Source organism: Flavobacterium sp. CYK-55 (assembly GCF_018413465.1).
Taxonomy (GTDB): Bacteria; Bacteroidota; Bacteroidia; order Flavobacteriales; family Flavobacteriaceae; genus Flavobacterium.
In genome coordinates, this window is record NZ_JAHCDK010000002.1 from 57,672 (window position 1) to 115,342 (window position 57,671).

Annotated in this window: 38 protein-coding genes and 1 tRNA gene (2 of these 39 cut by a window edge); 25 read left to right on the forward strand and 14 right to left on the reverse strand. The window is 40.7% G+C overall.

The window, feature by feature from the left end; translation table 11 throughout:
- From recG to KIH23_RS02880, 6 genes are all read left to right on the forward strand, one after another.
- Positions 1-2,003 carry the 3' portion of an ATP-dependent DNA helicase RecG gene (recG, locus tag KIH23_RS02855; protein ID WP_213211161.1) on the forward strand. 100 nt of this gene lie to the left of the window's left edge, so the window shows 2,003 of its 2,103 coding nt (coding positions 101-2,103); its start codon lies beyond the left edge, outside the window; its stop codon occupies positions 2,001-2,003.
- A gap of 99 nt (positions 2,004-2,102) precedes the next feature.
- Positions 2,103-3,161 (forward strand): efflux RND transporter periplasmic adaptor subunit, encoded by a 1,059-nt coding sequence (locus KIH23_RS02860; RefSeq protein WP_213211162.1) that lies wholly within the window; start codon positions 2,103-2,105, stop codon positions 3,159-3,161.
- Between the two features lie 3 nt (positions 3,162-3,164).
- Positions 3,165-6,251, forward strand: a complete 3,087-nt coding sequence (locus tag KIH23_RS02865) for an efflux RND transporter permease subunit (RefSeq protein WP_213211163.1) — start codon at positions 3,165-3,167, stop codon at positions 6,249-6,251.
- Positions 6,241-7,557, forward strand: coding sequence for a TolC family protein (locus KIH23_RS02870; RefSeq protein ID WP_213211164.1), 1,317 nt, complete (start codon positions 6,241-6,243; stop codon positions 7,555-7,557). The genes KIH23_RS02865 and KIH23_RS02870 overlap by 11 nt, the downstream gene beginning before the upstream one ends.
- Before the next feature lie 29 nt (positions 7,558-7,586).
- A complete protein-coding gene (locus KIH23_RS02875; RefSeq protein WP_213211165.1) occupies positions 7,587-8,450 on the forward strand; it encodes a bestrophin family protein in 864 nt (287 codons plus the stop codon).
- 47 nt (positions 8,451-8,497) lie between these two features.
- Positions 8,498-9,421 (forward strand): AraC family transcriptional regulator, encoded by a 924-nt coding sequence (locus tag KIH23_RS02880; RefSeq protein ID WP_213211166.1) that lies wholly within the window; start codon positions 8,498-8,500, stop codon positions 9,419-9,421.
- On the opposite strand, the gene KIH23_RS02885 is transcribed toward KIH23_RS02880, so the two are convergent.
- Complete coding sequence (locus KIH23_RS02885; RefSeq protein WP_213211167.1) at positions 9,411-9,785, reverse strand: DUF779 domain-containing protein; 375 nt, start codon at positions 9,783-9,785, stop codon at positions 9,411-9,413. The genes KIH23_RS02880 and KIH23_RS02885 overlap by 11 nt on opposite strands.
- Before the next feature lie 200 nt (positions 9,786-9,985).
- Positions 9,986-11,491, reverse strand: coding sequence for an aldehyde dehydrogenase family protein (locus KIH23_RS02890; protein ID WP_213211168.1), 1,506 nt, complete (start codon positions 11,489-11,491; stop codon positions 9,986-9,988).
- A 251-nt stretch (positions 11,492-11,742) separates the two neighbouring features.
- Here KIH23_RS02890 and pheT point away from each other — a divergent pair, with 251 nt between their 5' ends.
- The 9 genes from pheT to KIH23_RS02935 all read left to right on the forward strand — a co-directional run bounded on the left by pheT (position 11,743) and on the right by KIH23_RS02935 (position 26,680).
- Positions 11,743-14,163, forward strand: coding sequence for a phenylalanine--tRNA ligase subunit beta (gene pheT / locus KIH23_RS02895; RefSeq protein ID WP_213211169.1), 2,421 nt, complete (start codon positions 11,743-11,745; stop codon positions 14,161-14,163).
- Between the two features lie 38 nt (positions 14,164-14,201).
- Complete coding sequence (locus KIH23_RS02900; protein WP_213211170.1) at positions 14,202-14,591, forward strand: hypothetical protein; 390 nt, start codon at positions 14,202-14,204, stop codon at positions 14,589-14,591.
- A gap of 105 nt (positions 14,592-14,696) precedes the next feature.
- Positions 14,697-15,242 (forward strand): IS1096 element passenger TnpR family protein, encoded by a 546-nt coding sequence (locus KIH23_RS02905; protein WP_213211171.1) that lies wholly within the window; start codon positions 14,697-14,699, stop codon positions 15,240-15,242.
- Between the two features lie 91 nt (positions 15,243-15,333).
- Positions 15,334-16,392, forward strand: a complete 1,059-nt coding sequence (locus KIH23_RS02910) for a nucleoid-associated protein (protein WP_213211172.1) — start codon at positions 15,334-15,336, stop codon at positions 16,390-16,392.
- A gap of 110 nt (positions 16,393-16,502) precedes the next feature.
- Positions 16,503-17,411: an ABC transporter ATP-binding protein gene (locus tag KIH23_RS02915; protein WP_213211173.1), complete on the forward strand. Its 909-nt coding sequence runs from the start codon at positions 16,503-16,505 to the stop codon at positions 17,409-17,411.
- A complete protein-coding gene (locus KIH23_RS02920; protein ID WP_213211174.1) occupies positions 17,408-18,244 on the forward strand; it encodes an ABC transporter permease in 837 nt (278 codons plus the stop codon). Before KIH23_RS02915 ends, KIH23_RS02920 begins: the two co-directional genes overlap by 4 nt.
- A gap of 42 nt (positions 18,245-18,286) precedes the next feature.
- Positions 18,287-20,611, forward strand: a complete 2,325-nt coding sequence (locus KIH23_RS02925; protein WP_213211175.1) for a T9SS type B sorting domain-containing protein — start codon at positions 18,287-18,289, stop codon at positions 20,609-20,611.
- A 30-nt stretch (positions 20,612-20,641) separates the two neighbouring features.
- Positions 20,642-25,759, forward strand: a complete 5,118-nt coding sequence (locus KIH23_RS02930; RefSeq protein WP_213211176.1) for a T9SS type B sorting domain-containing protein — start codon at positions 20,642-20,644, stop codon at positions 25,757-25,759.
- The gene (locus KIH23_RS02935; protein ID WP_213211177.1) at positions 25,760-26,680 is read left to right on the forward strand and encodes an alpha/beta hydrolase; all 921 of its coding nucleotides are present in this window, start codon (positions 25,760-25,762) and stop codon (positions 26,678-26,680) included. It abuts the gene before it with no gap.
- Positions 26,681-26,809: 129 nt separating this feature from the next.
- Here KIH23_RS02935 and KIH23_RS02940 read toward each other — a convergent pair whose 3' ends face one another.
- A complete protein-coding gene (locus KIH23_RS02940) occupies positions 26,810-30,898 on the reverse strand; it encodes a fibronectin type III domain-containing protein (protein WP_213211178.1) in 4,089 nt (1,362 codons plus the stop codon).
- Positions 30,899-31,165: 267 nt separating this feature from the next.
- Complete coding sequence (gene typA, locus KIH23_RS02945; RefSeq protein WP_213211179.1) at positions 31,166-32,965, reverse strand: translational GTPase TypA; 1,800 nt, start codon at positions 32,963-32,965, stop codon at positions 31,166-31,168.
- Positions 32,966-33,131: 166 nt separating this feature from the next.
- Here typA and KIH23_RS02950 point away from each other — a divergent pair, with 166 nt between their 5' ends.
- Both KIH23_RS02950 and KIH23_RS02955 read left to right on the forward strand, forming a co-directional pair.
- On the forward strand, positions 33,132-34,847 hold the full coding sequence (locus KIH23_RS02950) for a PAS domain-containing protein (protein ID WP_213211180.1): 1,716 nt from the start codon (positions 33,132-33,134) through the stop codon (positions 34,845-34,847).
- A 4-nt stretch (positions 34,848-34,851) separates the two neighbouring features.
- Entirely contained in the window at positions 34,852-35,262 is a 411-nt protein-coding gene (locus tag KIH23_RS02955; RefSeq protein WP_213211181.1) for a response regulator, read from the forward strand.
- A 67-nt stretch (positions 35,263-35,329) separates the two neighbouring features.
- Here KIH23_RS02955 and rpsT read toward each other — a convergent pair whose 3' ends face one another.
- The 3 genes from rpsT to proS all read right to left on the reverse strand — a co-directional run bounded on the left by rpsT (position 35,330) and on the right by proS (position 37,238).
- On the reverse strand, positions 35,330-35,581 hold the full coding sequence (gene rpsT, locus KIH23_RS02960) for a 30S ribosomal protein S20 (protein WP_213211182.1): 252 nt from the start codon (positions 35,579-35,581) through the stop codon (positions 35,330-35,332).
- A gap of 29 nt (positions 35,582-35,610) precedes the next feature.
- Positions 35,611-35,682 (reverse strand) — tRNA-Glu (locus KIH23_RS02965).
- A gap of 77 nt (positions 35,683-35,759) precedes the next feature.
- Positions 35,760-37,238: a proline--tRNA ligase gene (gene proS, locus KIH23_RS02970; protein WP_213211183.1), complete on the reverse strand. Its 1,479-nt coding sequence runs from the start codon at positions 37,236-37,238 to the stop codon at positions 35,760-35,762.
- A 95-nt stretch (positions 37,239-37,333) separates the two neighbouring features.
- On the opposite strand from proS, the gene KIH23_RS02975 reads away from it, so the two are divergent.
- From KIH23_RS02975 to rimO, 3 genes are all read left to right on the forward strand, one after another.
- Positions 37,334-38,284 carry a hypothetical protein gene (locus tag KIH23_RS02975; protein ID WP_213211184.1) on the forward strand — a complete coding sequence of 317 codons (951 nt, stop codon included), beginning with the start codon at positions 37,334-37,336 and terminating at the stop codon, positions 38,282-38,284.
- A 60-nt stretch (positions 38,285-38,344) separates the two neighbouring features.
- A complete protein-coding gene (locus tag KIH23_RS02980) occupies positions 38,345-39,862 on the forward strand; it encodes an OmpP1/FadL family transporter (protein WP_249684766.1) in 1,518 nt (505 codons plus the stop codon).
- A gap of 133 nt (positions 39,863-39,995) precedes the next feature.
- On the forward strand, positions 39,996-41,309 hold the full coding sequence (gene rimO, locus KIH23_RS02985; protein WP_213211185.1) for a 30S ribosomal protein S12 methylthiotransferase RimO: 1,314 nt from the start codon (positions 39,996-39,998) through the stop codon (positions 41,307-41,309).
- A gap of 2 nt (positions 41,310-41,311) precedes the next feature.
- Here rimO and KIH23_RS02990 read toward each other — a convergent pair whose 3' ends face one another.
- From KIH23_RS02990 to KIH23_RS03000, 3 genes are all read right to left on the reverse strand, one after another.
- Complete coding sequence (locus KIH23_RS02990) at positions 41,312-42,151, reverse strand: hypothetical protein (protein WP_213211186.1); 840 nt, start codon at positions 42,149-42,151, stop codon at positions 41,312-41,314.
- The gene (locus tag KIH23_RS02995; RefSeq protein ID WP_213211187.1) at positions 42,141-44,249 is read right to left on the reverse strand and encodes an ATP-binding protein; all 2,109 of its coding nucleotides are present in this window, start codon (positions 44,247-44,249) and stop codon (positions 42,141-42,143) included. The genes KIH23_RS02990 and KIH23_RS02995 overlap by 11 nt, the downstream gene beginning before the upstream one ends.
- A 154-nt stretch (positions 44,250-44,403) precedes the next feature.
- Complete coding sequence (locus KIH23_RS03000) at positions 44,404-44,808, reverse strand: DUF1573 domain-containing protein (RefSeq protein WP_213211188.1); 405 nt, start codon at positions 44,806-44,808, stop codon at positions 44,404-44,406.
- A 167-nt stretch (positions 44,809-44,975) separates the two neighbouring features.
- Between KIH23_RS03000 and KIH23_RS03005 the strand changes: the two genes are divergently transcribed.
- The 5 genes from KIH23_RS03005 to KIH23_RS03025 all read left to right on the forward strand — a co-directional run bounded on the left by KIH23_RS03005 (position 44,976) and on the right by KIH23_RS03025 (position 52,169).
- On the forward strand, positions 44,976-46,238 hold the full coding sequence (locus KIH23_RS03005) for a sensor histidine kinase (RefSeq protein WP_213211189.1): 1,263 nt from the start codon (positions 44,976-44,978) through the stop codon (positions 46,236-46,238).
- The gene (locus KIH23_RS03010) at positions 46,231-46,923 is read left to right on the forward strand and encodes a response regulator transcription factor (RefSeq protein ID WP_213211190.1); all 693 of its coding nucleotides are present in this window, start codon (positions 46,231-46,233) and stop codon (positions 46,921-46,923) included. The genes KIH23_RS03005 and KIH23_RS03010 overlap by 8 nt, the downstream gene beginning before the upstream one ends.
- 97 nt (positions 46,924-47,020) lie before the next feature.
- Positions 47,021-48,943, forward strand: a complete 1,923-nt coding sequence (locus tag KIH23_RS03015) for a tetratricopeptide repeat protein (protein WP_213211191.1) — start codon at positions 47,021-47,023, stop codon at positions 48,941-48,943.
- Positions 48,944-48,945: 2 nt separating this feature from the next.
- Positions 48,946-49,707, forward strand: coding sequence for a LytR/AlgR family response regulator transcription factor (locus KIH23_RS03020; protein ID WP_213211192.1), 762 nt, complete (start codon positions 48,946-48,948; stop codon positions 49,705-49,707).
- 20 nt (positions 49,708-49,727) lie between these two features.
- Positions 49,728-52,169, forward strand: coding sequence for a T9SS type A sorting domain-containing protein (locus tag KIH23_RS03025; protein WP_213211193.1), 2,442 nt, complete (start codon positions 49,728-49,730; stop codon positions 52,167-52,169).
- A 63-nt stretch (positions 52,170-52,232) separates the two neighbouring features.
- Here KIH23_RS03025 and KIH23_RS03030 read toward each other — a convergent pair whose 3' ends face one another.
- The 4 genes from KIH23_RS03030 to KIH23_RS03045 all read right to left on the reverse strand — a co-directional run.
- A complete protein-coding gene (locus tag KIH23_RS03030; protein ID WP_213211194.1) occupies positions 52,233-53,774 on the reverse strand; it encodes an acyl-CoA carboxylase subunit beta in 1,542 nt (513 codons plus the stop codon).
- Positions 53,775-53,778: 4 nt separating this feature from the next.
- Positions 53,779-55,221: an acetyl/propionyl/methylcrotonyl-CoA carboxylase subunit alpha gene (locus KIH23_RS03035; protein ID WP_213211195.1), complete on the reverse strand. Its 1,443-nt coding sequence runs from the start codon at positions 55,219-55,221 to the stop codon at positions 53,779-53,781.
- 2 nt (positions 55,222-55,223) lie between these two features.
- On the reverse strand, positions 55,224-55,709 hold the full coding sequence (locus KIH23_RS03040; RefSeq protein WP_213211196.1) for an acetyl-CoA carboxylase biotin carboxyl carrier protein subunit: 486 nt from the start codon (positions 55,707-55,709) through the stop codon (positions 55,224-55,226).
- 132 nt (positions 55,710-55,841) lie between these two features.
- Positions 55,842-57,671, reverse strand: partial view of a B12-binding domain-containing radical SAM protein gene (locus tag KIH23_RS03045; protein WP_213211197.1) — the 3' portion only. Its footprint extends 360 nt past the window's final position; the window shows 1,830 of its 2,190 coding nt (coding positions 361-2,190); the start codon falls outside the window, past its right edge; the stop codon is at positions 55,842-55,844.

Consider the following 57,671-nt stretch of genomic DNA (forward strand, 5'->3'; position numbering starts at 1 on the left):
ATTTGCTTCAGTTTTTTCCGCATCGATACATTGACCGCACGCGTTATTACAAAATAAACGAGCTGCGCGAACAACCCACCGAAGTACAATTGGTAGGCAAAATTATCCACATCAAAACCGTTGAACAAAAGCGCGGTAAAAGACTCGTAGCCAACTTTGTAGACGAAACCGGACAAATGGAGCTCGTGTGGTTTCAAGGTCATAAATGGATCCGCGAAAATCTGCCGCTCAATGTGCCGATTGTGATTTTTGGACGATGCCAATTATTCAACCATCAGTTTTCGATGCCACACCCCGAGATTGAGCTTTTATCAGAACACCAGCAAAATCTGCGCGGCGCCTTACAAGCGATGTATCGATCCACCGAAGCGCTGTCTAACAAAGGTTTTACACACCGAACTTTTGGCAAACTTGTACAACAAGCCTTGCTCGAAACCCGCGATTTAATAGCCGAAACTTTGCCCGAACACCTACTGAGCGCCTGGCAACTCATGCCCAAAAAAGAGGCCATGCTTCAGGTGCATTTTCCGCGTGACAACGACGGATTATCCAAGGCGCAATTCAGACTTAAGTTTGAAGAATTGTTCTATATTCAGCTGCAACTCATCAGCAAAAATCTGATTAGAAAACACAAAATAAAAGGTCATGCTTTTAACCAAGTGGGCACTTATTTCAACGAATTTTACCAAAATCACTTGCCATTTGATTTAACCGGAGCGCAAAAACGCGTGCTCAAAGAAATCAGAAATGACATGGGCCAACCCGCGCAAATGAACCGTCTTTTGCAAGGCGATGTGGGCTCGGGCAAAACCATCGTGGCCTTTATGAGCATGCTTTTGGCACTAGACAACGGTTTTCAAGCTTGCCTGATGGCGCCTACCGAAATTCTGGCCAATCAGCATTATATCGGGCTCAGCGAATTGGCCGATAAAATGGGCATCAGCATTAAAATTTTAACGGGTTCAACCAAAACTGCTGAGCGAAAAGTTATTCATGAAATGCTTGAAAGCGGTCAACTCAAAATCTTGATCGGAACGCATGCTTTGCTTGAAGACAAAGTACAATTTCACAATTTAGGATTGGCCGTTATTGATGAACAACACCGATTTGGCGTAGAACAGCGCTCAAAACTTTGGAAGAAAAACAGCATTCCGCCGCATGTGTTGGTCATGACTGCCACGCCGATTCCGAGAACTTTGGCGATGAGTTTATACGGTGATTTAGATTTATCAGTCATTGACGAATTGCCGCCGGGGCGAAAACCCATACAAACCGTCCATCGATTTGACAGCAATCGGCTCAAGGTTTGGAAATTCATGCGTGATGAAATAGCGCTCGGGCGACAGATTTACATTGTTTATCCGCTCATTCAGGAATCTGAAAAAATGGACCTCAAAGACTTAATGGACGGCTACGAAAGCATCTCGCGCGATTTTCCGCTGCCTGAGTACGCCATATCCATCGTGCACGGCAAAATGAAACCTGCCGACAAAGACGCCGAAATGAAGCGTTTTGCACAAGGAAAAACCAACATCATGGTGGCTACCACGGTGATTGAAGTAGGCGTAAATGTGCCCAATGCAAGTGTGATGATTATTGAAAATGCCGAGCGATTTGGCTTGTCGCAATTGCATCAGTTGCGCGGACGTGTGGGGCGCGGTGCCGATCAGAGTTACTGTATTTTGATGACTTCGCACAAACTCAGCGCCGACAGCAAAACCCGACTTGAAACCATGTGTCGCACCAACGATGGTTTTGAAATTGCCGAAGTAGATTTGAAATTGCGCGGTCCCGGCGATTTGATGGGCACCCAACAAAGTGGCATTCTGAATTTGCAAATTGCCGATTTGGTCAAAGATCGCGACATTTTGCAACTGGCGCGTCACAGAGCCATAGAGATTTTAAAACGCGATGCTCCGATGGAATTGCCCGAACATAGTGTCTTGCGCAAAACGTATATTGAACTCACCAAAAAGAAAAATCTTTGGAATCACATCAGCTAAAAACGGTTGTTAAATAAAGTTTAACAGGCCGGCTTTTACCGATTCTAAAAACTACATTTGACCGTCATAAAACAATCCTTTTGTGAGGAATTTCAGCCTATGAAAGTAAAATACATCGCATATGCCCTACTGTTGGTTGGTTTAGGAAGTTTAATTGCCTATCGAATTCAAACCAACAAAAGCCAAGACGAATCAGGTAAAGACAAAGGCCCAAAAAAACCCATCAAAGTAACCGGACTGGTTATTGAACCACAGATTTTTGACAACGAACTCTCGCTCACCGGTGCGCTTGAAGCCAACGAACAAGTTGAAGTGCGCAGTGAAGTTTCGGGCGTGGTACAGAGCATTCATTTTCAAGAAGGAAGCCAAGTTCAAAAAGGACAAGTTCTGGTTAAAGTCAACGATAGTGAATTGCGCGCGCAACTGCGTCAAGCCAAAACCAAAGAATCTTTGGCCGCTGAAAATGAAAGACGCGCCAAATTACTGCTCGCCAAAGAAGCCATCAGCCAAGAAGAATATGACATCACTTTGGCCGACTACAAATCAGCCCAAGCCCAAAGCCAACTCATTGCAGCGCAACTTGACAAAACCAGTATACGTGCGCCTTTTTCGGGTAAAATTGGTTTGCGTTCAATTTCGCCAGGCGCTTATCTCACGCCTTCTTTGCTCATTGCTAAACTCGTCAACACCGGGCAACTCAAAATTACATTTTCAATTCCCGAAAAATACGCTGGTCAGATTCAAAACAACACCGTTTTAAACTTTACAGTGGCCAATTCAGACCAAGTATTCAAAGCCAAAATTTATGCGCTTGAACCCGGCATTGAAGCTACTACACGAACTTTACAAGTGCGCGCCTCAACCGAAAACGCCAACAACAAGCTCATTCCGGGCACTTTTGCCAACATTATTTTACCGCTCGATAAAATCAAAGATGCCGTCATGGTGCCGAGTGAAGCGATTGTTCCGGTGCAAAAAGGCAAAAAAGTATACATCGTTGAAGGAGGAAAAGCCATCGAAACTATGGTAACTACGGCCACCAGAACCGATGCATCTATCTTGGTTTTAACCGGACTCAAACCCGGCGACACACTCATTACCAGCGGTGTGATGGCACTTAAAAACGAGGCGCCCGTTCAAGTGAAACTCAAATCATAACCCATGAGTTTATCCACGCTAAGCATCAAACGACCCGTACTAACCATTGTCTTGAATCTAACGTTGATTCTCTTTGGTGTTATTGGGTATAAATTTCTGGGCATTCGCGAGTTTCCGTCGATTGATCCGGCGCAGATTTCTATCCGAACCGATTATGCCGGAGCCAATGCGGACATCATCGAATCGCAAATTACCGAACCCATTGAAAAAGCCATCAACTCGATTGACGGCATCAAAAACATCACCTCGTCAAGCGTTCAAGGAACCAGCAACATTACCGTTGAGTTTAACCTGAATAAAGACCTCGAAACCGCTGCCAACGATGTGCGCGATAAAGTAGCCATTGCCGCCAAAAGCTTGCCTAAAGATATTGATGGTCCGCCGGTGGTTTCAAAAGCCGATGCGAATGCCGATGCGATCATCTCGATGACCATTCAAAGCGATACCCGAAGCCCGTTGGAGCTCAGCGATTATGCTGAAAACGTTATTGGGCCGAGGCTCGAAACCATTCCGGGCGTGAGCGGTATTCAGATTTGGGGACAGAAAAAATACGCCATGCGCTTGTGGATTGACCCGATTAAATTGGCATCTTATGGTTGTACGGTCTCAGACGTCAAAAATGCTCTTGGACAACAAAATGTAGAACTTCCGTCGGGAAAACTCACTGGAAACAGCACTGAACTTACTGTAAAAACCGTTGGAAACCTCAGCAAACCTGAAGAATTCAACAACCTCATCATCAAAACCGATGGAGAAAAAATCGTTCGTTTGAGCGATGTCGGTTCGGCTGCACTCGGCCCTGAAAATCTCGAAACGCAAATGTCGCAATCAGGTTTACCGCTGGTAGCCGTGGCGATTGTGCCGCTTCCGGGGGCGAATTATCTAGACATTTCAAAAGAATTCTACAAAAAATTTGAAGTGCTTAAAAAAGATTTACCCAAAGATATTCAACTCAACATTGCCATTGACAACACCGTTTTTGTCAAAAAATCAGTGCTTGAAGTGGCCGAAACCTTAGGCATATCGATCTTGTTGGTGATTTTGATTATTTACTTGTTTTTCCGCGATTGGGCCATTGCGTTCCGACCGCTGATTGACATTCCGGTATCGCTCATAGCCACTTTTTTTATCATGTGGTTGTTCGGATTTTCGATCAATGTACTGACGCTTTTGGCCATTGTGCTCGCGACCGGTTTGGTGGTGGATGACGGAATTGTAGTGACCGAAAACATCTTCAAAAAAGTTGAAGAAGGCATGAGCCCGATTGAGGCGGCCATCAAAGGCTCGAATGAAATTTTCTTTGCGGTTATCTCTATTTCAATCACGCTGGCGGCGGTGTTTTTACCGGTGATTTTCTTAGACGGATTTGTGGGCCGTTTGTTCCGCGAATTTGGTGTGGTGATTGGCGCCGCGGTGCTTATATCGGCCTTTGTTTCACTGACTTTGACCCCAATGCTCAACGCTTATTTGATGAAAGGCGGACATCAGAAAAAATCAAAATTCTACGAACTGACCGAACCCATTTTTGAAAACATCAACCAATCCTACGCTGTATCGCTTAAAAAATTCATCGGCCACAAATGGATCAGCTTTGCTATTTTGGGCTTTTGTTTTGCGCTGATTTATCTGTTTTTTAATATTTTACCTAAAGAAACCGCGCCTTATGATGACCGCAGTTCACTCGTGATGGTCACCACTACAGCCGAAGGTTCTTCGTATGATTACACCAATCGTTTTATGCAAGAATTGTCACGCTTGATTGACGATTCAATTCCGGAAAAGAAAGTGAGTTTGGTGATTACCGCACCCGGATTTAACGCTTCGGCTACCAACAGCGGTCGCGTGCGCATTGCTTTGGTGGATCCTGAAAAACGAGAACGCTCGCAGAAAGAATTGGCCGAAAAACTCACCAAATGGACTAAAGGTTATCCCGATGCCAAAACTTCGGTGACCGAGCAGCCGACCATTGCCGTGAATAAGCGCGGTGGGCTTCCGATTCAGTACATTATTCAAGCGCCGAATTTTGAAAAATTGCAAGAGAAGATTCCACAGTTTATGGAAGAAGCCGCCAAAGATCCGACTTTTGCCATGACCGATGTGAACCTCAAATTCAACAAACCCGAAATCAACGTAACCATTGATCGCGAAAAGGCTGAAAGTCTGGGTGTTTCTGTTTTAGACATTGCGCAAACGCTGCAACTTTCGCTCAGCGGACAGCGTTTTGGGTATTTTTTGATGAACGGAAAACAGTATCAAGTGATTGGGCAATTTGACCAAAAAGATCGCTCAAAACCACTTGATTTGACTTCGATGTTTGTGCGCAATACGCAAGGCCAACTCATTCAAATGGACAATGTGGTGCATATTGACGAGAAAAGTAATCCGCCGCAATTGTATCACAACAACCGAAATATGTCGGCTACCGTGATGGCCGGATTGGCGCCGGGCAAAAGCATCAGCGATGGCATTGAAGCCATGAACCGCATTCGCGAAAAAGTACTCGACGATAGTTTTACCACCGATTTAGGCGGAGAATCGCGCGATTTTGTGGAGAGCAACTCGAATACTTCGTTTGCTTTTGGTTTGGCTTTGTTGCTTATTTTCTTGATTTTGTCGGCTCAATTCGAGAGTTTTATTGATCCGCTGATTATTATTCTGACCGTTCCGATGGCCGTGGCCGGAGCATTGTTCTCGCTTTGGTTGTTTGGTCAGACTTGGAATATTTTTAGTCAAATTGGTACCATTATGCTCATTGGTTTGGTCACCAAAAACGGAATTCTGATTGTAGAATTTGCCAACCAATTGCGCGAGCAAGGCATGGAGAAAACCCAGGCCATTTTGCACGCCGCAGAATCGCGTTTGCGCCCTATTTTAATGACGAGTTTGGCGATTGCCTTGGGCGCTTTGCCGATTGCTTTATCACTCGGAGCAGCCGCCACGAGCCGCATTGGCATGGGCGTGGTGATTGTAGGCGGAACCATTTTTTCGCTCATCCTGACTTTGTTTGTGATTCCGACTCTGTATTTAATGTGGTCGCGCGTGCGAAAACACCGCGCTGAATTTGACCAAATGGACGCTTATGAAAAATAGTCTGACCCATCTCAAAATCTATAGTTTTCTGATCCTGCTGCTCGCTGGTTCGCTGCAGGCACAATCTGTATTGACTTTAGAAGACGCCGTTAAAATAGCTTTAGAAAACAATTACGCCATTCGCATCGCGCGCAATCATGCCCAAGTAAGTCAGACCAATGTAGCAGTTGGAAATGCCGGAATGTTGCCCAAAGTTACGGCTTCATTTACAGATACCAACGGCATTCAGCATTTGTCACAAACCCGCGCCGACGGAACAGTAAATACGGTGGATAATGCACACAGCAGCAACATTAGCTACGGCGCCAACCTTGATTGGACGGTTTTTGACGGCTTTAAAATGTTTGCGCGTTATGACCAACTCAAAGCACTGCAACAACTGGGCGAAAGCCAAATGAAACTCAAAATTCTCGATCGAATTGCAGCCGTAAACAGTTTGTATTTTGATTTGGCACAACAGCAATTACAACTGGCTGCACTTGATACCGCTTTGGTGATTTCAAAACAAAGATTGACTTTGGCGCAAAACCGCTACAGCATTGGCAAAGCTTCAAAACTTGAAGTGCTCAATGCTCAAGTTGATTTGAATGCCGACACTTCTGCCCTGCTCAAACAAAAAGATTTGTACGGGCAAACCAAAACGCAATTCAATGAATTGTTGGCGCGCGATTTAAAAACTGATTTTGCAGTGGCTCAAGACATTCAAGTTGATCAAAAACTCGAGTTGATGCAGTTGACTGAATTAGCGCAAAAACAAAATCCGGAGCTGGAATCCATCATCATCAGTAAAAAAGTAGCCGAATTGCAACTCAAACAAGTCAAAGCCAATCGTTATCCGACGGTAAAAGTCAATACCGGATACAACTTTAGTGAAGCCAAATCAGAATTGGGTTTTACAACGCAAAGCAGCGCCCGCGGGCTCAATTACGGTTTGAGTGCAACCTTGAATTTGTTTGACGGAAACAATCAAAACCGCAATGAGAAAATCGCCAAATTAGCAGTTGAAAATGCCCAACTCGCAGCCGATCAACAACAGCAAACCATAGAAACACAACTCAATTTGGCTTTTCAGAACTATCAAACGCAATTGCAATTGAGCGCGCTTGAAGAAAAAAACGTACAAATCGCGCAACAAAACCTCAACATTACCCTGGATAAATTCAGAATCGGAACCATTACCACATTTGAATTCAGAACCGCGCAACTCAATTTTGTCGAGGCCAAAACCAGATATTCAAACACGCTTTATCAAGCCAAATTGGCCGAGATAAGCTTGCGCGAGTTGGCCGGAAATCTGACTTTTTGATTAGATTTGCATCAAACAATCCAAAACAAATGATATCCTACAACACCAAAGACTGGTTTACTTTTATTTTTAAATTCCACAAGGCAGATACGTTTAGAACTTTGCTGCCGATTATGCTCGCCATTGGTATTTATGCGGGTTTGGTCGGATGGCTCGAGGTTGAATACTGGCAACTTTCTGAGACCAGTTACATCAAAAACATCACGCTCATGCACGGAATGCTGGGTTTTGTGATTTCATTGTTGCTGGTTTTTAGAACCAACACTGCTTATGACCGTTGGTGGGAAGGCCGAAAAATGTGGGGCGCTTTAGTAAACAACAGCCGAAATTTCGCTTTGAAACTCTCGGCCATGCTGGGCGATGAACACGACCGCACCTATTTTAGAAAAATGATTCCGGGCTATGCGCACGTTTTACACAAACACTTGGGCAACGAACAAACCGGAAAAGTGCTTTTTGACGATGTTGACCTAGAACTTGATCAACACAAACACCGCCCGAATCAAGTAGCGCAAATGATGTTTGCCAAAATCAACGATTTGTATCAATCAAAAAAAATTACGGGCGATCAACTGATTATTCTCAATGCCGAAGTACAATCGTTTACGGATATTTGTGGCGCTTGTGAGCGGATTAAAAACACACCGATTCCGTATTCGTACAGCGCGTTTATCAAGAAGTTTATCTTTTTTTATGTGATGACTTTGCCTTGGGGTTATGCCTTTAGTTTGGGCTATTACGTGGCGCCGGTTGTGGTTTTTATCTTTTATGTTTTGGCTAGTTTAGAGCTTATTGCCGAAGAAATTGAAGATCCGTTTGGCGGCGACACCAATGATTTGCCCACGCAAAAAATCACCGAAAACATCAAAAAACACGTGGGCGAATTGCTGTAGTTTACATACAAAAAAAGTGTATCTTAGGCTTTGCTAATTAAATGCATATGCCTTCAAAAGTTTTGCTCAACAAACCCGCACTCACCCACGAAAAGTCACTCAAAACTTTGGTGGAAAACCGCACCATTTTTTCATTAGAGCATTGCGAATTGAACATTTTTGAAACCTACGAAAAATCAGATTTGGTTCCGCTGAAGTTTAATGATTTGGTGGTGACCAGTATGCTGCGCGGCAAAAAAGTGATGCATTTGTTTGACGAACCTTCGTTTGATTATTTGCCCGGCGAAACGGTGATTGTGCCTTCAAACGTTGAAATGAAAATTGATTTTCCCGAAGCTACAACGGCCAATCCGACGCAATGCATTGCCTTGGCGATTGATCATGAAATCATTAGTGATACGCTGCATTTTTTAAACGAAAAATACCCCAAAGAAGGCCAAAACAACCTCTGGAAACTCGACCACGAAAACTACTTTTTTTACAACAATGTTGAGCTGGCCGGAACCATCAACAAGCTCATTAAAGAATGCATGGGCGATGCGATTACCAAAGACGCACTGGCCGATTTAACACTGCAGGAACTCATCATCAGAATCATACAAACCCAAACGGCTCGACGGTTTGAAAACGAAAAATACCTCGATATCAACAGCCCGATTACGCCTTCGGTTGAATACATTCGCAAGAATATTCGCGAGAGCATTAACCTGAAAGATTTGAGCGATAAGGCTTGTATGAGCACGACTTCATTTTACCGCTATTTTAAACGCGAAATGGGCATGAGTCCGATTGAGTTTATTTTGAACGAAAAAATCAAATACGCCAAAAAACTCCTGAGTAACCCGAATGTGCATGTCAATGAAGTGTCGTATGCCACGGGCTTTGAAGACTGTAATTACTTCATCAGATTGTTTAAAAAATACGAAGGTGTTACGCCCAAACAGTATCAGCTGATGAACTTTAATCCGTAAATTTTAAATCGGATAAATTTTGGGCTTCCTCAGCCGAAAACAAGCGCGATTGCGTGAGAAACCGAACGCCCAAAGGAATTTCTAAAGAAAAACTCGAGCCTCTGCCCGGTACCACATCAATGGTGAGTTGGGTGTGTTTCCAGTATTCAAATTGGTCGCGACTCATCCAGAATTCGCAGTGGGCAATCTCGCCCAAACAAACATCAGACGAACCTACTTTGAAGTCGCCTTTTTCAAAACACATAGGTTGTGAACCATCACAGCAACCGCCGCTTTGGTGAAACATCAAATCGCCGTAACGATCTTGCAATTGTTGAATGATTTGAGCCGCTGCCACAGTAACGGTAACGCGTGGTGTTTTCATAGGATAATTTTGAAAGGTTGAAGTTTCAGTGGTGATTGAGCTTATTGATGTGCGACTGCCCTAGCCCCGATTGAAGCGGCAGCCTTTTGGCGGTTTCTTAACCGGCAAAAGCTACAGCGGAAAGCGGGAATGAGCTTCTGAAAAACAAAAACCATCCGAAGCCGAAACCTCGGATGGTGCACCAACAAATTAAATGAATCTTAAAAGAATCCAAGTTTGTTTTTGTTGTATGAGATGAGCATATTTTTGGTTTGACGATAATGCGCCAACATCATTTTGTGCGTTTCGCGTCCGAAGCCCGATTTTTTGTAACCGCCAAACGGTGCGTGCGCCGGATAAGCGTGATAACTGTTGACCCAAACGCGTCCGGCCTGAATGGCGCGCGGCACTTGATAAAGTTCGTGGGCATCGCGAGTCCAAACACCGGCTCCTAAACCATAAAGCGTGTCGTTGGCAATTTCAATGGCTTCTTCGGTGGTTTTAAAAGTAGTCACACATACCACCGGACCAAAGATTTCTTCTTGAAAAACGCGCATTTTGTTGTGGCCTTTAAAAATGGTCGGTTGAATGTAATAACCGCCGGCCAAATCACCGCCGAATGAGTTGACATCGCCGCCAGTGAGCAGTTCTGCGCCTTCTTCTTTTCCGATTTTGAGATACGATTGAATTTTCTCGTATTGATCATTAGAGGCTTGTGCGCCCATCATGGTAGATGGATCGAGCGGATCACCGCAAATAATGGCTTTAGTGCGAGCAATAACGCGCTCCATGAATTGATCGTAGATACTTTCGTGCACCAAAATACGCGACGGACAAGTACAAACTTCGCCTTGGTTTAAAGCAAACAATACGGCGCCTTCAACGGCTTTGTCAAAGAATTCATCATCGGCATCGGCCACAGACGGAAAGAAAATATTCGGTGATTTTCCGCCGAGTTCCATGGTTACCGGAACCAAGTTTTCAGAAGCGTATTGCATGATCAATCGACCTGTGGTGGTTTCACCGGTAAAGGCCACTTTATTGACGCGCGGTGAGGTAGCCAAAGGTTTTCCGGCTTCAATACCAAAACCCGTGACTACATTGAGTACACCCGCAGGAATTACATCCTTGATAAGTTCCATGAGCACCATAATCGAAGTAGGCGTTTGTTCGGCCGGTTTGACGACCACACAGTTTCCGGCAGCGAGTGCAGGTGCGATTTTCCAAGAAGCCATAAGCAGTGGAAAGTTCCAAGGAATAATTTGCCCGACCACACCCAAAGGCTCGTGCAAGCATATGCTCACGGTGTGCTCATCGTGCTCGGCAATGGCGCCTTCTTCTGAGCGGATAACACCTGCAAAATAGCGAAAGTGATCAATGCACAAAGGTAAATCGGCGGCCATGGTTTCGCGGATGGCTTTTCCGTTGTCAATGGTTTCAACCGCAGCGAGATAGGCAAGGTTGGCTTCCATGATATCGGCAATTTTGAGCAACATATTGCTGCGCGTGGTAACCGAGGTTTTGCTCCAGGTTTTGAAAGCTTCATGGGCAGCATCGAGGGCCAAATCAATGTCTTCTTTGGTGGATCGAGCGGCTTGGGTAAATGCTTTTCCGTCAATAGGTGAAATGTTTTCAAAGTACTCACCTTTGACCGGAGGCGTGAATTTTCCGCCTATAAAATTGTCGTAGTGCGACTTAAATTCGGGTCTTTTTGTTGCTTGACTCATAATTTTAATTTTTTGGTTGTAGCCAAAAGTAGTTTCAAAGCCGAGCTCACTGATAGCACATTTTTTACATTTTACAGCACAAATTAATCAATGTGTAATTTTTACATGAGAATATTTAAACATCACAAATAATCTTATTAATAAATCAAGAATATGATAATTACTGCGGATGAAAATTCGGGGCATGACGTCTAAAAATATATTTTAAAATAAACGCGCAATGAGTATATTTGCAGCCTTAATTTGCATCGATGAAAATCTCATACAACTGGTTAAAACAATTCATTAAAATTGATTGGAAATCTGAAGAAACTGCTGCCCTACTCACCGATTTAGGTCTTGAAGTTGAAACGGTAGAAAAATACCAATCAGTCAAAGGCGGACTCGAAGGTATTGTTGTAGGTCATGTTTTGAGCTGTGAAAAACACCCGAATGCCGATCGTCTCAAAGTAACGATGGTTGATTTAGGCGAGGGCGCTCCGGTACAAATTGTATGCGGCGCAGCCAATGTAGCAGCCGGACAAAAAGTTCCTGTGGCCACCATAGGTTCAACTTTGTATGATGCCGACGGAAATGCGTTTGTCATCAAGAAAGGTAAAATTCGCGATGTAGAAAGCTTCGGAATGATTTGCGCCGAAGACGAAATTGGTTTGGGCAACAGCCACGACGGGATTATGGTTTTGGATGAAAAACTCAAACCCGGAACTTCGGTAGCCAAAGTTTTTAAAGTAGAGAACGACGAAATTTTTGAAATCGGCCTCACGCCCAACCGCGCCGATGCGATGAGTCATTTAGGCGTGGCGCGCGATCTGAGAGCCGGCATGATTCAGAAAGGAAATCACGTAGAGTTGATTACACCATCGGTGAGCAATTTTAGAATTGATAAAAGAACCCTCAAAATTGATGTTAAAGTTGACAATACCAAACTCGCGCCTCGTTATTGCGGTGTGACTATTTCGGGCGTGACGGTCAAACCTTCTCCGGAATGGATGCAAAACCGACTTAAATCAATCGGGCTTACACCCAAAAATAATATTGTGGACGTGACCAATTACGTCATGCACGAACTCGGTCAGCCTTTGCACGCCTTTGACGCGGCTAAAATTCACGGAAAAGTGATTGTCAAAACCGTTGAAGCCGGAACCAAATTTGTGACATTAGACGAAGTTGAACGCAGCTTGCACGAAGAAGATTTGATGATTTGCGACGAAAAAGGCCCGCTTTGTATTGCCGGTGTTTTTGGCGGAAAACAATCAGGTGTGAGCGAAACCACCACCAATATCTTTTTAGAAAGTGCCTATTTTAATCCGGTGAGCGTGCGCAAAACAGCCAAACGCCACGGGCTCAATACCGATGCTTCGTTCCGTTTTGAGCGCGGCATTGACCCAACCATTACCGAATATGCGCTCAAACGTGCAGCTTTACTGATTCAAGAAATGGCCGGCGGCGAGATTACTTCAGATGTGATTGATATTTATCCGAAGAAAATTGAAGATGCCACCGTGTTTTTGAATTTTGCCAAAACCGCGAAACTCATCGGCCAAGAATTGCCCAAAGAAACCATCAAGAAAATCTTGGCTTCGTTGGATATCAAAGTCAACAGCGCGACTGATGGCGGTTTGGGATTGACCATTCCGGCGTATCGCGTAGATGTGCAGCGTGAAATTGATGTAATTGAAGACATCTTGCGCGTATATGGTTACAACAACATCAACTTTACCAAAAAACTCAATGCAACGGTAGCCAATTCATCGCGAACCGAAGATTATAAAGTGCAGAATATTGTTGCGGCGCAGCTCAACTCTTTTGGTTTTCATGAAATGATGGCCAACTCGCTGACCACAGCAGAATATGTATCACTCACCGAATCATTGAGCGCCGACCACAACGTAACGATGCTCAATCCGCTGAGTAATGATTTGGCCACGATGAGACAATCATTGTTGTTCTCGGCTTTAGAAGCTGCGGCGTATAACATCAACCGCAAAAACCAAGATTTGAAGTTGTTTGAGTTTGGAAAAACCTACCACAAATTGCCGTCAAATTATCAGGAAAACAAGCATTTGACGTTGCTTTTGAGCGGAAATCGCCATGCCGAAATTTGGAACAACGCCCAAAAACCAACTGACTTTTTTATGTTTAAAGGTTATGTTGACTCTGTTTTGTCGCGTTTGGGCATTGAAAAAATCAAATCAGTTCCGGTAGAGGTTGATTTGTTTGCCGAAGGGATGAGTTATCAAGTGGGCACTGAAGTTTTGGTGCGTTTCGGAACCATCCGCAAGAACATCCTCAAGCATTTTGACATCAAACAAGAAGTATTTTTTGCCGATTTTCATTGGGATGCCGTTTTGAAACTCATCTCAAACAAAATCAAGTTTGCCGATATTCCGAAATATCCTGAAGTGCGCCGCGATTTGGCTTTGCTGGTTGATGAACAAGTTTCATTTGATTCGATTTATCAAACTGCGCGTCAATCAGAAAAATCATTGCTCAAAGAAGTTCAATTGTTTGACGTTTACACCGGAGCCAATCTTCCGGGAGGGAAAAAATCATACGCTGTGAGCTTTACTTTGCAAGATGATTCAAAAACGTTGACCGATGAGCAAATCGAGAAAGTAATGAGCAAATTACAGAAAAACTTTGCCGCTGAACTCGGTGCGGTTTTGCGTTAAATTATATATTTGTAACACAAATTCTAACTAAGATAAACATGAAAATCAAAACATTAGCCATCGTACTTTTTGTACTCGGACTCAACTCGGTTCAAGCGCAATCAACTTTTGACAAATGGCCGGCCATTAAAGCTTTTCACGCGGTAATGTCACAAACGTTTCATCCGTCAGAAGAAGGAAATTTAGAGCCCATCAAAACGCGTTCTGAAGAATTGATGAACAGAGCGGCCGATTTATTAAAATCAGATATTCCGGCTGAATTTAAAACACCGGGCATTTTGGCATCGGCTGAAAAATTGCAAATCAAAAGCAAAGCCTTACACAAAATGATTCAGGCCAAAGCATCAGATGCCGACATCACCAAAGCGCTCGCTGAATTACACGACGTCTTTCACGAAATAGTTGGTTTGTGCTCTGAGAAAAAATAATTTCAAGCCCAACTTCGGTTGGGTTTTTTATTGGATTTGTTCATTACTTTTTTGAACCGAACTCAATTTAAATTTTACCTTTGACGCTTAAATAAAAAACACATCATGGTTTATAAATTCAGAGTAATTCTCGACACTGAAGAAGATATTTTTAGAGACATTGCCATTTTAGAAGACGACAATTTAGAAGATTTGCACAACGCCATTGTCAATGCTTTTGGTTTTGACGGAATGGAATTGGCCTCGTTTTACACTTGTGACCAACAATGGAACCAAGACGAAGAAATTCCGCTTTTTGATACCGGCGACAATCCCGGCGAAATCAAAACGATGGCTGATTATCCGCTGAGTTCAATTCTGGATAAAAATCAAACCAAAATTATTTATGTCTACGACTTTTTGAACATGTGGACGTTTTTGGTTGAATTGGCCGCAATTGAAGATGTTCAATCAGGCGAAGCTTATCCGGCAACGCTTTTCTCGCACGGTGAAATGCCGGCCGAAGCCACAGAAAAAAGTTTTGGTTCAGACCAAGACATGCGCGATGACATTTACGGCGAATTTGAAGACGATTTAGACGAAGATGACCTCGATATGTTTGAAGGCGACGATAACTATGAAGATTATGGTTTCGAGGAGAATTGGAACTAAGAAACTGAGTGCCTGAGCAACTAAACTTTGAATTATAAATTTTAATTACTGTTGTTGACTTTTGGGTCAATAAATGGTGTACATCTAAAGAATGATTAATCTATTCAACACCCATATAGAAAGCCTCTCAATTCACCGAGTGGGCAATAAAAGCCGAAACGAATCGGTGTTTCTCTCTGAAAAAACCTATGCACTCAACGACGAAATTGTGCCGTTGCTCAAAGAGTTTTTCTTGAAACCGTTTCGCGAGAAAGAAGAAAACTACTATCAATTTGCCCACGAAGTTGATTTAGAATACAACGATATGTACAACTTGGCCACCGAGGTTTTCAACAATCCGGGCTCAGTGCATGAAGTGTCCAAAAAAATCACACGCCATTTGTATGAGCAATCTGGGCATCCGCACATTAAAAACGGCGAAGTATATGTGGCTTATTTAACGCATTTGAACATTGACAACCAAATGGTTGATGCAATCGGTATTTTTAAAAGCGAAATTCAAACCGATTTTCTGCAGTTTGAAGAAAAAGACAGCACGCTTGAAATGATTCTGCAGCAAGGCATCAACCTCAACAAACTCGACAAAGGTTGTTTGATTTTTAACCACAAAAAAGAAGAAGGTTATAAAATTCTAACGGTTGACAGCAATCGTTACGACGCGCGTTATTGGCTCGAGCATTTCTTGTCGGTCGATGCGTTTGAAGACGAGAATTTCATGACCAAAAAATACCTTAAATTCTGCCAAGGATTTGCCAAAGATGTGGTTTTTCCGGCCGAAGACAAAAAAGAAGAAGTGATGTTCATGAATCGTTCGGTGAATTATTTTGCCAAAAACGATCAGTTTGAAGAATCGCAATTTTTGAATGAAGTGCTCGACAATCCTGATTTGATTCCGGAGTTTAAAAGCTACAAAGCCGACAAAGGCGAAAAATACAGCATTGAAGACGTGACGAATTTTCCGATTGCCAATGCAGCGGTTTCAGATGTGCGCAAATCGATTAAAAACGTGATTAGTTTAGATACGAATATTCAGATTAAACTTGATTTCATCAATCCGGAAAGCGCCGAAAAGTTTGTAGAAAAAGGCTGGGATGAAGAGCGCCAAATGTATTATTACTTGGTATATTTTAACAAAGAACAAAAAGGTTAATTCCATATTCCCCGGCTTAGTTCGGGGATTTTTTTTTGATGAAAACTAAATCAAAAAAATCGGTAACATTTTTATAACTTGTCTGTCCAACGAGCACTTAATTTTTTGTTTTGAAAACCATCCTCACTTTAAAAAACCTCAGCAAACGTTACGGCCCGGTGCTTGCGGTCAACAATGTTTCACTCACCATTGAAAAAGGCCACGTTTATGGAATTTTAGGGCCAAACGGTTCCGGAAAATCAACCACTTTGGGCATGGTGCTCAATGTAGTTAACAAAACTTCGGGCGAATATTTTTGGTTTGACGGCTCAATTCAAACGCATGAAGCACTCAAAAAAGTAGGCGCCATCATTGAACGACCGAATTTTTATCCGTACATGACCGCGCGTGAAAACCTCGCATTGGTGTGCAAAATCAAAGATGTTTCTGAGCAAAAAATCACAGAGAAACTCGAATTGGTTGGGCTTATGGAACGCGCGAACAGTAAATTCAGCACGTTTTCACTGGGTATGAAACAACGTTTGGCCATAGCTTCGGCTTTGCTCAACGATCCGGAAATTTTAATTTTGGACGAACCTACGAATGGCTTGGATCCGCAGGGAATTCACCAAATACGCGACATCATCAAAAAAATAGCCACGCAAGGAACAACCATTTTATTGGCTTCGCACCTACTCGATGAAGTTGAAAAAGTTTGCTCGCATGTATTGATTTTGCGCAAAGGACAAATGCTCTATTCAGGCCGCGTGGATGCCATGAATGCACAAACCGGATTTTTTGAAGTCGAAAGTTATGATATGAGTTTACTCAGAAATGCTTTGCAAGCCCATCCGGATTTAGAAAAAATAGACGAAGATAAAGGCAAAATCATCGCTCATTTTAAAGGTTCGGTAGCAGCGCAAGACTTGAATAAATATTTGTTTGAGCGTCAAATTATTTTGAGTCATTTGGTCAAACGACAACGCACACTCGAAGAACAATTTTTAGAACTCACCAACCAAAATCAAACCAAATCATGAAGCGATTACTAACCATTGAGTTTTTAAAAATCTGGAGAAACCGCGCCAGCAGAACCCTGACTTTGGCTTATTTTATACTGCTGACTTTTATTGCGCTCATCGCCTCGATTAAATTTAATTTGGGGCCAATTGAGTTAAATGTGGCTGAAATGGGCATTTTCAACTTTCCGTTTATTTGGCATTTCAATACTTATGTTGCTGCCATTTTGAAGTTCTTTTTAGCGGTGGTGATTGTCTCGATGATGGCCAACGAATACAGTTACGGAACACTCAAACAAAACCTGATTGACGGACTCAGCAAACGCGAATTCATTACTTCAAAATTTCTGATGGTGGTTGCTTTTGCTGCTGTTTCGACTGTTTTTGTATTTGTGATTTCACTGATTTTAGGCTTGATTTTCTCATCGTATAACGAACTCGGAATCATCTTTTCTGACTTAGAATATTTGCTGGCTTATTTTGTGAAACTCGTTGGTTTTTTCTCGTTCTGTTTGTTTTTGGGCATCTTGATCAAACGTTCGGCTTTTGCCTTAGGCTTCTTACTGATTTGGAACATTATTGAAGGCATCATCAGCGGATTATTGCATTTTAAAGTTTTTCCGAACAGTAATTACGCTGATTATTTCACACAATTGTTGCCCCTTGAAGCCATGTCAGATTTGATTGTAGAACCAATAACCCGATTGTCTGTCATTAAATCGATTGGCAACCAAATTGGCGTCGATAACATCAAAGATTACAGTGTGCATCCGCTCGGGCTTTTGATCGTGATAGCTTGGACGATTATTTTTGTCATCTCGTCGTACAAATTATTGCTCAAAAGAGATTTGTAGTATCTTTGGCAGGCAGATTTGACTGCGCAGAAAACGGCCTGTATGTCATTGAAAATTATCGTGCAAAAAAAACAATTTTGGGTTCAAAAAGGCTTCTTTTTACTGAACCTTTTTTTTGCTTTTTTTTCTAATACAACTCAGGCACAATTTGTTCGTGTTGACGATACTTATTCGGCGCAACAACTCATTCAAAATGTTTTGGTCAACAGTCCGTGCGCCAATGTGACCAATATTCAAGCAACCGGAAACCCTTTCAATACCAATGAACTGAGTTATGGTTATTTTGACGCCAACGGAAGCAGTTTTCCGTTTCTGAATGGTGTGGTGCTTTCAACCGCGCGCGCCAAAAGATCTGAGGGGCCAAATACAAGTTTGATAGACGAAGGCGAAACGGGTTGGCAAGGCGATCCTGATTTAGAGCAAGCTTTGGGCATCAGCAATACATTTAATGCTACAGTCATTGAGTTTGACTTTACACCGCTGACCAGTTATGTGAGTTTTGATTATATTTTTGCTTCTGAAGAATACCAAGGAAACGCACCGTGCCGATATTCAGATGGTTTTGCTTTTTTGCTCAAACGCGCCAATTCTACTGAAAACTACAGAAATTTAGCGCTGATTCCCAACACGAATACACCGGTTTTGGTCACGAGTGTGCATCCTACTACTTCGGGTTGCCCAGCTATCAATGAGCAATATTTTGGACAATATAACGGAAACAGTGATGCGGTTAATTTCAACGGGCAAACTACTGTTTTAAAAGCTGAATCAACCGTAACGCCAGGAGTTACTTATCACATCAAATTAGTGATTGCCGATCATGAAAACATTCGGTATGATTCGGCTATTTTTTTGGGTGGCGGAAGTTTTAAAGTGGGAACTGACCTTGGTCCTGACCGCTTGATTGCGAGCAATAACCCTATTTGTCAAGGGCAATCCTATCAACTCGATGCTACCGAAGTCGGAACCAACAGCTATAAATGGTTCAAAAACGGAATTGAGCAAATCGGTTTTACAGCGCCTATTTTTAATGTGACTTCAGACGGAATCTATAGTGTAGAAGTTTCACTCGGAAGTTCGGGTTGTATTTCATCGGGCGAAGTGACTATTGAATATATTCCGGGACCTAATTTATCACCGAGCACGCTGGTTCAATGCGATGAAAACCAAGACGGAAGCGCCTTGTTTAACTTGAATTTAGCCAATACTCTAATCATCAACGGAAATCCTGGTACCGTTACCTATTACGAAAACCTAAACGATGCTCAGAATCAGAATACAACCCAATCTATTCCAGATCCGAGTGCCTATGAAAGTGTTCCTAAAACCATTTACGCAACGGCGCTGAGTTCTGCCGGATGTGTGGGCGTTACCCAACTGTCTTTGCAAATATCCAACAATAGTTTGCCCAGCGAAATTGACTATGAAACTTGTGATTTAGATAGTGATAAAGATGGTTATTACGGAATTACACTCGCGCAAATTGACACCGATGTGCTGAGCGGATTGCCTTCAGGGCTTGTCGTACAATATTACCCGACTTATCAAGATGCGCTGTTGCAAACCAATGCTTTACCCGCTGTTTTTACGAATACCGTTCGATATGAGCAAACCATTTTTGCCAAAATCATCAATGGCAGTGACTGCTACGGAATTGTTCCTGTCAAGCTATTCATCAACAAAAATGAACCGGATAACTTTGAGGATGAACCTGTTTTTTTGTGTTATGGTCAACCTATAACCATTTCAGTCGCCAATACTTTTGCCACTTATTTGTGGAGCAACGGAGCCACCGGATCCTCTACACAAATCAGCAGTCCGGGCCTATATACTGTTACCGTTACCGATGCTAATACTTGTGAAGCGACCAAAACTTTTATAGCCGACGGATCTGAAGCGCCTACGATTACCAATGTTCTGGTGGATGATTTTCAAGGAAACCAAAACAGCGTTCACATCATAGCCGAAGGAAACGGAAATTTTGAATATTCCATTGATGGAAATACTTTTCAAAACAGTGCGGTTTTTTATGGCCTTCAACCCGGAAATTACTCTGCTGTAGCCAACGATATCAACGGTTGTGGGTTTGATACTTACGCGTTTATCATCTTAGATTATCCGCGATTTTTTACGCCCAATGACGATGGTTATAACGATGTTTGGAACATTGAAAATCTAAACATTATTCCAAATGCAAAAGTTGAAATTTTTGATCGTTACGGAAAGAACCTCTTCGAATTCAATGCACTTCAGAGAGGTTGGGACGGCAATTATAACGGAAAAAAATTACCCGCTGATGATTATTGGTTTGTTCTTACACGAACCACCGGAAAAACCATCAAAGGCCATTTTGCGCTCAAAAGATAATCATAGCAATATAATTACTACTTTTATCGAATGAAAAAGCTATACCTACTGATTTTGCTCTTCATAACTGTGGTGTCAACTGCCCAATTCAGTAAGACACACTATATTCCACCGCTATCAGGTTCAGACAACACCTCTTCAAGCGCACAGGAACAGTATTTATATATTTCTACCCCAAGTACCGCACCGGTTAATTTTACCATTAAACAATTAGGAGGAATCAACGTAACGGGTACGGTTTCAAAAAGTACACCCTATGTGTACAATATTGGCAACGGAACCAATACACAATTGATGGTTCCAAAAAACAATGTAAATAATATACTTTCTAATAAAGGCTTTATTGTTGAAGCCGAAGACTTGGTTTATGTTGCGGCACGTATTATTGCCGGAAATAGCAATCAAGCCGGAGCCGTGGTATCAAAAGGTATGGCAGCTTTGGGCACACGATTCAGAATTGGTTCTTTACTCAATACTACAGCCAACCCATACACCGACAATCACTATACTTTTGTAGCCATCATGGCCACAGAAAACAACACCTTGGTTACTTTTAGTGATATCAGAACAGGTGCTCAACTCATCAACAATGCCATTGCTGGAAGCACACCTGCACCGATTACGCTTAACAGCGGCGAAAGTTTTGTTATGGCGGTTCAAGGCCCTACAGATGCCAATCGTGATGCACTCATCGGCTCGTTAGTGAATTCAGACAAACCTATTGCTGTAAATTGTGGCTCATTTACAGGTTCAAACGCAGCTACCAATTTAGATTTAGGTTTTGATCAAATTGTATCAGCCGAACGTACAGGTAAAGAATATGTATTTATCAAAAGTACCGGTCAAGCAGATGTTGAAAAAGTATTGCTTACTGCTGATGTTGACAACACAGAAATATACCTGAACAACAACACCGGACTTCCGAATTTTATTCTAAATGCAGGTGAATATTTAGTTCTAGACGGAAATCAATTTGTGAGCGGAAGTTTATATGTACGCAGTTCTGAGAAGGTATTTGCCTATCAAACCGTAGGCGATGATACTCGAACAGATTTTGCCAACCAAGAAATGTTCTTTGTTCCACCGTTAGGTTGTGATACACCGCATATTATTGATAACATACCGATGATTGAAAAAATCGGGAGTCGAATTTTTCAAGGCCGAGTTACAATACTTACAGAGGCTGGTTCAACGCTTCAATTTGAGGTTAACGGAACCACTTATTCACTAACTGCTTTAGATGCTTTAGCGGGTGTTTCTGTCAACGGTCCAACTACAGTACCAACGCAAAATCAAAGCTTTGACACCTATACCATAACCGGACTTACCGGAAACATCACCGTATTATCAACAACACAACTCTATGTTGCTGCTTACGGAACCGATGGCGCTGCAACTTTTGGCGGATTTTACTCAGGGTTCACTTTCAAACCTGAAATCTCTTTTAATTTATTGGCTATTACTCAAACCAATTGTATTGTACCCAATATTGATTTAAGGGTCACAACCTTGAGTCCGTTTGATAACTATCAATGGTATTTTAACGGTAATCCTATTCCTGGTGCTACACTTAATCATTATTCGCCACCACAACCCGGTGCCTATTATGTAAAAGCAGCAATTTCAAATTGTAATGCCATTGGCGATATTTACTCAAATGAAATTCCTGTGAGTACTTGTCCGACTGACTCCGACAATGATACCGTTAATGATAATGTAGATATTGACTACGATAACGATGGATTGAGCAATTGCAGTGAATCGTTCGGAAATCAACCTATAGACTTAGTTGGAGAAGGCAGCATTTTGATTACTACCGGAGGCAACGATGCTCCCGAACCTGTGCCGTTTAGCGGAACCACAATAGGTAGTTTTGTAACAAGAACCCCTATGGGTAAAGGAAACTTTGTTAAAGTCGAAAAAACATTTCCACAACCAATTAATGTAGCTTTAGAATACGCATCAAATGCAAATAGTTCTGACTTCATTACCTCATCAGGAGATTTTATATTGAGTTGCAACACCTCACAAACTATTACGGTACTCAACCCAACTGATCAATTACTCATTGATACCAATTACGATAATATTTATGAAAGTGGGGTTACCAGCTATTCATCATATGAAATTAGGTTTCGTCTAAAGGATGCTTTGCCGCTGGCCGCCGGAACCGGAACTTTTCAATTTCGATGCAACAAAGCATCAAGCCTTAGTTTAAAGCACATTAATTTATCCGACAACTCCGGAAACAATGCCACTTTCAAGCTAATTTACACCTGTGTTCAACGTGATTCCGATAGCGATGGAATACCTGACAGTTACGACCTTGACAGTGATAACGATGGTATTCCTGATCGTGCTGAAGCGTTGGGTAATACAGCGCTAAGTCCTGCCAATGCTGATAACAACAAAGATGGTATGGATGATGCTTTTGGAACTGGTATTAATCCGAATGATAACGACAATGACGGCGTAGTTAACAACATCGATTTAGATAGTGATAATGATGGAATTTTTGACTTGTTTGAAGCCGGACATGCACAAGCTGATGCAAATCTTGACGGAAGAATTGACGGTCTACCCAGCGTTTTTGGCAGCAACGGATTAAGCAATGCTTTAGAAACCTCAATTGAATCTGGTACCATTAACTATGTAATTGCCGATACCGACAGCAATTCGGTTAAAAATTACTTATCTATTGATAGCGATAACGACAACTGTTTTGATGTCATCGAAGCTGGTTTTCAAGATGGTGACGGCAATGGAATTTTAGGCTCAGGCACTGCAACCGTTAACCCGGCTGGAATGGTTCAGAACGGTTCCGGATATGCTGCACTACCCAACAACAATTACATCATTTCGGCTCCCATCACGATCAATACACAACCCAGTATTTCAGCTTTTTGCGCCTATGACAACGCAATCATCAGTATTACCTCAACGCCTGTTGATGGCTATCAGTGGCAATCATTTATAGCCGGTGTTTGGACCGACCTTAACGATGATATCAACCACAACAACACACACAGCCAAAATTTGCAGATTATTGCTCCGCCATTTTCATTTAACGGCAGAAAATATCGCGTGATTTTACGCAAAAACGGAAACAGTTGCTCGGTTACTTCAAATGAAGTAATACTTAATTTATATGATGTTCCTAACATTACAACTCCGGTTTTGTTGGTTCAATGTGATGATGACAATGACGGCTACACCACAGTAAACCTTTTGCAAAAACAAAGTTCTATGGCGCCATTGAGCAATCATGTATTTACTTATTATAAGACGCAAACTGCCGCAGAATTAGGAGACCAAACCAGCTCTTCCTTTATTGCTAATCCTTTAAATTATTATACCAATACATCAACCGTTTGGGTTCGTATTGTTGAACAAACACATGGCTGTCATAGTGTTGGGCAATTAGATGTAAATGTGACTACTACGCAAATTCCGCAAAGTTTTGTCAAGAAATATTACAAATGCGACGATTACCTCGATAGTTTTGGCCAAAATTCAAGCAATAATAACGATCGAGACGGGATATCCAGTTTTGATTTTAGCAGCGCAACCGCTGATATCTTATTGCTGCTTCCGCCCACAGGCACTTACAATGTAAAGTATTACAAAAACTTTGAAGATGCCTCAATGGAGGTTGATGCCAATGGAGTTTCGTTAGAGATATCTCAAAATTCGTTGGCTGTTGAAAACATCTACAACTATCGAAATCGACAGTATCCGTTTCAGCAAAATATTTGGGTTCGAGTTGAAAGCACAATTGACAATTCATGCTTTGGTTTAGGACCATATGTTAAGCTTGAAGTTGAACAATTACCCGTAGCGCATCAGTATAATTACGACAATATCATTAGACATTGCGATGACAATCAAGACGGAATATACGGTTTTAATACTTCGCTGTTTAACAACATCATTGTAGCAGGACAAACCAACGTTAACATACAATATTTTGATGCTGCAGGAAACTTAATTCCAGGCAATTTGCCAAATCCGTTTTTTGTAAACGGAACAACCACCATAACAGCGCGCGTGGTCAATGCTATTACTTATGCAACCGATGGCCCTTGTTATGATGAAGAAACACTGACTTTTATCGTTGATAAATTACCTGAAGCTTATCCGGTCAATCCGAGTTTGCTATCGGTTTGTGATGATGAAGTTGACCCGCTTGACCAAGATGGGATTTATGGTTTTGATACGGCTACGATAGAAAATTCGGTACTCAATGGGCAAACCGGGGTTCGTGTCAAATATTATGACGGAAATTTACAACCCTTGCCAAGCCCGCTGCCCAATCCGTTTTATACCACTTCACAAAACGTTACTGTAGTGGTTGAAAATCCAATAAATTTAACTTGCCCGGCCAGTACTATTTTACCTTTTAAGGTGTGGCCAACACCCAAAATAAGATTACAAGGGCGTGAGTTGATATGTTCTGACAACCCTAATTTTTACAAACGTATAGATGCAGATATTGTTGATTCAAGTACAATTTCAAACTATACTTTTCAATGGTATAAAGAAGGCGTTTTGATTCCAGGCGCAACTCTGTACACTTTAGATGTCAACGTTCCGGGCTTATATTCTGTAGATGTGACTTCGGTGCACGGTTGCCTGAAAACGCGTGTTATTGATGTTGTGAATTCTGATGTAGCTCATATTGATGCCATAATTGTTACCGACTTAACTGATTTTAATTCAATAGAAATCCTCGCCAGTGGTGGTGGTGATTTGGTATATAGCCTTGATGATCCAACCGAATATCAATCTTCAAATATCTTCTATGATGTTTCGATGGGCATTCACCAACTCTATGTGAATGACCTCAACGGCTGCGGGAATATTGGTCCGATTGATGTTTATGTTTTAGGTATTCCTAAATTCTTTTCACCAAATGGTGACAAAGTCAACGACTATTGGAACTTACGCGGCACCGGTGAAAACCATCAAAATAAATCATGGCTGAATGTTTTTGATCGCCACGGAAAATTACTACACGGTTTTGGTGCTTCTGACTTGGGTTGGGACGGAAACTACAACGGAAACCCCATGCCTTCTGACGATTATTGGTATGTAATTGAAATGGAAGATGGCAGAATTTTTAAAGGACATTTCAGTTTAATTCGATAAATGAAATTTTTACTTATAATTCCACTTTTTTGTTTGAATATGCTAGCGCAACCCATTGAAGTTAAAGCAGGCAGAGTTGTTCGTATATCAGATTTCGCAAGCAAGCTAATCACACCCAAAAACATTGATGTTTGGTTGCCCGATGGTTATAACGAAAAACAGAAATACAGTGTTCTATATATGCACGACGGACAGATGCTTTATGATCCTGAAACTATATGGAACAAGCAAGCTTGGGACGTAGACGACATTGCTAACCAGCTTATCAAATCAGGGCAAACCCAGCCCTTTATTGTGGTAGGAATTTGGAACAATCCGAGGTTTAGACACCAAGAATACTTTCCGCAAAAGGCCTTTGAAAGCATGACTGAAGAACAACAGAAATTGGTTTCAGATGAATACCTCAACTTGAAAAAAATATCTGAACCCTTCAAACCGGTGTCAGATGCTTATTTAAAATTTATTGTCTCCGAACTAAAACCTTATGTAGACAGCCATTTTAGTGTTTTTACTGATCGTGACCACACATTTATTATGGGTTCGAGTATGGGCGGATTGATTTCAATGTACGCCTACTGCGAATACCCAAAAGTGTTTGGAGGCGCTGCTTGTTTGTCAACACACTGGACCGGAATTTACCGCAACGAAAACAATCCGGTACCGGACGCCATGATCAATTATCTGCAAAACTACTTACAACCTGAAGCAGGCAGAAAAATCTACTTTGATTATGGCGATAAAACTTTAGATAGTTTATATGCTCCATCACAAAAAAAGGTGAATGCGCTGCTCAAAGCCAAAAGTTTTACACCAAAAAATGCCATGTCTCAATTTTTTCCGGGTGAAAATCATTCGGAAGAAGCTTGGAAAAAAAGACTCGATATTCCGCTTACTTTTTTATTGGGAAACGTTAAGCCCTAGCCCGGATGGCAGCGGCTATCCTTTTGTGCTGGGGTTCAGCGCAAAAGATAACAGCGAACAGCCGGATGAGCTTCAAAAAAAAACCACCCACAAATTGCGGATGGTTTCTCATTATATAATCGTTTAGATTTACTCTTTTACGATGCGCATGGTTTGCGCCAAGCCTGAAGATTGAACTTTAACCAAATAAGTTCCGGCCGATAGTTGCGTCATGTTGATGGTGCCCGTTTTGGCATGCAGATTTTGCTGAGCCACCAATTGCCCCAACATATTGTATATCTCAACTTGATCAATCGGTTGGTCATTGCTCAAGTTGAGCATACCTGTAGTTGGGTTGGGATATAAAGCTAAATGCTCTAATTGGTTTTGCTCATTGGCTAATGAAGTGGTACACTTGATATATCTGACTCGATTGACTTGTTCACTGGTACATGTAGCGTCGTTGTGCAAGTAATAGCGAAGCACACCAGAGTTGGTACTTGACTGCCATACGAGCGGCGTTGTTCCGAAAGCGTAAATTACCGTTGCGTTGGCATTGGTGATGGTCACAAAATCAGTGGCTACAGAGCTGGTAAAAGTATATTCTTTATTGGTACTAATGTTGACATTGGCATATTCACCGGTCCAGGCCGTATTGGTAATTTGTTCATTGCTACCACTGCAAACCGGCGTAAAATTGAGTTGCGGGAATAAACCGTTCACCGCCGTTGTACAACCGGTTACGGTTAAAGTAGTAAAACTTCCTCCGCTCACCCATGCACTTCCGTACGGACCACAGAAATTTCTTCCCCAAATGTAATAAGTAGTTGCAGCTGTCAATCCGGTAATTACACGCGTAGTACTGAGCGAGCTTCCGCTGGCAGCTGTTAAACTAGTCGGTGGAGTACTGCTTGTACTGATGTAGTATTGATAGGCCTGAGGTGTAATAGAACTTGTCCATTGTACAGTGGCTTGCGCAATATCAATACCCGAAACACTTACAGAAGTTGGCGGTGCACAATAGGAAGCACAAGTGATGGATCTTGTTCGATTGGTATTCTGCGTGCCGCAATTGGCATTGGTATGAAAATAATATCTGATAACCCCTGATGTTGTTCCTGAAACCCAAACCAGTGGTGTGGTACCACGTGTGTAGACTGTTGTGCCGGTTTCATTGGTGATGGTAATAAAATCGGTGGCGACCGAGCTGGTAAAAGTGTATTCTTTATTGGTGAGGATATTCACCAAAGCATACTCACCCGCATAAGCATCGGTTACAATGGTTTCAGAAACACCCGTACAACCCGGTGTGAAAGCTGAGGTTGGATATTGGCCGTAGATAGCATCGGTACAATCGCCTTGTACTGGTGTGGTAAAGCTTCCGCCTGATACCCATGTGCTATCGGTAGTTCCGCAATCTGAGCGAACCCAAACGTAATAGGTAGTACTTCCGGTAAGGTTAATCAAATTAGCGGTAAGCGCATTTAAACTTCCGACAGGAGTTGTAGAAGCATTGGGCGCAACACTTGATGTACTAAAGTAAATATCGTATTGCGTTGGTGCCGGAACCGCAGCTGACCATGAAAGATTGGCTGTATTACTGGTAATATTTGAAACCGATACGTTTGAAGGAGCACTACAAGCTGCTGCCAAAGTGGTGAAACTTCCGCCTGACATCCAGCTGCTTTTACTTGAACCACAATCTGATCGAACCCAGAAATAATAAGTGGTACTCGCTGTTAAATTGATCAAATTGGCTGCGAGTGAAGTTACGGTTCCTGAAGCAATTGTAGCCGCTGTTGGTGCAGTATTAGAGGTGCTGAAATAAACATCATACTGCGCTGGCGTGGGAACCGCTGCTGACCAAGTTATATTGGCAGAGGTACTGGTAATACTGCCACTGCTCAGGTTAGTTGGCCCATTACACGGAGCTGATGCAGTGGTGAAATTTCCACCGGCGACCCAGACGCTCTGACTTCCGCCACAGCTAGAACGAACCCAAACATAATAAGTGGTTTGAGATGATAAACCTGTTAAAGTAGTGCTCGTATTGGTTGCAGTACTCGTTGGTGTTGTACTGCTGTTTGGTGCTGTACTTACGGTGCTAAGATAAATTTGATAACCTTGTGCTGGACCGGGAACCGGAGCTGTCCAACTGACCACTACAGAGGTTTGAGTTACGGTACCAAGGGTAACAGCCACCGGGGCACTACAAACACCAGTCACTGGTTGGCAGGTAATATAACGCGTACGATTGGAATTTTGAGCGGCACAAGCTGAATTAGCGTGAATATAATAACGAATAGTACCCGACACGAGACCAGAATTCCAAATCAAAGGTGTGTTTCCGGATATATAGGTAATGGTGGCATCTTGGTTGGTAATCGTAATATAATCACTGGTTACTGAGCTTCTAAAAGTATATTGACGATTCGAAAAAATAGAAACCAAATTGTATTCACCGGCATAAGCATCGGTTACAATGACTTCTTCAACACCACTGCTCAAACAAGTTGGCGTAAAAGTGGTGGTTGGATATTGACCGTTTTGAGCATCGGTACATCCGGTAGTACTGCCAGTAGTATTGAAAACAGTTCCAAACACCCATTGACTCACACCGTTGGCACAATTAGAACGCACCCAAAAATAATAAGTGCTGTTGGCAGTAAGCCCATTGGCTGTTACACCATTGGTCGTGGTAGAACCCGTAGGTGCTGTAGATGCTGTTGGTGTAACCTGATTGGTAGCTATATAATATTGATAACCATTGGCCGGAATCGGACTAGCATGGTTCCAGGTTGTGGTTACTGTATTGGCTGTAACTGCTGAAATAACCAGCCCTGAAGGTGTGGTACAACTGGGCACTGCATTATTACATGCAACGGTTGTAGTTCTGCTTACGTTCTGGAAACCACAGGTTGAATTGGTATGAAGCATAAAACGAATAGTAGCCGTATTCGCGCCCGAAGACCAAACCAAAGGCGTTGGACCACTGGCGTATGTGTATGAAGTGGAATCATCTTTAATGGTAATGAAATCTGTGGTGGTAGAACTGGTAAACGTATAGGTTTTATTAGGCAAAATATTGACTTTGCTGAATTCACCCGCCCAAGAATTGGTGGCGATGATTTCAGGCGTTCCGATACAAGCCGGTGTAAAAGTTGTGGTTGGGTTTTGCCCGTAAATACTAGTAACACAACCTACAGGGTCTGAGGCTAAGGTACTAAAGCTTCCGCCGTAAATCCAATTTGAAATATCAGTTCCGCATGAAGATCGCAACCAATAATAATAAGTAGTATTGGGTGTTAAACCGGTAACTGTAGTTTTATTTTGGACTTGTTCAGAGCCGCTGGGCGTTGCATTAATTGTTGGTGTTGTACTGTTGGTACTGACATAATATTGAGTAGCTGTAAACGAACCGCTAAACGACCAACTCAACACAGCTCCGGTACTTGAAATAGAATAACTAATCGGACTAATCGGCGCAACACAAGTAGACGGAACTACAGAACAGGTAACCGAGCGTGTGCGTTCCACCTGCTGGATTCCGCAATTGCTGTTGCTGTTCAAAAAGTAACGAATAACTCCGTCAAAGGTGCCGGAATTCCATGTAAACGGAACTGCTCCATGCGCAACAACTCCATCAACTCCGGTGTTGGTAAGGGTCACATAGTCTGTGTTTCTGGAACTGTCAAAAATGTATTGACGGTTGGGAACTACCTCAATATCGGCATATTCACCCGCATAAGCATCGGTATTGATTACCTCGGCACTTCCGGTGCAAGAAGGTACAAATGTGGTGGCTGGATTTAATCCGTATGGGCCATTAGCACAGCCTGAGTTCGCGGCCAAAGTGGTGAAACTACCTGCGCTTTGCCAATCACTGACCGAAGTAAAATCACAACGGGTGCGCACAAAAATTCGGTAGGTAAAGTTCGGCGTGAGACCAGACCAAGTTGCATAGGTTAAACCCGTTGTTTCGTGGTTGGCTTCGGCCCCAATTGGCGGATAATTGATCAAATCATTCGTTACGTAATAATCGTAGTTCATGACTGAGCTTCCGGAGGTGGGCGCTGACCATGAAAACGATACGCTATCAGTAGTGAGCGAAGTTTTTTGGATGTTGATTGGGCGATTGCACTGCGCGCTTATTTGATTAGGAAAAACGAAAATAAACAACAACATAAAAATGAATAGGCTTTTATGTGTCGATGTTTTAAAAGAGTAATTCTTTTTCATAAAACTAGATTTGAATTCACAACTTACAAATATAAAATCTCTGACGGTTAAATCTTTCAAAAAAAAGTAATTGCAGCCAATCATTGAATAATTGAGCCAAAATTATCTGTATCTGTTTTGAGTAATAAGCTTGTGTTTGCACTACACCCCTAGCCCGGATAGTAGTGAAAATCCTTTTGCGGCGGAGTTCGCCGTGAAAGATTGCAACGGATAGCCGGATCAGCTTCAAAAAAAAAACCACCCAAAAGCTGGATGGTTTTCTGAGTACTACTCTATTTTGTAGCGTTTGCGATCATTTTCGTTGAGATAAATTTTGCGCAATCTGAGCGATTTAGGCGTTACCTCAACGTATTCATCTTTTTGGATGTATTCTAAAGCTTCTTCTAACGAGAATTTGATGGCCGGCGTAATGCGTGTTTTATCATCGGCACCCGCAGAACGGAAGTTGGTAAGCTGCTTGGTTTTGGTAATGTTGATGACCATATCATCGCTGCGTGAATTCTCGCCGACTACTTGACCTTCGTATACATCTTCGTTCGGATCAACAAAGAAGGTTCCGCGGTCTTGTAATTTATTGATGGAATATGGAATGGCTTTTCCGTTTTCCATCGAAATGAGTGAACCGTTGATGCGGCCTGCGATTTCACCTTTGAACGGTTCATAACCAATAAAGCGGTGCGCCATAATGGCCTCACCGGCAGTGGCGGTCAATAGTTGATTTCTGAGCCCGATGATACCGCGCGATGGAATATTGAACTTCACAATCATACGCTCGCCTTTGGCTTCCATGGATAGCATTTCGCCTTTGCGCACTGAAACAAATTCTACGGCACGACCCGAAAGGTTTTCAGGTAAATCAATGGTGAGTTCTTCAATTGGCTCGCATTTTTGACCATCAATTTCTTTGATGATGACTTGCGGCTGGCCAATTTGTAATTCGTATCCTTCGCGACGCATGGTTTCAATGAGTACTGACAAGTGCAATACACCACGACCGAATACCATGAATTTATCAGCTGAATCAGTATCAGCTACGCGCAAGGCTAAGTTTTTTTCGAGTTCTTTGGCCAAACGATCTTTGATGTGGCGCGAGGTTACGAACTTTCCTTCTTTACCAAAAAACGGTGAATCGTTAATGGTAAAAAGCATGCTCATCGTTGGCTCATCAATAGCAATGGTTTGCAATGCTTCAGGGTTTTCAAAATCAGCAATGGTATCGCCAATTTCAAATCCTTCAACACCTACAATGGCACAGATATCACCTGCAATTACTTCTTGTACTTTTTTACGGCCTAAACCTTCAAAAGTGTGGAGTTCTTTGATGCGTGATTTGATGATTTTACCGTCGCGTTTAACGAGTGAAATAGGCATGCCTTCTTTCAAAACACCGCGCTCTAAACGACCAATGGCGATACGTCCGGTAAACGATGAGAAATCAAGTGAAGTGATGAGCATTTGTGGTGTTCCTTGGCTTACTTCAGGCGCAGGAACATTATTGATGACCATATCTAACAAAGGTTCGATGTTGCTGGTTTGGTTTTTCCAATCATCAGACATCCAATTGTTTTTGGCTGAACCATAAACCGTCGGAAAATCAAGTTGCCATTCTTCGGCACCCAACTCAAACATCAAGTCAAAAACTTTTTCGTGCACTTCTTCAGGCGTACAGTTTTCTTTGTCAACCTTATTAATTACCACACATGGTTTTAATCCTAAATCAATAGCTTTTTGCAATACGAAACGCGTTTGCGGCATCGGGCCTTCAAAAGCATCTACGAGCAAACAAACACCATCAGCCATATTGAGTACGCGCTCTACTTCGCCACCAAAATCGGCGTGACCCGGAGTATCAATAATATTGATTTTAGTGCCTTTGTACACTACCGAAACGTTTTTGGAAGTAATGGTAATTCCGCGCTCGCGCTCTAAATCATTGTTGTCTAGAATAAGATCGCCGGTGTTTTCGTTTTCGCGAAAAAGTTGGCAGTGGTACATAATTTTATCTACCAAGGTGGTCTTACCGTGGTCAACGTGCGCAATAATGGCTATGTTTCTAATTGATTCCATCTGTGTTTTTTAATGGCCGCAAAGGTACACTTTATTTCGAGATAAAAAACCTTAAAATTACACTGATTTTGCATTTTAAAATTGTAAGATTCGGCTGTTAAAAACTATGTTGAAGTTTCGGTTTTGAGTTGATATGCTTTCAATAAATTAATTTATATTTGAGACAATGAAAAATAAAGCCACCAAAATAACCCTGCTGTACATTTTGTTTTCAACATGTTTGGCTATTGTTGGCTTTTTTGTTTTGAATAACTTCAAATATGAATCTTCAACCGATTTGCTTTATGTTGTTGGTTTAAAAGATGTTATTTTCATTCTTGTATCGGCCATTATCTTTAAAATTATTCTGACTAAAAACGATTTTCAGAACCGGAAGATTTTTGAGCAGATGAATGAAACCAATGAGGAGCTTATTTCATCAAACGAACGATACGATATTGTAGCCAAAGCAACCAGCGACACGATTTGGGATTGGAAAATTCAAGATGATCATTTTACTTGGAACAAAGGAATTCAGGGCGTTTTTGGTTACAAAAAAGAAGATGTAGGCAATACTTCAAAATGGTGGTTTGACAGAATTCATCCGGAAGACAGTATTAAAATGTCTATAAAACTTTATTCATTCATAGAACAAAAAACCGAAAAATGGCAAGATGAATATCGATTTATGTGTGCCGACGGAACCTATAAATATGTGTTTGATAGAGGTTTTTTAGTCAAGGACGAAGATGGCAATGCAGTGCGTATGATTGGAGCAATTCAGGATGTTACACGCCAAAAAGAAGAAGAACAACGACTCAAACTTTTGGAAACGGTGATTACCGAAACCAAAGATGCCGTGATTATTACAGAATCAGAAAAATCAAACTCAACGATTCCGAAAATTGTATTCGTTAACCCTGCTTTTACTGAAATGACGGGTTATAAAGCAACTGAAGTTATCGGTAAAACGCCTAAAGTTTTTATGGGTAAGCCATCGGTTAAATCAGAAATATCTTCTCTAAAAAACGCGCTCAAAAACCGATTAGAATTTAAGTTTGAAACGCTCAACCACACCAAAAAAGGCGAGGAATATTGGGTAAATTTCTCGATGATTCCAATCACCAACAAAGAAGGCGAACATTCGCATTGGGTTTCGATTCAGCGCAATATTACCGAAGAAAAACGCCAAGAAAAAGAAAAAGAACAACTCATTCGCGAGCTTACGCAAAACAACAGCGATTTGAAACAGTTCTCGTATATTACTTCGCACAATTTGCGCGCACCACTCTCGAATTTGACCGGTCTTTTGAATTTGATCAAAGAAATTCCGGTTGAAAATCCGGAGCTCAAAGAAATTCTCAACGGATTCTCGACATCGACCAATTTACTCAATGAAACCATCAATGATTTGGTTAAAGTAATCATCATTAAAGACAATCCGTCGATTCAAAAAGAAGAAGTGGTGATTAAAGATGTTTTTGAAAATGTCTTCAATCAACTTTCTTACCTCATCAGCCAACATCAACCCATCCTAAAAGTAGAATTAGAAAAAACCACAATTCTAAACACCAACAAGGCTTATCTCGAAAGCATTCTGTTGAATTTATTTACCAACGCTATTAAGTATCGTTCACCAAAAAGAACACTGCGTATTTTGATTTCAGGTAAAGATTCGGCCAACCATGTTGTTTTGACTTTTAAAGACAACGGAATTGGCATTGATATGGAACGAAACAGGGATAAGATTTTTGGACTGTACCAACGCTTTCACAATCATTCGGACAGCAAAGGTCTGGGGCTTTACCTAGTCAGATCACAAGTAGAATCAATGGGCGGAACTATTAGCGTTGAAAGCGAGGTTGATAAAGGAACAACTTTTACGATAACCTTTAAAAAGTAATCTTATGTTAGATTTAGTGTTGTGTGTAGATGACGATCCGATTACACTAATGTTGTGTAAAATGGTCATTAATAAATCTGAGATTACCAAGAACCTTATAACAGCCGAAAATGGTGAAGATGCGCTCAATTATTTTGACGATTTAAAATTGAATAATCTTGGTGGTGAAATTTCAAGTTATCCACAACTTATTTTTTTAGATTTGAATATGCCGGTTATGGGCGGTTGGGAGTTTCTCGATCATTTTTCTCAAGCAGAATATCGAGAACTTTTTAAAGATTGTAAAGTAATTGTGCTTTCGTCAACTATTGACCCTGAAGACATTAATAAAGCAAAAACTTATCCGATGGTACTTGACTTCATGTCAAAGCCCATTTCAAAAGAAATGCTTGAAGATTTGAAAAAAATTCTTTAAAACCCAATACCATTAAAATAAAAAAGCCTTCCGATTGGAAGGCTTTTTCTATAATTATGTTAACTCGTTACAATTTAGAAACGTGTTTAGTCAATTTTGATTTAAGGTTTGAAGCTTTGTTATCGTGAATAACATTTTTCTTAGCCAATTTATCAATCATCGAGATAACTGCTGAAAGTTTAGCTGAAGCATCTGCTTTGTCAGTAGACATACGTAAAGCTTTGATTGCATTACGAGTTGTTTTATGCTGATAACGATTCAACACTCTTCTTTTCTCGTTGCTTCTGATTCTTTTTAAAGCTGACTTGTGATTTGCCATTATTCTTGTAACTTAAAGTTTAAATTTTGTAGCCCGTAGGGGAATCGAACCCCTCTTACCAGGATGAAAACCTGGCGTCCTAACCGATAGACGAACGGGCCATCTTTCTCATTGCGGTTGCAAAGATACATCTATTTTCTATCCGCGCAAGAGCTAAACTAATTTTTTTTTATTTTTTTTAGTACGCCTTTGCAAACAGCACTCTACCTGAGGATTTTGCCCCTGAAAAAACACAAATTCCTTCTTCCTTTTTTTGATCTAAAGCAATACAACGAATGGTTGCTTTGGTCAATTCTTTGATTTTTTCTTCGGTCTCAGCAGTGCCATCCCAATGTGCTGAAATGAATCCGCCTTTACCTTCAAGCACTTCTTTGAATTGATCAAAGTTTTCAACCTCTGTAACATGAGTGTTTCTGTAATTCAAAGCGCGATCAAATAGATTTTTCTGAATTTGTTCGAGCAAATCTGACACGTAATCAACAATTGCATCTTGACCAACCACTTCTTTGGTTAGATTATCTCTACGGGCAACTTCATAGGTTCCGTTAGCCAAATCATTGGGACCGATGGCAATGCGAACCGGAACACCTTTGAGCTCGTATTCATTGAATTTAAAACCAGGCTTGTGCGTGTCTCTGTCATCAAATTTGACTGAAACTCCTCTTTTTCTGAGTTGCCCCACCAATGCATTTACATTTGCTGAAATCTCAGCCAATTGATCGTCTGATCTATAAATAGGAACAATTACTACTTGAATCGGAGCTAAATTTGGAGGCAAAACCAATCCTTGATCATCTGAATGGGTCATGACTAAGGCACCCATCAATCGGGTAGAAACACCCCATGAAGTGCCCCAAACATGCTCTTGTTTTCCTTCGGCATTGGCAAATTTTACATCAAAAGCTTTGGCAAAATTTTGCCCTAAAAAATGCGAAGTTCCCGCTTGAAGTGCTTTTCCGTCTTGCATTAAAGCCTCAATACAATAGGTTTCCTCAGCTCCGGCAAAACGCTCACTTTCAGTTTTAAGACCTTTGATTACCGGAATGGCCATAAAGTTCTCGACAAAATCAGCATAAACATTCATCATTTTTTCTGACTCTTCAATCGCTTCAGCTTTGGTAGCATGAGCTGTGTGCCCTTCTTGCCACAAGAATTCAGCGGTGCGCAAAAACAAACGCGTGCGCATCTCCCAACGAACTACATTGGCCCATTGATTAATGAGCAAAGGTAAATCGCGATAAGATTGAACCCAACTTTTATAAGTTGACCAAATAATAGCTTCACTCGTCGGGCGAACAATGAGTTCTTCTTCAAGTTTGGCATTGGGATCTACGATAAGCTTTCCGGCTTTGTCAGGATCATTCTTTAAGCGATAATGCGTAACAATAGCGCATTCTTTGGCGAATCCTTCGGCGTTTTTCTCTTCTGCTTCAAACATGCTTTTAGGCACAAACAACGGAAAATACGCATTGCTGTGACCCGTTTCTTTGAACATTCGATCGAGTTCGGCTTGCATTTTTTCCCAGATGGCATATCCGTATGGCTTGATAACCATACAGCCGCGCACACCGGAATTTTCAGCGAGATCTGCCTTTACAACCAATTCGTTGTACCATTTTGAATAATCTTCAGCTCTTGTAGTAAGGTTCTTGCTCATTTATTTAATGGCATAAATATTGTTTAACTTTTTTTAACTAAAACGTTCGGCAAAACTAACTAATTTTGTGTTGCTGGACAATAAAATATGTTGTTATGAATCCGAATAAAACTGCCTTCAAAAGAAATTTCATTTTAATCGTTTCTGGAATTTTTTCTCTTTGGCTTACCTCATGTGATACCTATCAAAATGTTTCTTACTACGACCGTGACGGTATCTACTCTGACTTCAATCAAAACAAAAACGAATCGGTTACAACTACACCTGCCGCTTCGAACAATCAATACAAAGAATACTTTAGTTCTCTTCAGAACAATCAGCCAAAAGATGAAATCTTTAGCGATGTAGAACAATATCGCAGTTCAAATTACAATCAGAACGATACAACATTTGTTTATGCTAATTCATATCAAGATTGGGGAGCAAACACCTCACAAACCAACATTAATTATTACGGAGGTAATTGGGGACTAGGATGGAATAATTACTGGGGATGGAACTCTGGTTGGAATTGGAATATCGGTTTAGGTTGGGGCTCTTGGTACGGACCTTATTACAGTTGGGCTTGGGATCCATGGTATAATCCATATAACTACTATGGTTGGGGCTGGAACACATGGCCTATGAACTATGGATACGCAGCATATCATCATCACCCAAGATACTACGGAACCAGAAGTTATAATCGAAACTATTCGACTGGTGCTAACAGTTACAGTTATAATGGTGTAAGAACACCCCAAAGATTCAACAACAGGACACAGAATAGCAGTACACGTACCCCGCAAGGATATTCAAATGGAAATGTACGCCAAAACACTTATCAAAACACTCGTAATTATAGCTCAAACAGTCAAAATCCCTCTTATAATCAGAATAGTAATCCAAGACCTAATTATAATCCTGGAAGAACACAGAGTCCAAACAGAACATACAGCACTCCAAGTTACAACAATGGAGGCTATACACCCACCAGATCAAATGGCAGCTATTCAAGCGGAAACTATGGAAGCAGTGGCGGTCGTTCAAGCGGAGGAAGAAGATAATTTAACATGTAAACCTATGTACCTTTGAGGACATAGGTTTTTTTATTGAACAAATTGATTATGAAATATTTTATTATCGCATTAATTTTATTTAACAGTACATTTTTGCAATCACAATCTCTTGCTGAAGGATTGCTTTACGCCAACCAAAACATGAACGGAAGCGCTCGTTTTAGCGCTATGAGTGGAGCTTTCGGAGCTTTGGGCGGGGATTTTTCGTCGCTAAATGTAAACCCTGCTGGAAGTGCCGTTTTTATGAATAATCAAGTGGGGTTTACTTTAAGTAGCCTCAACACAAAGAACCAAACAAACTACTTTGGAAGCAAGATAAACAGTAATGACAATTCGTTTGACATTAACCAAGTTGGTGGCGCTTTGGTTTTTAACAATTTTGACCAAAAGAGTAAATGGAAAAAAATAGTTCTATCATTTGACTACGAAAACACGCGAAATTTCAGCAACTCGATCATCAGTATGGGGACCAACCCAAATCAATCAGTAGCTGATTATTTTTTGAGCTATGCCAATCCTGATTTATACGGTTCAAACATACCGGTTGATGATTTGACTTCAAATTACTACGAAGATTTAGATATTAGAACACAGCAAGCATACTTAGGTTACCAAGGCTATGTCATAAATCCGGATCCGGGCAATCCTAATCAAAATACTTATTTAGCCAATGTGAGTCCGGGGAATTTCTATCAAGAAAATTTTATTGATACTGAAGGTTACAACGGAAAAGCAGCTTTCAATCTCTCAGCTCAATATACAGACAGATTCTATTTTGGCTTAAACTTTAATTCCTATTTTACAGATTACGAAAAAACAAGTTTGTTTTATGAATCTAATGATAACAACAACACCGATGGAATGAAAGAATTATATTTTGAAAATTACCAACGAACCTACGGTAGAGGCTATTCATTTCAATTGGGTACGATTGCAAAACTCAATAAAAACTTCCGAGCGGGTTTGTCTTATGAATCTCCAACTTGGTACGAACTTGATGACGAAAAAAAACAACTTCTCACAACCACAGGTTATAAATATGGAAACCCAACCATTTCAGGGCTTTCAGATGCAACCGTAGATTCAGACATACTCATTGTTTATCCAACATACAAATTACAAACCCCAAGTAAATGGACCGGAAGCTTGGCCTATATTTTTGGAAAAGGGGGTTTGATTAGTATAGACTACAGCTTGAAAAATTATAGCAATGTTAAGTTTAAACCCAATGATAACTTTTTTAGACCATTAAACATTCAGGCAAATGAGCTCTTAAAAACCTCCGGTGAATTACGTATCGGAGCCGAGTATCGATACAAGTTGTGGAGTTTCCGCGGAGGCTATCGCTACGAACAAAGCCCTTATGAAAACAAAAGAATCATGGGTGACTTAACCGGATTCTCAACGGGCTTTGGTTACAATTTTGGGAATACAAAACTTGATTTATCGTATAATTACGCCCAAAGAAAATCTCAAGAAGCCGTTTTTTCACAAGGATTTACAGCAGCTCAAAACCTAAAATCACAATTTAACAACATCTCAGCTACTTTAATTTTCGAATTATAATATCTCGTATCTAAAAACGTACAAAGCCACTATCAACCATGGTGGCTTTTTTCATGAATTTATTTTATAGCTTATAAATTAAACAATAAAACGTACTTTTGCGCTCCATTAATTCAGAGGTAAATCACAACAAATGAGAACTAAATCACTCAAAAAAAACAAAATCAATGTCATTACTTTAGGATGTTCTAAGAATGTTTATGACAGCGAAGTCCTCATGGGTCAACTCCGCGCCAGTGGTAAAGAAGTTGAACACGAAGCTGCTTCTGAAAATGAAGGCAACATCATCGTCATCAATACTTGTGGATTTATTGACAACGCCAAAGCCGAGTCAGTCAATATGATTTTAGAGTATGCCGACAAAAAAGAGCGCGGTTTGGTTGATAAAGTTTTTGTAACCGGTTGCTTGTCTGAACGATACAAACCTGATTTAGAAAAAGAAATTCCCAATGTGGATCAGTTTTTTGGCACCACCGAATTACCGCAGTTGCTCAAAGCTTTGGGTGCTGATTATAAACATGAATTACTCGGTGAGCGCATCACCACTACCCCAAAAAATTACGCTTACCTTAAAATTGCCGAAGGTTGTGACCGTCCGTGTAGTTTTTGTGCCATTCCACTCATGCGCGGAAAACACGTATCACAACCGATTGAAAAGCTTGTCAAAGAAGCCGAAGGTTTGGCGCGTGACGGCGTAAAAGAGCTGATTCTTATTGCTCAAGACCTCACCTATTACGGACTCGATTTATACAAAAAAAGAAACCTTGCCGAATTACTTGAAAACCTAGCAGCAGTTGAAGGTATTGAGTGGATTCGATTGCATTATGCCTTTCCGACCGGTTTTCCGATGGACGTTTTAGAGCTTATGAAACGCGAACCAAAAATTTGCAATTATATTGATATTCCGTTGCAACATATCTCTGATCCGATTCTCAAATCGATGCGTCGCGGAACCACCCAAGCCAAAACAACACAATTGCTGCAAGATTTTAGGGCAGCAGTTCCTGGAATGGCCATCAGAACTACCCTTATTGTAGGTTATCCGGGTGAAACCGAAGCCGATTTTGAGGCACTCAAAGATTTCGTTCAAGAAATGCGCTTTGATCGCTTGGGATGTTTTACTTATTCACATGAAGAAAACACCCATGCTTTTGCCTTAGAAGATAATGTTCCTGAAGAAGTTAAAAAATCGCGTGCCGAAGAAATCATGGATTTGCAATCACAAATTTCATGGGATCTAAACCAAGAAAAAATCGGGCAAACTTTTAAATGCATCATTGACCGAAAAGAAGGTGCTCATTTTGTGGGAAGAACCGAATTTGACAGCCCGGACGTTGACAATGAAGTTTTGATTGACGCCACAAAATTCTACCTTAAAACAGGTGATTTTGCACAAATTAAAATTACAGACGCTACTGAATTTGACTTGTACGGAGAACCGGTATAAACTTACTGATAGTGAAATGAAATCCCGGCAATCAAGAAATTTCTACCAAAAGCTTCAGTATTAGCATCGGCAGCATTATGGATGTAATTGACCCAAATCGGAACCGTAAATCGTTCGCCTACACTCCATTCATGAGTTGCTTTGAAACTCAAATTTACAAGTGAAACTTTGTCATAATCACCTGCGGTGTAATATTCAGCTTGATTGTTTAAAACCGCCCCTATAGCAGCTTCAAGATTGAGGTATTCTGACCAAAAATCTTTTGAATACATAGCCTCAACATAAGTGGTGAAATTTTGTTTTGGGTTTTCACCTTGAGCATTATATCGATAATCACTACCTGCTACGAGTGTACTTACTGTTAATTCAAGTGGAATTTCCCAGTGGTTCAAATCAAAAAAAACACTGGCATCAACTGTTTTTACACTATCAGGTCCATAATTAAAGAAACTATTGTCAACACCTTCAACTTGAGAAACAGTAGGCCAATAATAATCCCAAATTTCAACCGAAAGCCAAGGTGCAAACTCATATTTTATATTGAAATCAATTTCTTGGTAACCACGTGGTCCGGTCATTTGATCTGAATAAAAGTAACGAGACTCAAAATTAGTCGTAGCCCAAAATCCAATTGAAAATTTATCGTTTAAATGATAATCAATCGTAGGTTGAACAACAAAATAATCACCGCCCCATGATTGACCTCGCCAAATATATCTGCTTGCTATATCTAGATTAAATTCAAATTTTGAATTGGGTTTTGCCTGCTCGGTTGATTGGCTAAAAACCGAGGCTGCCATAAACAATGCAAAAATTAAATGTCTCTTTTTTTTATCGATCACTTTTTTTGTTTTTCTGAACCTGATCAATCATTTCAAATAATTTCTCACGATTGATGGGTTTGGTTAAATATCCATAGAAACCAGCTTTTATTATTCGCTCTTCATCATCACTCGATGCATACGCGGTTTGAGCAACCACAAATAATTCCGGTCGAATGGCTTTGACTTTTTCAAGTGCCTCAAAACCATTCATAATTGGCATTTTAATATCCATCAACACCAAGTCAATATCTGGGTTACTCAATGAAATTTCAACCGCTTCAAGGCCATTTACCGCTCTGATGATATTGTAATTTCGGGATTGTATAATTTTTTGAAACAATAGATAGTTTATATTGTCATCTTCAGCTATGAGAATAGTAAACGATTCATGTTCAGAAGATTTTCGCGACTTAACTTGCTTGACCGAAATTTTTTGAACCTCGGCATACTGCAACGGAAGAGTAAATGAAAAAACAGAACCTTTACCTACTTCAGATTTAAGCGTAATGCTTCCGCCCATCATTTCAACATAGGCTTTGGTAATGGCCAAGCCCAAACCTAAACCACCAGCTTTAATAGAAGCATCATTCTCAATTCGTTTAAATCGATCAAAAATAAATTTCTGATTTTTAGCATCAATTCCAGGCCCGGTATCATAGATTGAAAAAGTAATCTCTTTTTTCTTTTCATTGAGCTCATATCCAAATGACACAGTTCCTTTATCGGTATATTTAATACCATTAGTAACCAAATTGACCAACACTTGTTTTAGTTTGGTTTCATCAGCAATAATCGGATAAGCTAGTGGTTCTCGGGCCGGAACAACAAAAAGCTCAACGGGCTTGCTTTTGGGAATGGTAATGCGAATAGTCTCAAACAACTCGCTCACACAAGCTTCTAAATCAACTTGGGTGTAATTGGGCGAAATTTGATTCGAATCTATCTTCGACATTTCAATTAAATCATCAATAATTGATACTAAATTTCTACCACTTTTATCAACTACTTTCAGATACTCAATTTGCTCTTCGTGGCTGAGTTGGGTATTGAGCATCAAATCAGTAAAGCCGCTAATAGCATTCATCGGCGTTCTAATTTCATGCGAAAGATTTGCCAAAAAAGATGATTTAAGCCGATCGCTTTCTTCAGCTTTAAGTTTAGCTTTGACCAACTCATGCTTTTGATTATTGTTTTCTTCAAACAAAAGCCCAATGTTTCTAAACTCGCCGTGGGTAGCTTTGAGCTCTTTGATAGCCTTTTTCTCACCGGTTTCCAGAACTCTTGTTATCAAATCAAGCGGTAGATAGACCAGCTTTCGCGTATAAAATAAGTTAATGAGTATGTTGATTACAAAGACCACAAAAATCAAATACAGAATATTGAGCATGTTTTCAAAATAGACATCAAATTTGCGTTCAAATTGCAATCTGCCGATGGTATTTCCAAAACAATCTTGCAAATTAACTGTGGCATAAATGGTGTGGTTTTCTTTTTTTATAGCCCTATCTGTGTTGATAAACTTAATTTCTGAGGATGCTATCTTCTTAAAATCACCAATATATTTTTGGTCGATAAGACGAGCAACAAAAAAATAACCGAAAGGCTTAGTTTTTTTCTTGAGCGGATCATCAGACGGATGTATCGATGCTCCTGTTACTTCGGCTAAACCTTCGGGAATAAGCAAATAAAACTTTGTCGTTCCAACTTCGTCTAGTTGATCCATGGCATGCTTAGGAATGATATCCGTCGAGCGCAATCGGTTTGACGCGGTTCTAATCATGAACTTTTTGTTGACATCATAAGTTCCTAAATAATCGGCTTTATAAATATCTAATTCATTTCCGATGGTTTCATCATACCATTGTTTGTTATTTGTTTTGGTAAAATCAACAAACTCATCCCAATTGGTATCGTTATTCAAAGCTACTTGAATGGGTTTGTTCTCAAGTTGAAGCAACATGTTTACCTCATTGTTATATTGGAATTCTGTACTGGTATACACTTGTTTTTCAACTTGTTTGGTATAATAATACAACGAAAAATACAACAATATAAAAAAGATACTCGAAGAGAATATGAGTAGTAATATTTTGGGATAAGTGTTTTTAAGTTTCATTTCGGCTTTTAATCTACACCGAAAATAAACTATTAGTTTTCGTGAGATTTACCTGATTTAAAAAAGTAATTAAGAATCTTTTTAACATTATTTTAAAAAATACAACAAAAAAAGCCCGGAATAAACCGGGCTTTTAAAATAAATAACTCAATATTTAGATAACTGTACCTTTAAAAGTTAGAACTTTTGGGGCGCTGTCAGCGTTGGTTGTTACCGTTACTGTTTTTGAAAAAGCACCTTTATTGGCTGCGTTGTAGGTTGCAACAATGGTTGCAGTTGATCCGGGTTGAATAGGAGTTTTAGTGTAATCGGTAGCGGTACAGCCACATGAAGCCTTAACGTCCGTAATGAGCACAGGTGTTTTGCCAGTGTTTTTAAACTCAAACGTGACTTTTTTGGGCTGATTATGAGGAATTTCACCCAAGTCAATTGATTCACTTTTCCATACAACTGATGATACCAAATTGACTTTTACCATTGAAGGTTTAACCTCAGGAACTACATTGAATGACATTAAACCAAAGGCAAACGCCAAAACCGAAATTTGAATAGTTTTCATAATATTTGTTTTTAAAGGTTGATTTATTTTTTGTTCGAGTCAAAAGTAGTTGGGTAATTATTGAGCCACTGTTAATCGGTTTCTAACGTTTGTTAATGAGTTGTTAACCGATTTTTGACTTAGAATTTTTGACTAATATTACACCATTCTAAAAAGAATCGCTTCAAGTGAAAATCAACAGACTCAACAGCATCATTGTACTCGGACTGATTGCCATCATCGGCATCTTGATCGCACAGCTTTTGTGGACCAAACAAGCCTTTAATCTTGAAGAAAAAAAATTCAGTCAAAAGACGCACATCGCTTTGCTGGAAGTAGCCAAAAAACTCTATGAAGGCACCAACCGCGAATTACCCGCCGAAAATCCGGTACAGAAAATCTCGAATGATTATTACATCGTCAACATAGACAACGACTTTGAACCTCAAATTCTGGATTATTACCTCAAAAACGAATTTGAAAAAGTCAACATCGGAACCGATTATGAATACGCCATGTACAACTGCCAAAGCGATGAAATGGTGTATGGAAATTACGTCTCGGCTTCAAAAACCGCCGATAAAAACCATTCGGTGTATTTTCCGAAGCACAAAAATTTGGTGTATTATTTTGCCGTGCGATTCCCGAATGAAACCAGTTATTTGTTTCGATCGCTCAAATTTTGGTTGGCTTTATCCGGCGGAATCATCGTGATTTTGCTCGTATATGTGTTTTCGATTTTGACGATTATGCAACAAAAAAAATACTCTGAATTGCAGCGCGACTTCATCAATAATATGACGCATGAATTCAAAACTCCGCTGTCATCCATCTTGATTGCTTCAAATTTTCTCAAACAACAAAACGTCATTCAAGCCGACGAAAAGCTTGAAAAATACACCGAAATCATCATCGCGCAAAGCAAAAAACTCAACGCTCATATTGAAACGATTCTCAACAGCGCCAAATCAGACAACGGGCCTTTGGTATTGAACAAAACTACGGTTGATTTGATGGCATTGTTGCGGGATGTGATAGAAAATATTCAGCTCAAATATCCGCAAAGTCACATTAAAACTGAAGCGCCCGACAGCCATGTTTTGCTTGAAGCCGATGCTTTTCACCTCACCAATATTTGTTATAATTTGCTGGACAACGCTATTAAATATTGCGAAAAAACACCTGAAATTACGGTAAAAATTAATCAGAAATCCAATCAAATTAAATTAGATTTTATAGACAATGGAATCGGAATTTCTAATAAAAACCTTCCGTTTATCTTTGATAAATTCTACCGAATTTCAAGCATCAAAAGCAATGAAGTCAATGGTTTTGGTTTAGGATTGTACTATGTCAAAAAAATCTGCACGTTGCACCATTGGAAAATTTCAGCTCAAAGCAATACAAATGGAACAACAATTACCATTTTAATTCCTGCTCATCATGGCTAAATGTAAAATTCTCTATGCCGAAGACGACCAAACCCTCGCCTTTTTAACCCAAGATAATTTGGAACAAAATGGCTATGAAGTGGTGCATTGTTCTGATGGAATTTTGGCCTTAGAAGCTTTTAAAAAAGAGGCTTTTGACATTGCAATTCTCGATATTATGCTGCCCAAAATGGATGGTTTTGAATTGGCTTCTGAAATCAGAAAACGCAATACTGAGGTTCCACTGATTTTTCTATCGGCCAAAACGCTCAAAGAAGATCGCATCAAAGGTTTGCGTTTGGGCGCCGATGATTATTTGGTGAAGCCTTTTAGCATTGAAGAATTGATGCTCAAAATTGACATTTTCTTAAAGCGTTCTCAAAAAAACACTACGCCATCAACCAAAACATGTAACATCGGAACATTTGAATTTGATCCGCAGAATTATGTGCTCATCCGCAATGGCGAAAAAACCAAACTTACCCAACGCGAATCTGAATTGTTGCAGTTTTTTATTGAACATCAAAATACGGCGCTCAAACGCGAGTTCATTCTCAAATCAATTTGGGGCGATGACGATTATTTTATGGGAAGAAGTCTGGATGTTTTCATTTCAAAGCTCCGAAAAATACTGGCCGCCGATACTTCACTTAGCATTGAGAACCTACATGGAATTGGGTTTCGATTTACGGTAAAATCTGCCTAAAACATCGAATTCTCATTACTGATAAACGAATTCTAGATTCGGCCACAGCAAACAAAAGCGTTCCGTTATATTTGTGTAGCTTTAATCTGGAAGTTATATGAACTCAAGGAAATTTTTCGCTTTTACTCTATTTTTGCTTTGGAGCTTTTTGGGTTTTGCTTCTGATATTAATAATCGCCCGAGCATCTCAACGGCAATTGACACTACTCAAGTAAACGCACTCAATTTAAAAGCTGACGCGCTCAAAGAAATCAATCCGGATTCTAGTTTATATTTCTGTAAAAAAGCTGCGGCTTGGTCAAACAAACTCAAATTCAAGCCCGGATTGGCACAAGCTGCCATTAATGCCGGAAACGCATACATCATTCTGAGTCAGTACAAAGAAGCGTTGGGTGAATTTACCAAAGCCCAGCAAATCTTTACGTCGCTGGTTCAAGAATCATCTTCAAAAACTTTTAAAACCGGTTTGGCCCGCGCTTATGCGAGTATGGCAGTGGTGCATTCAGAAATTAACAACTATCCGATGGCTCTTGATTTTTATGGAAAAGCGCTCAAAATTTACCTCGAAACCCATCAAAAAAATTACTGCGCCAAAGTGTACAACAATATTGGCATTGTATATAAATCGCAAAAAAGATATCCGCACGCGCTTGAATATTTGCAAAAAGCCTTGATGCTTCAAAAAGAAACCAACGATGCCTCGATGCCCACCACTTTGACCAATATGGGCGCGATTGCTTTTGAACAACAAAACTACCAGTTGGCTGAAAATTATTATCATCAAGCCGAACAAGCTTTTGAAAAAATAGGTGCATCGAGAAACAACGCTTTGTTATTGACTTATTGGGGCGATTTATGCTTGCAGAAAAAAGATCACACACAAGCCAATAATTATTATCAAAAAGCATTGGCCGGTTATCAATCGATGCAAAATGATTTTGGAGCCGCATTGGTTTGGTACAAAATAAGCGGATTGCAATTTGAATTGGGGCAATATTTGGCCGCTTTGACCTCGGCTGAAAAATCTTTGCAATTGGCTCAATCTATTGGAACGCAAGACCAAATTATTGAGGATGAAAAACGCATCAGCGAAATATACGCGGCCCTCAACCAACCGCAAGCTGAACTGATACATTACAAAAAATACATTGCTGCCCGCGATGCGCTGAACAATTGGGAAAACAACAAAAAGTTTTTGCGCGCCGAAATGAACTTTGAATATCAGAAAAAAGAGGCGCTCATTCACGAAGAAAACAAACGCCAAAATCAGTTGTTTTGGTTTGTGGTTATTGGCGGATTATTGCTGATCGGGCTGGTTTTTGTAACCTACAACCGACTGCAAATCAAACGCCGATTGACCTTGCAAAAAGAAGTGGCCGAATACGAACAAAAAGCGTTGCATTTGCAAATGAATCCGCATTTTGTGTTTAATTGTTTGAGTTCAATTTCAAGTTTTATCTTGCAAAACGGAACCGATTCGGCCATTAAATATTTGGCTAAATTTTCTAAGCTTATGCGCTTAACCCTTGAATATTCTAAGGCTTCGCTGATTCCGGTGCACAAAGAAATTGAAAGTTTGCAGCATTATCTTGAACTCGAACAACTGCGCTTTCACAAAAAGTTTGATTTTACCATTCAAGCTTCGACCAGTGTTGAAGACGATATGGCTTTGCCTCCGCTGCTGATTCAGCCGTTTGTTGAAAATGCCATTTTGCACGGAATTGTTCCGAAAGAAACCAACGGAAACATCGACATTGTTTTTAAAGTAGAGCAAGAACAATTGGTTTGCATCATCACCGATGACGGCATCGGGCTGAGTAAATCAATGGCCATCAAAGAAAACTCTGTAAAAGCGCATGAATCAATGGCACTCGAGATTACCAAAAAGCGTCTGGAAATGATCGAATCTACCACGCATCAAAAAGCGCGTGTGCTCATTGAAGAAGCCAGCGATCAGCCATCAGGAACACAAGTAACACTGTATTTGCCCATTCAATATTTAACCAACCAAAACAACTAAGCATGATTACCGCTGTACTCATAGACGACGACCAACATTTGCGCGCAGGCATGAAAAGTATGCTCAAAATGTACGCCTCTGACATTAAAATTGTAGCCGAAGCCGAAAGTGTTTTATCGGGCAAAGAAGTCATTGAACAATGGGAACCTCAGGTGATTTTTTTAGATATTCATTTGGCCGACGGAACCGGTTTTGACATTTTAGAGCAACTCAAAGCGGCGCAAAACAAACTCAGTTCACACATTGTATTCATTACCGCCCACGAGCAATATGCGCTCAAAGCTTTTAAATTCAGCGCGCTTGATTTCTTGCTCAAACCCGTCGACCCTGAAGATTTGCAGCAAGCTATGAGCAAAGTCAAAGTGGCGCTTGAGAAAAACAGCACTTTTGAGCACATTGATTTGCTCATTGAAAACATTCGTAAAAAAACAGATCACTTCAAACGCATTGCGCTATCCACTTCAGAAGGCATTCATTTATTTGAAATTAGTGACATTATTCGCTGTGAATCAATGGACAATTACACCAAGTTTTTCATCAAAAACCAAAAGCCGATGCTGATTTCAAAAACGCTCAAAGAATATGAAGAACTTTTGGCACAACACGGTTTTGAACGCGTGCATCAGTCACATCTAATCAATTTGGCTTATCTGAAATCATACATCAAAACCGATGGCGGTTATGTGCTCATGGCCGATGATTCGCGGATTCCGATTGCCCAACGCAAAAAAGAACGATTAAACGAATTGCTCAAATCAATTTAAGAACAAAACAAACAGACATCATGAAAAATATATTTTACACTTTATTGCTTTTCTCAGTTGTGGCCCATGGGCAAATTGTGAATATTCCGGATGCTGATTTTAAAGCATTTCTTATAGCCTCTGGGTTTGACACTAATAACGATGGACAAATTCAGTACAGCGAAGCACAAGTAACAACAAACTTGAATTTACCACCCAACACGATTCATGATTTAACAGGAATTGAGGCTTTCACTAATTTGCATATCCTAGCAATTACGAATGCTCCTATTACATTCTTGAATGTTTCAAACTTATCTAATTTATACAGTTTAGATATTAGTGGTACCTTGATAACTGATTTAAATCTAAACAATTTATCAAACCTAAATTCATTATCAATTGGCGCAAACAATAACTTAGAATCTACAATTAGTTTAAATGGTTGTACAAACCTTGAATCGGTTATCGTAATGAATTCAAAAATAAGTAGTTTAGACTTAAGAGGTGCTACGAATTTAAATCATCTTGAAGTAATAAATTGTGATTCTATTACAGAAATTAATTTTGAAAATTTACAACATTTAGACCAACCTATTATTAGAAACAATCTTCAATTAAGCAATATCAGAGGAGCAAATAGTGGAATTCTGATGCTATCGGTATTTGTTGCCAACAACAATATTCAAACTGTTGATGTCTCAAATTGTCCATTCCTTAATACTTTGGAAATAAACAGTTCATCATTAGCTTCTGTTAATATCAATAATTCTCAATTGTTAAGAGAGATAAGATTAACCAGTGATTTTTTATCTTCAATAGATTTATCCACAAATAATTTACTTGAACTTTTTGCATTGAACTCATTAAATACAAATATGGTATTGACATCCCTAAATTTTTCGAGCAATCATAATTTGAATAATTTAAGTCTAAATAATTGTAATCAGATCAATACATTGTTTATAAAAAATGGTAGAAATGAAACGGTTACATTTCAAAATTTACCAAACCTTAATTACATATGCGTAGATGATAGCCAATTGATTAATATGCAAAGTCAATTGATTGCAAGCGGATTAAACAATACAGTCTGCAACAGCTATTGCTCTTTTACGCCCGGAGGCGATTACAATACCATTACCGGAAAGACCCAATATGACCTTGACAACAATGGTTGTGATGACAATGATCTTGTTTATCCGTATGTAAAAATAAATCTTAATGACGGTATAAATCAAGAAGCAACTTTTACCAATCTAAACGGAGCTTTTACTTTTTACACCCAAGCCGGTAATTTTAATCTAACACCACAAACTGAAAACCCAACTTGGTTTAATTTCACGCCACCTAATGCTTTGATAAATTTTCCGGTGGTTGACAATTCTGTGCAAACACAAAACTTTTGCATCACACCCAATGGTATTCATCCGGATTTAGAAGTCATATTATCACCTTTCGGACCAGCTCGTCCGGGCTTTAATGCTTATTATAAAATCGTCTATAAAAACAAAGGAAATCAAACGCTATCTGGTCAGGTAAATTTGACTTTTGATGATGCCCGTATAGATCATATTTCAGCAGCCCCAATCATTGATGGTCAAACAATCAATACTTTGAATTGGAATTTTAATAGTTTGACTCCACTTGAAACTCGTTCTATAATGCTGAATCTAAATATTCATTCCCCAACCGACGTGCCTGCCGTTAACGCTGGAGATATTTTGAATTTCACAACATCAATAAGTCTATTCACCGGTGAAGAAACCCCTAATGACAACACTTTTGAACTCAATCAACCTGTGGTCAACAGTTACGACCCAAATGACAAAACCTGCCTTGAAGGCAATACCATTGCGGCTTCTGAAATTGGTAAATATGTGCATTACAACATTAATTTTGAAAACATCGGAACCAGTGAAGCCATCAATATTGTAGTCAAAGACACGATTAATCTTCAAATGTTTGACATCAATAGTTTGCAGTTGCTCTATGCCTCGCATCCGGTTGAAACCAAAATCAGAGACGGTATTGTTGAGTTTATCTTTAGAGGAATTCATTTGCCGCCATCCAACGGAGGACCCATTGGCGGACACGGCAATGTACTGTTCAAAATCAAAACCTTGTCCACGCTGCAAGTCGGTGATGAAATTGCCAACACGGCCAACATCTTTTTTGATTACAACCACCCAATTGAAACCAATGAAGCGCGCTCGGCTTATACCAACTTGAGCCAATCGGTCTTTACCAAAGATGAAAGCATTGATTTGTTGCCGAATCCAACCCAAGACAAAGCAACAATTACAGCTCTATACGCATTAAAATCGATAGAAATTTTCGATGTACAAGGCAGATTATTGCAAACCATCATTGATCACGGAAAAACCAAAACCATTGACTTATCAAGTTATAGTCGCGGCATTTATTGGGTAAAAATCAATACCGAAAAAGGAAGCGCTGTTGAGAAGCTTATTAAAGAATAAAAATGGTTAGTTAATTGAAAAACGCCGTTTCATTGCTGACCGGCGTTTTTTTATCAATTTATTTTACAAAGGAATATTTCCGTGTTTGCGTTGTGGCCTTTCGACTACTTTGTTTTCGAGCATACTAAACGCTTTGATGAGTTTTTTGCGCGTGTCTTGGGGTAAAATAACCTCATCAACAAATCCGCGTTGGGCCGCTGTGTATGGATTGGCAAACAAATCAGCATATTCAGCTTCTTTTTCAAGCAATTTGGCTTCAGGGTCAGCAGCTTCACTAATTTCTTTTTTGAAGATGATTTCACTGGCTCCTTTGGCACCCATTACCGCAATTTCTGCCGATGGCCATGCAAAGTTCATATCGGCACCGATGTGTTTTGAATTCATCACATCATAAGCGCCGCCATAGGCTTTTCGGGTAATCACCGTGACCCGCGGAACCGTCGCTTCGCTGAGCGCATACAGCAATTTAGCTCCGTGAACAATGATGCCGTTCCACTCTTGATCGGTTCCCGGCAAAAAGCCCGGCACATCAACCAAAACCAATAACGGAATGTTGAAACAATCACAAAAACGCGTAAAACGAGCGGCTTTAATCGAACTTTTCACATCTAAACATCCCGCCAAAAACATCGGATTGTTGGCTACAATGCCCACACTTCTTCCGGCCATACGCGCAAAACCTACAATAATGTTCTCAGCGTATTCTTTATGAATTTCAAAAAACGAATCCTCGTCAATAAGTCCGGTAATGACCTCGTGCATATCATAAGGTTTGTTGGCATTATCGGGCACTATGTTATTGAGTTGCGGTCTGATTTCATCGCCCAATTTAAAAGGCAGTTTTGGCGTGGTTTCCCGGTTGTTTTGCGGAAGATAACCCAGCAACTTTTTAATGTCATCCAAACAAGCCACTCCGTTGGGCGAAGTGATGTGTGCCACACCTGATTTAGTCGCATGCGTCAATGCACCACCGAGTTCTTCAGAGGACACCTCTTCATTGGTAACGGTTTTTACCACATTCGGACCGGTGACAAACATATAGCTGTTGCCCTCAACCATCATCGTAAAATCGGTCATAGCCGGCGAATACACCGCGCCACCCGCACAAGGACCGAGAATAGCAGATATCTGCGGAATTACCCCTGAAGATTGTACGTTTCTAAAAAAGATATCGGCATATCCGCCCAATGAGCGTACACCTTCTTGAATACGCGCACCGCCTGAATCGTTCAGACCAATCATGGGCGCACCCACTTTAAGCGCCATATCCATGACTTTGCAAATTTTCTCGGCATGCGTTTCTGACAAAGCACCGCCAAATACGGTAAAATCTTGGGCAAAAACATACACCAATCGGCCATTGATGGTTCCGTAACCGGTAATTACGCCATCGCCGTAATAGATTTCTTTTTCCATGCCGAAATCGGTGGTTCGGTGCGTTACGAGCATTCCGATTTCTTCAAAAGAACCTTCGTCTAACAAATAATTGACACGTTCGCGTGCCGTGAGTTTTTTCTTTTCATGCTGCTTGGCAATGCGTTTTTCACCACCGCCAAGTTGGGCAAGCGCTATTTTTTCGTTTAAGAGATTTATTTTTGATTCCATAGTTTTAAGAGATTGGTAAACGAACCACTTTTTGATCGGACAGATATTGCTTTAAAGCGACAAGCATAGCTACTTCAGCTTCAGTTTCGCGTTGTTTTTTAAGGATTTCGGCATCGTAGTATTTTTTAACAAAATTAGTATCAAAATGTCCCGAGCGGAAAGCTTCGTGTTGGCAAACAAAAGTTCCAAACGGCAAAGTAGTTTGTACGCCTTCCACTTTATAATGGGCAATGGCTTGAATCATAAGTTCAATGGCCTCTTCACGCGATGCTCCGTAAGTGATGAGTTTTGAAAGCATCGGATCGTAATAAATCGGAATATCCATGCCTTGCTCAAAACCATTGTCTACGCGAATGCCTTCGCCTTGCGGCAAACGATACACGTCTAAATGTCCGACACTCGGTAAGAAATCGTTGATAGGATCTTCAGCATAAACGCGCAATTCAAGAGCGTGTCCACAAATTTTGAGGTCTTCTTGTTTGAGCGCGAGCGCCTCGCCTCTGGCCACGCGAATTTGCAATTCAACCAAGTCAACTCCGGTAATCATTTCGGTCACCGGATGCTCTACTTGCAAACGCGTATTCATTTCAAGGAAATAAAAGTTCAGATTTTCGTCGAGCAAGAATTCAACAGTTCCAGCTCCTAAATAATCACACGATTTGGCAACCATAACCGCGGCTTCACCCATTTGTTTGCGCAATTCGGGCGTGAGCACAGATGACGGAGCTTCTTCGACCACTTTTTGGTGTCGACGTTGAACACTGCATTCGCGTTCAAAAAAGTATAAGATATTGCCATGCGCATCAGCCATGACTTGAATTTCAATATGGCGCGGAGAAGTTACATAACGCTCTAAAAACACAGATCCATCGCCAAAAGCAGCTTGTGCTTCACTCACGGCACGGTTCATTTGGGCTTCAAAATCAGCTTCTTTTTCAACGACGCGCATGCCTTTTCCACCGCCGCCGGCTGAAGCTTTGATGAGCACCGGAAAACCCACTTCTAAAGCAACTTTTTTGGCCTCGGCTATATCGGTAATGGCGTGATCAATGCCCGGAACCATCGGAATATTATAAGCTTTAACGGCATCTTTGGCCGCCAATTTACTACCCATAATTTCAATGGCTTTTGATTTTGGACCGATAAAAATGAGGTTGTTTTTTTCAGCAGCTTTGGCAAATTCGGCATTTTCACTCAAAAATCCGTAACCCGGGTGAATGGCATCTACACCGAGCTCTTTGGCCACTTCAATAATTTTGTCTCCGCGCAAATACGATTCGCTCGAAGGCGCCTCACCAATACAAACCGCTTGGTCGGCAAATTTTACGTGCGGGGCATTTCTATCGGCTGTTGAATAAATAGCAACGGTTTGAATACCCATTTTCTTGGCGGTTTTCATTACTCTGATGGCAATTTCACCGCGGTTAGCAACTAATATTTTTTTCATGTTTATTCAAATTCAATTAACAATTGGCCTTTGTCAACAGCAGCTCCTACGGCCACCGAAACCGATTTAATGACACCTTCGCGCGGTGAGAGCAAGCTGTTTTCCATTTTCATGGCGCTTAAAATCAGCAGCGGATCATTTTCTTGAACGGTTTGCCCCACAGACACATTGATCTCAATAATCAGCCCCGGCATAGGCGCTTTTACTGCATTAACGTGTTTGGCACTACCCGATTCAAAGCCCATTTGTTGAATGAGTTGATCTAGTGTGTTTGAAATTTTAACGGTGTAGGCATTGTTATTGACCGATACCGTATAGGTTTTTTGCAGAAAATCGGCCTGAAGAATTTCAGCCTGATACGGCTGAGCATCGCGCAAAACGTGATATTCATGGGTATCCACTTGAACTGCGTCGAGTTGGTGAACATCGCTTTCAGAGCACTCAAGAGTTTTGAGTTTGTCCACTGATAGCTTATAGGATTGTTTCATAAACGATATTATTTTAGTCCGGAAGTAAATTTAGAGAAAACCCAACGGATAATATCTGATAAAAGTCAAGAAAATTGCAAAATTGATATATGCGTTTTTGAGCGCGAGAAAAATCTTTCAAGCCCGATGAATTTAAACAGCGAGCAAACCTTTAGTGCGAAGCGTTTGCATGGGTTTTGAAAACCAGAAAAGTTCAAAATGATCTAGCTTTTCTTCAAAAGAAGTTTGTAGTTTTTGTAATGTCCAACGCACTTCGGCCGATGGTTTTAAGTATTCTAATTGTTCTGCCAACCACAAACCTTGTTCTTTTTCAAAAGTTAAAACCAATTGATCAAATCGGTTGTGAAAAAGCAATTCGGCAACTTCCCAAGTTTGGCCTTTCTTAGATTTAGTGGTGATTTTAATTTGTGGTTGCGCACCCAACCAAATGAGCTTGGCTTGCGGTTTCATTTTAAAATCGGTTTCAACTTGCAAGGCTTGCTGAATATAATCAGGTGAAATTCGCGTTCGAGGAATTTTAAAATCAAACCAATTTTGAAGCGGCTCATCAAAACAGATTCCGTGCATGTAATTGTACAGCGATTTTCTGAGTCCGAAGCTAAATTGTTCGTGGTCAATTTTTGTAGCATCTTCAAAAAGCAAATCATTGTTGGCAAATCGACCCTCGGGATGCGTTGTTGGAACCACGCCAAATTCTTCAGGATGTAATCCAACCGGACTGTGCGCCGTCATGGCAAATCGATGCCAAAATCCAGACTGAACGATACCGGCTTCAAAAAGTTGACGTACCATTTCTAAACTGTCTACTGTTTCTTGAACGGTTTGCGTTGGATAACCATACATCAAATAAGCATGCACCATGATGCCGGCTTGGGTAAAATTTCGGGTAACTTGTGCTACTTGTTCGACCGTTACGCCTTTGTCAATAAGCGCCAAAAGCCTATCAGAAGCTACTTCAAGTCCGCCCGAAACCGCAATGCAACCCGAGGCTTTGAGCAACCAACACAGATCAGCAGTGAAGCTTTTTTCAAAACGAATGTTCGTCCACCACGTAATGGTGAGGCCGCGGCGTAAAATTTCAAAAGCAACTTCACGCATCAAAGCCGGAGGCGCTGCTTCATCTACAAAATGAAAACCGCTCTCACCCGTTTGCTCGATTAAAGTTTCAATGCGATCAACAATGAGTTTGGCCGCGACGGGTTCGTACACTTTGATGTAATCAAGCGAAATATCGCAAAACGTGCATTTGCCCCAATAACAGCCGTGTGCCATGGTGAGTTTGTTCCAGCGTCCGTCGCTCCACATTTTGTGCATCGGATTGGCCATTTCAATCACCGATATATATTGATCTAACAACAAATCAGCATAATCCGGAGTGCCCACTTGACTCATTTTATAATCAGACTGAGTCGCATTATTTTTATAAACCACTTGCTCGTTTTCAAGCAAAAAAGTGCGTTTGTAAACCGGATGCTGAGCGTTTAAATTTTTAATCAGTAATTCAACCGGTAATTCGCCATCGTCTAAAGTGACGTAATCAAAAAAATCAAAAACGCGTGGCTCAGAAAGCGAGCGCAATTCGGTATTGGCAAAGCCTCCACCCAAAGCGATTTTGGTTTGCGGATGATGAATTTTAAACCATTGCGCCAATCGAAACGCTGCGTATAAATTTCCCGGAAACGGCACTGAAACCAACACCAAATCAGGAACAAATGTTTGCGTTTTTTGCGTCAATACATCAAAAAGTAAAGTATCGATATAGGTAGATTCAGCTAGTAAAGCTTCGTGCATTTCATCAAACGATTGTGCGCTGCGGCCTAGTTGTTCGGCATAACGACTGAACCCGAAATGAGGATCAACGGTTTCAACGATAAAATCGGCTAAATCTTCAAGGTATAAAGTAGCCAAATGCTTGGCTTTATCTTGTGTTCCCATCGCACCAAAAGCCCAATCGAGTTCTTG

Bases quoted from the DNA above. Each gene is read 5' to 3' on its own strand.
- KIH23_RS02860 (WP_213211162.1), top strand. From the start codon at position 2,103: ATGAAAGTAAAATACATCGCATATGCCCTACTGTTGGTTGGTTTAGGA.
- KIH23_RS02865 (WP_213211163.1), top strand. From the start codon at position 3,165: ATGAGTTTATCCACGCTAAGCATCAAACGACCCGTACTAACCATTGTC.
- KIH23_RS02870 (WP_213211164.1), top strand. From the start codon at position 6,241: ATGAAAAATAGTCTGACCCATCTCAAAATCTATAGTTTTCTGATCCTG.
- KIH23_RS02875 (WP_213211165.1), top strand. From the start codon at position 7,587: ATGATATCCTACAACACCAAAGACTGGTTTACTTTTATTTTTAAATTC.
- KIH23_RS02880 (WP_213211166.1), top strand. From the start codon at position 8,498: ATGCCTTCAAAAGTTTTGCTCAACAAACCCGCACTCACCCACGAAAAG.
- KIH23_RS02885 (WP_213211167.1), bottom strand. From the start codon at position 9,785: ATGAAAACACCACGCGTTACCGTTACTGTGGCAGCGGCTCAAATCATT.
- KIH23_RS02890 (WP_213211168.1), bottom strand. From the start codon at position 11,491: ATGAGTCAAGCAACAAAAAGACCCGAATTTAAGTCGCACTACGACAAT.
- pheT (WP_213211169.1), top strand. From the start codon at position 11,743: ATGAAAATCTCATACAACTGGTTAAAACAATTCATTAAAATTGATTGG.
- KIH23_RS02900 (WP_213211170.1), top strand. From the start codon at position 14,202: ATGAAAATCAAAACATTAGCCATCGTACTTTTTGTACTCGGACTCAAC.
- KIH23_RS02905 (WP_213211171.1), top strand. From the start codon at position 14,697: ATGGTTTATAAATTCAGAGTAATTCTCGACACTGAAGAAGATATTTTT.
- KIH23_RS02910 (WP_213211172.1), top strand. From the start codon at position 15,334: ATGATTAATCTATTCAACACCCATATAGAAAGCCTCTCAATTCACCGA.
- KIH23_RS02920 (WP_213211174.1), top strand. From the start codon at position 17,408: ATGAAGCGATTACTAACCATTGAGTTTTTAAAAATCTGGAGAAACCGC.
- KIH23_RS02925 (WP_213211175.1), top strand. From the start codon at position 18,287: ATGTCATTGAAAATTATCGTGCAAAAAAAACAATTTTGGGTTCAAAAA.
- KIH23_RS02930 (WP_213211176.1), top strand. From the start codon at position 20,642: ATGAAAAAGCTATACCTACTGATTTTGCTCTTCATAACTGTGGTGTCA.
- KIH23_RS02935 (WP_213211177.1), top strand. From the start codon at position 25,760: ATGAAATTTTTACTTATAATTCCACTTTTTTGTTTGAATATGCTAGCG.
- KIH23_RS02940 (WP_213211178.1), bottom strand. From the start codon at position 30,898: ATGAAAAAGAATTACTCTTTTAAAACATCGACACATAAAAGCCTATTC.
- typA (WP_213211179.1), bottom strand. From the start codon at position 32,965: ATGGAATCAATTAGAAACATAGCCATTATTGCGCACGTTGACCACGGT.
- KIH23_RS02950 (WP_213211180.1), top strand. From the start codon at position 33,132: ATGAAAAATAAAGCCACCAAAATAACCCTGCTGTACATTTTGTTTTCA.
- KIH23_RS02955 (WP_213211181.1), top strand. From the start codon at position 34,852: ATGTTAGATTTAGTGTTGTGTGTAGATGACGATCCGATTACACTAATG.
- rpsT (WP_213211182.1), bottom strand. From the start codon at position 35,581: ATGGCAAATCACAAGTCAGCTTTAAAAAGAATCAGAAGCAACGAGAAA.
- proS (WP_213211183.1), bottom strand. From the start codon at position 37,238: ATGAGCAAGAACCTTACTACAAGAGCTGAAGATTATTCAAAATGGTAC.
- KIH23_RS02975 (WP_213211184.1), top strand. From the start codon at position 37,334: ATGAATCCGAATAAAACTGCCTTCAAAAGAAATTTCATTTTAATCGTT.
- KIH23_RS02980 (WP_249684766.1), top strand. From the start codon at position 38,345: ATGAAATATTTTATTATCGCATTAATTTTATTTAACAGTACATTTTTG.
- rimO (WP_213211185.1), top strand. From the start codon at position 39,996: ATGAGAACTAAATCACTCAAAAAAAACAAAATCAATGTCATTACTTTA.
- KIH23_RS02995 (WP_213211187.1), bottom strand. From the start codon at position 44,249: ATGAAACTTAAAAACACTTATCCCAAAATATTACTACTCATATTCTCT.
- KIH23_RS03000 (WP_213211188.1), bottom strand. From the start codon at position 44,808: ATGAAAACTATTCAAATTTCGGTTTTGGCGTTTGCCTTTGGTTTAATG.
- KIH23_RS03010 (WP_213211190.1), top strand. From the start codon at position 46,231: ATGGCTAAATGTAAAATTCTCTATGCCGAAGACGACCAAACCCTCGCC.
- KIH23_RS03015 (WP_213211191.1), top strand. From the start codon at position 47,021: ATGAACTCAAGGAAATTTTTCGCTTTTACTCTATTTTTGCTTTGGAGC.
- KIH23_RS03020 (WP_213211192.1), top strand. From the start codon at position 48,946: ATGATTACCGCTGTACTCATAGACGACGACCAACATTTGCGCGCAGGC.
- KIH23_RS03025 (WP_213211193.1), top strand. From the start codon at position 49,728: ATGAAAAATATATTTTACACTTTATTGCTTTTCTCAGTTGTGGCCCAT.
- KIH23_RS03030 (WP_213211194.1), bottom strand. From the start codon at position 53,774: ATGGAATCAAAAATAAATCTCTTAAACGAAAAAATAGCGCTTGCCCAA.
- KIH23_RS03035 (WP_213211195.1), bottom strand. From the start codon at position 55,221: ATGAAAAAAATATTAGTTGCTAACCGCGGTGAAATTGCCATCAGAGTA.
- KIH23_RS03040 (WP_213211196.1), bottom strand. From the start codon at position 55,709: ATGAAACAATCCTATAAGCTATCAGTGGACAAACTCAAAACTCTTGAG.